General features: G+C 74.5%; 6 protein-coding genes (1 of these 6 only partly in view). All 6 read left to right on the top strand.

Translation table 11 applies throughout. From position 1 onward, the window contains the following. Positions 1–1050: the 3' portion of a macrolide family glycosyltransferase gene (locus ACZ4TR_RS16255; RefSeq protein WP_465287767.1), read on the top strand. Its footprint begins 171 nt before the window's first position; only the last 1050 of its 1221 coding nucleotides appear in the window; its start codon lies off the left edge, out of view; its stop codon occupies positions 1048–1050. Next, a complete protein-coding gene (locus ACZ4TR_RS16250; RefSeq protein WP_465287766.1) occupies positions 1047–2246 on the top strand; it encodes a cytochrome P450 in 1200 nt (399 codons plus the stop codon). Before ACZ4TR_RS16255 ends, ACZ4TR_RS16250 begins: the two co-directional genes overlap by 4 nt. A gap of 120 nt (positions 2247–2366) precedes the next feature. Further along, positions 2367–14237 (top strand): type I polyketide synthase, encoded by an 11871-nt coding sequence (locus ACZ4TR_RS16245; RefSeq protein WP_465287765.1) that lies wholly within the window; start codon positions 2367–2369, stop codon positions 14235–14237. 34 nt (positions 14238–14271) lie between these two features. Continuing rightward, entirely contained in the window at positions 14272–28608 is a 14337-nt protein-coding gene (locus ACZ4TR_RS16240) for a type I polyketide synthase (protein ID WP_465288121.1), read from the top strand. A 369-nt stretch (positions 28609–28977) separates the two neighbouring features. Further along, positions 28978–42411 (top strand): type I polyketide synthase, encoded by a 13434-nt coding sequence (locus ACZ4TR_RS16235; protein WP_465287764.1) that lies wholly within the window; start codon positions 28978–28980, stop codon positions 42409–42411. Between the two features lie 106 nt (positions 42412–42517). Then, positions 42518–57671: type I polyketide synthase (locus ACZ4TR_RS16230; protein WP_465288120.1), on the top strand; the 15154-nt coding region annotated here is incomplete at its 3' end.

Below are 57671 nucleotides of genomic sequence, written 5' to 3'. Positions count from 1 at the left end.
GCCTGCGACCTGTCCACCGCGCAGCCCGACATCACCGACGCCGACGAGGCCGCCAAAGCACCACTGCACCTGCTCGAGCAGAGCATGGCCGTGCTGCCCGCCGTGGAACGCGTCTTCGGCCGGTGCGCGCCGGACCTCCTCGTCTACGACACGACGTTGTGGGCGCCGGGGCGGCTGCTGGCTCGCAAGCACGGGCTGCCGGCGGTGCAGCTCTCGGCCACGGTGGCGTCCAACGAGCACTTCTCGCTCACCCAGGAGAACCAGGCCTTCGGCGAGGCGGTCGACCCGGCGCACCCGGCGATCGCCCGGTTCGTCACGCGGCTGGGCGAGCACCTGGCCGCGCACGGCCTCGGCGCGTTGACGCTGGAGGAGTTCTTCACCGGCGGCGACGAGTTCACGCTGGTGTTCCTGCCGCGGGCGTTCCAGCCGGCCGGGGAAACCTTCGACGAGCGGTTCGCCTTCGTGGGCCCGTCGGCCGGCCCGGCCGCGTCGTCGTGGCAGCCGCCCTCCGACGGGCGCCCGGTCGTGCTGATCACCCTGGGCACCACCGTCAACGACCGGCCGGAGTTCTTCCGCACCTGCGCCGAAGCGTTCGCGGACGTGCCGTGGCACGTGGTGCTCACCCTCGGCAAGCGCGGGGACCCGGCGAGTCTGGGGCCGCTGCCGTCCCATGTGGAGGCGCACCGCTGGGTCGCGCACGGCGACGTCCTGCCGCACTGCTCGGTGTTCCTGTGCCAGGGCGGGATGGGCAGCCTGATGGAAGCGCTGTCCTTCGGCGTCCCGGTGATCGCCGTGCCGCACCACCCGGAACAGCACATCAACGCCCGGCAGATCCGGCGCCTCGGCCTGGGTTCCTCGCTGGACAAGGAGACCGTGACGGCCGAGCGGATCCGGGACGCCGTGCTCGCCGTCGACCGGGACGACGCCGTGCGCCGGCGCGTCCAGCTCATGCGGCGCGAGGTGCACGCCGCCGGCGGGGCGGCCCGCGCCGCCGACGAGATCGAGGCCAGGGTCGCCGCCGTGCACCCGGCCGGAGGGAGCCGGAAGTGACCGAGCCGTCGCCGTTGCCCGTCAAGCGGAGCTGCCCGTTCGACCCGCCCGACGAGTACCGGGGCAGGCCGGGGATCAGCCCGCTCGCGTTCGACGTCAGCCCCGGCCCGGCCACCGGCTGGCTGGTGACCAAGCTGTCCGACGTCCGCGCCGTGCTGGCCGACGCCCGCTTCAGCCACCGCAACGACCTCGTCGCGCTCGCCGTGCCGCCGCCGTTCCCGATGGACACCTACGCGCCCGAACCGGCCGCGCCCGGCGCGTTCCCGAAGATGGACGGCGCGGACCACGCGCGGTACCGGAAGCTGATCGCGAAGTACTTCACCGTGCGGCGCACCCGGGAGCTCGTCCCCGCCGCGGAGCGGATCGCCGGCGAACTGCTCGACGCGATGGCTTCGCGGGGAACGGAAGCCGAACTGGTCACCGCGTACGCCGAGCCGCTGGCCACCCGGCTGATGTGCGAACTGGTCGGCGTGCCCGAGGCCGACCGCGAAGAACTGCTGCACCACCTCAACGTCGTGGCCCGGATGCGGTACTCCCTGGAAGAGCTGATCGCCGCGATCACGGTCGTCGGCGGCACCCTCGAACGGCTCGCCGACGCGGCGTTCGACGACCCCGGTGACGACATGCTCGGCGAGCTGGCCCGCACCGGCGAACTGGCCCGGCCGGAGCTGGTGAACCTGGCCTGGGCCCTCGTCGGCGGCGGGTTCGACACGACGACGAACATGCTGGCGCTGGGCACTTTCGCGCTGTTCGAACACCGGGACCAGCTCGAGCGGCTGCAAGCCGGCCCGGCGTTGTGGCCCAACGCCGTGGAAGAGCTGTTGCGGTACCTGACGGTCTCGCACCTCGGGGCGAGCCGGGCGGCGCTGGAAGACGTCGAGCTGGGGGAGCAGGTGATCCGCGCGGGCGAGACGGTGGTCGTCGCGCTGCCGGCGGCGAACCGCGACCCCGAGCGCTTCCCGGACCCCGACCGGCTCGACATCGGCCGGGTGACCCAGGGCCACGTCGCGTTCGGCCACGGCGTGCACCAGTGCATCGGCCAGCACCTGGCCCGCTTCACGATGCAGGTGGGGTTCGAGGCGCTCTTCACGCGCTTCCCGGCGCTTCGGCTCGCGGTCCCGCAGGAGCAGGTCCCGTTGCGCGACGACATGTTGCACTACGGGGTCCACGCCCTGCCCGTCACCTGGACCTCCTGAGTCCTCTAGGCACCGCACTAGACCTGACCTGTCCGCCGTGGACAGCCTCGCCGCGCCTGTGTTGCCGTGAAGGTCGAGCAGTCGCCACAGGAAGGAATCCGCCCGCCGATGGAGCGTGAGATGACGGGTTTTGCGAGTACTCCGGGCGAACCGGTCGCCGTGGTCGGGCTTTCCTGCCGCCTCCCGGGCGCGGACGGGCCCGCCGCCTTCTGGCGGCTGCTGACCGAGGGCCGCAGCGCGATCACCGACGTCCCCGCCGGACGGTGGGACCCCGCGTCCACCGGCGTCCGCCGAGGCGGGTTCCTCGACGACGTCGACCGCTTCGACGCCGCGTTCTTCGGCATCTCGCCGCGCGAGGCCACCGCGATGGACCCGCAGCAGCGGCTGGTGCTCGAACTCGCGTGGGAAGCCTTGGAGCACGCCGGGATCGTCCCCGCGAACCTCGGCGGGAGCGCCGCGGGCGTGTTCGTCGGCGCCATGTGGGACGACTACGCCGCGCTCGTGCACGCGAGCGACCCCGAAGTGATCACCCACCACACCATCACCGGCGTCCACCGCAGCCTGCTGGGCAACCGCGTCTCCCACCTGCTCGGCGCGCACGGCCCGAGCTTCACCGTCGATTCCGGCCAGTCGTCCTCGCTCGTCGCCGTCCACCTGGCGGTGCAGAGCCTGCGCCGCGGCGAGTGCCCGGTCGCGCTGGCGGGCGGGGTCAACCTGATCTTCTCGCCGGGCAACGCCGTCACCACGGCGAAGTTCGGCGGGCTGTCCCCGGACGGGCAGTGCTTCACCTTCGACGCCCGCGCCAACGGGTTCGTGCGCGGCGAGGGCGGCGGGCTCGTCGTCCTCAAGACGCTCTCGCGAGCCCGGGCCGACGGCGACGAGATCCTCTGCGTGATCCGCGGCACCGCGGTCACCAACGACGGCGCCGGCGACGGCCTGACCGTCCCGGACGCCCGGGCGCAGGCCGCGGTGGTGCGCGGCGCCCACGCCGACGCCGGGATCGATCCGTCCGCGGTCGGTTACGTCGAGCTGCACGGGACCGGGACCAAGGTCGGCGACCCGATCGAAGCGGCCGCGCTGGGCGAGGTCTTCGCCGCCGGGCGCGAGGGGCCGCTGCCGGTCGGTTCGGTCAAGACCAACATCGGGCACCTGGAAGGCGCCGCGGGCATCGCGGGGCTGCTCAAGGCCGTCCTGTCCGTGCGTCACGCGACGCTGCCCGCGAGCCTCAACTTCGCGACGCCGAACCCGGCGATCCCCTTGGCCGAGCTGAAGCTCCGCGTCGTCGCGGAGAACGCCGGCTGGGACGCCGGACGCCGGATCGCCGGGGTCAGCTCGTTCGGCATGGGCGGGACCAACGCCCACGTCGTGCTCGAAGCGGCCGAGCCCGCCACACCCGGGTTCCGGGCGGTGGGTCGTGATGACAGGAATGAGTCATTCATGGCGTCGGATGCAGTGAATGGGTCATTCACTGCATCGGTGCGGCCGGGAGTCGTGCCGGGCGGGTCGAATGCGGTGAACGAGCCGGTGCCGGCCGAGGCCGTCGCCCCTCGCGAGGCCACCGGCGCGGCGGTGCCCTGGCTGCTCTCGGCTCGCACCGCCGAGGCGCTGCGGGCACAGGCGGCCCGGCTGCTGTCGCATGTGGACGAACACCCCGACCTGTCCGCCGCGGACATCGGGTGGTCGCTGGCGACCCGCCGGACCGCCTTCGCGCACCGCGCGGTCTCCGACAGCCGGGACGCACTGCGCGCCGTCGCGGACGGCATGGGCCGCACCCAGGGCGTCACCGCCACGAAGGACGACCGCGTCGTCTTCGTCTTCCCCGGCCAAGGCGGCCAATGGGCCGGCATGGCCGCCGAGCTCCTGGACGCTTCGCCGGTGTTCGCCGCGCGGCTGGCCGAATGCGCCGCCGCGCTCGCGCCGCACCTCGACTGGGACGTCGTCGACGTCCTGCGGGAGACCCCCGGGACACCTTCGCTCGACCGCACCGACGTGCTGCAGCCCGTGTTCTGGTCCGTCGCCGTGTCCCTGGCCGCCGAGTGGCGGGCGCGCGGGGTCGAACCCGCCGCCGTGCTCGGGCACAGCCAAGGCGAGCTCGCGGCCGCCGTCGTCGCGGGTGCGCTGTCGCTGGCCGACGCGGCGCGGATCGTCGCACTCCGGGCCAAGCTGCTGGCCGATCGGATGGCGGGCCACGGCGGCATGCTGTCGGTCGACCTGCCCGTCGCGGCCGTGACGGAGCTCCTGGACGCCTACCCCGGCCGCCTGTCGGTCGGCGCGGTCAACGGCCCGGCGACCACCGCGGTCTCCGGTGACCTCGACGCCCTCGACGAGCTGCAGGCCGAGCTGACCGCGCGCGAGGTGCGCGCACGCCGGATCGCCATCGCGTACGCGTCGCACTCCGCACAGGCCGAGCCCCTCAAGGACGAGCTGCTGCGGCAGATCGCCGGGATCCGGCCTCGGCCGTCGGAGGTCCCGTTCTACTCCTCGACCGCGGGCGGCCTGCTCGACACCGAGCGGCTCGACGCGGACCACTGGTTCGCCAACCTGCGGCAGCCGGTGCTGTTCGACCCCGCCATTCGGGCCGCGCTCGACGCGGGCATCGGCCTGTTCGTCGAGGTCAGCCCGCACCCGGTGCTCGTCGGCGGTCTCCTGGAGACCGCGGCCGCCGCCGACCGGCCGGCGGCCGCGGTCGGCACCCTCCGCCGAGGCGACGGCGGCCCCGCCCGCTTCGCCACCTCGGTGGCCGAGCTGTGGACCCGCGGCGGTCGCGTCGACTGGACGGCCGCGTTCCCCGGCGCGCGCCCGGTCGACCTGCCGACGTACGCCTTCCAGCGCGAACGCTTCTGGCTCGACGGGAACACCGCCGAGGCCTTGGCGGGCGCCAAAACTGTCGGTGCGCATCGATACGCTGGAAGCCGGGGGGCGGAGGCCCGCCCGCAACCGGCCCACGACCTCCTCGAAACCGTCCGCGCGCACACCGCGCTGGTGCTCGGCCACCCCGGCCCGGACGCCATCGACCCCGCGGCCTCGTTCAAGGACCTCGGCTTCGACTCGATCATCGGTGTCGAGCTGTGCGAGCGGCTGTCCGCCGCGACCGGCCGGAAGGTGCCCGCGACCTCGGTCTTCGACCACCCGACCCCGGCCCGCCTCGCCGCGATGCTGCGTGACGAGCCGGCCAAGACCTCTCCGGCCGTCGCGACCCGCGCCGACGAGCCCATCGCGATCGTCGCGATGAGCTGCCGGTACCCCGGCGGCGTGCGCTCGGCGGACGAGCTGTGGCAGCTCGTCGCCGACGGCCGCGACGTCATCGGCGGCCTGCCCACCGACCGCGGCTGGGACCTCGACGACCTGTACGACGCCAACCCGGGCAAAGCCGGGAAGTCCTACGCGCGCCACGGCGGCTTCCTCACCGACGTCGCCGAGTTCGACGCGGACTTCTTCGGCATCTCACCGCGCGAAGCACTGGCGATGGACCCGCAGCAGCGACTGCTGCTGGAGACCACGTGGGAGGCCTTCGAAAACGCCGGCATCGACCCGGCGTCGCTGACGGGCAGCCGCACCGGCGTCTACATCGGTGCCACCTCGTCCGAGTACGGCCCGCGCCTGTACGAAGGCGGCGAAGGCTTCGACGGGCACCTGCTCACCGGCACCACCGGCAGTGTCGCGTCGGGCCGGCTGGCCTACGTGCTCGGCCTGGAGGGGCCGGCCCTGACGGTCGACACCGCGTGCTCGTCCTCGCTGGTCGCGCTGCACCTCGCCGTGCGCGCGCTGCTCGCGGGCGAGTGCACCCTCGCGGTGGCCGGCGGCGCGGCCGTCCTGGCGAGCCCCGGCATGCTCGTCGAGTTCAGCCGGCAACGCGGCCTCTCCCGCGACGGCCGCTGCCGCGCCTTCTCGGCCGACGCCGACGGCACGGGCTGGGCCGAGGGCGCCGGTGTCGTGCTGGTCGAGCGGCTGTCCGACGCTCAGCGGCTCGGCCACCCCGTACTCGCCGTCGTGCGCGGCACGGCGGTCAACTCCGACGGCGCGTCGAACGGCCTGACCGCGCCCAACGGCCCGTCGCAGCAACGCGTGATCCGCTCCGCGCTGGCCGACGCCGGACTCGCACCGTCCGAAGTGGACGTCGTCGAGGCGCACGGCACCGGGACCCCGCTCGGAGATCCGATCGAGGCTCAGGCGCTCATCGCCACCTACGGCCAGGACCGCGAACGGCCGTTGCTGCTCGGCTCGCTGAAGTCGAACCTCGGGCACACCCAGGCCGCGGCGGGCATCGGCGGCGTGATCAAGATGGTCCAGGCCCTGCGCCACGGCGTGGTGCCGCGGACCCTGCACGCCGGCGAACCCAGCCCGCGGGTCGACTGGTCCGCCGGCGCGGTCACCCTCGCCTCGGCTGAACAGCCGTGGCCGGAGACCGGCGCGCCCCGCCGGGCCGGCGTGTCCTCGTTCGGCATCAGCGGCACCAACGCGCACGTCATCGTCGAGCAGGCCCCGGAACCGGCTCCCGTGGTGTCCGAAGAGGACAGCTTGGGCGTGTGGGTGCTGTCCGGCCGCACCGAAGACGCGGTGGCCGACCGCGCGACGGCGCTGGCGGACACGCCGCACGGCGTCGCCGAAGTCGGCTGGTCCCTGGCGGCGACGCGGACCGCCTTCGAGCACCGGGCCGCGGTGGTCGGCGAACGCGCCGAGCTCCTGGCCGGCCTGACCGAGATCGCCACGCGGACCCCGGGCGCGTCCGTGGTCACCGGCGTCACCGGGCCGGTGGGCCGCACGGTGTTCGTGTTCCCCGGCCAGGGTGCGCAGTGGGTGGGCATGGCGGCCGGGTTGCTCGACGAGTCACCGGTTTTCGCCGAGCGGTTCGCCGAGTGCGCGGCCGCACTCGAGTCCTTTGCCGACTGGTCGCCTTCCGCCGTCCTCCGCGACGGCGAGCTGGACCGGGTCGACGTGGTGCAGCCCCTGTCGTGGGCGGTCATGGTGTCGCTGGCGGCACTCTGGCAGTCGTACGGGGTCACGCCGGACGCCGTGGTGGGGCACTCCCAGGGCGAGATCGCCGCGGCCGTCGTCGCGGGTGGACTGTCCCTCGAGGACGGTGCTCGCGTGGTCGCGTTGCGCAGCAAGGCCATCGCCGCGAGACTCGCCGGCCAGGGCGGGATGGCGTCGGTCGCGCTGGACGCCGAGCGGGTCCAGGCCCTGCTCGACGACCGGATCTCGATCGCGGCGTACAACAGCCCGTCGTCGACCGTCGTGGCCGGTGACCCCGCGGCCTTGCGGGAACTGGTCGAGCGCTGCGAGCGCGACGGCGTCCGGGCCCGGGTGATCCCGGTGGACTACGCGTCGCACTCGGCGCACGTCGAGGCGATCGAAGCCGAGCTGCACGAGGTCCTGGCCCCGATCCGGCCGCGCACCGGCGACGTCCCCTTCTACTCGACCGTGGCCGCCGAACCGATCGACACCGCGACCCTCGACGCCGGCTATTGGTACCGCAACCTGCGGCAGGCGGTGCGGTTCCGTGCCACCGCCGACGTCCTCGCCGACCGCGGGCACCGTTTCTTCGTCGAGGTCAGCCCGCACCCCGTGCTCGGCGGCGGGCTCCAGGAGACCCTCGAAGACGCTGCCGTGGTCGGGACGCTGCGCCGCGGCGAAGGCGGCCTCCGGCGGTTCCTGCTGTCCGCGGCCCAGCTGTGGACCCACGGCCACGACATCGACTGGTCGGTCCTCTACCCGCACGCGAACGCGGTTCCGCTGCCCACCTACCCGTTCCAGCGCCAGCGTTTCTGGCTCGAACCGCCGCCCAAGCCCACCGACGACAGCGGGTTCTGGACCGCGCTCGACACACTCGGTCTCGCCGACGACACACCCTGGCGCGACGCCCGGCTGGCGTTGACCGACTGGCGTCGGCAGGCTGACGTGGAGAGCTGGCGCCACCGCATCACGTGGCGCGCCGTGCCCGAGGCGGCTGTGGCCCCGCTCGCCGGCACCTGGCTCGTGGTCACGCCCACCGCGGGCGCGCTCACCGGGTTCGGCGTCGAGGTGCTCGTCACCGCGGACGACGACCGCGCCACCCTCGCCGGGCGACTCGCCGGGCTGACTCCCGACGGCGTCCTCGCCCTGACGACCTCCGACGACCCGATCGACGCGGTCACCACCGCGGCCGTGCTCGTCCAGGCCCTCGGTGACGCCGGGATCGACGCCCCGCTGTGGTTCCTGACCCGCGGCGCGGTCGCACTCGACACCGACCCCGCGCCGGAGCCGGCGCAGGCCGCGGTCTGGGGCCTCGGCCGGGTGGCCGCGCTGGAGCACCCCGGCCGCTGGGGCGGGCTGATCGACCTGCCCGCGACCTGGGACTCCGGCACCGCCGAAAAGCTGGCCGCCGTGGTGTCCGGCGTCGAAGACCAAGTGGCGATCCGGCCGTCCGGGGTGTTCGCCCGCCGGCTGGTCCCCGCGCCCCTGCGCGGGAAGACGCGGACCTGGGGGACCGGCGGCACGGCCCTGGTCACCGGCGGCACGGGTGCGCTGGGCAGGCACCTCGCCCGCTGGCTCATCGCGCGTGGAGCCGAGCACGTCGTCCTGACCGGCCGCCGCGACGCCGACGTGTCCGAGCTGGGTCCCCGGGTGAGCGCCGTGATCTGCGACGTCACCGACGCGCACGCCCTCCGGGAGCTGGTCGACGGCCTCGACGATCTCCGCACCGTCGTCCACGCCGCGGGCGTCGGGACGCTCGCTGCGCTCGACGACACCGACCCCGCCGCGATCGCCGAAGTCCTGAAGGCCAAGGTGCTCGGCGCGCGGCACCTCGACGACCTGCTCGGCGACCGTGAGCTGGACGCCTTCGTGCTCTTTTCCTCGATCTCCGGCGTGTGGGGTGTCGCCGACCACGCCGCCTACGCCGCGTCGAACGCCTACCTCGACGCCCTCGCGCTGCGCCGCCGGGCGCTCGGCCGGACCGCGCTGTCGGTGGCCTGGGGTCCCTGGGCCGGCGGCGGCATGATCGCCGAGACCCTGCACGACGTCCTCGCCCGCCGCGGTGTCCCGGTCATCGAGCCGGAAGCCGCCCTGGCCGGCCTGGGGCAGGCACTGGACCACGACGAGACGTTCGTCGCGCTGGCCGAGATCGACTGGCCGGTGTTCGCCGACGTCTTCTCCGCCGTCCGGCCGAGCCCGCTGCTCGCCGAGCGGCCCGAGCTGAAGCAGCTCCGGGAGGAGACCCCGGACGCGTCCGGCTGGGCCGAGGAGCTCGCCGCCCTCGCCGGACCCGAGCGCGAAAAGCGGGTGTCCGCTTTGGTCCGGCAGCAGGTCGCCGCGGCGCTCGGGCACGCGAGCCCGGAGACCGTCGACGTCCGGCGCGCGTTCAAGGACCTCGGCTTCGACTCGCTCACCGCCGTCGAGCTGCGCAACCGGCTGAGCGCGGCGACCGGGCTGAAGCTGCCCAGCACACTCGTGTTCGACCACCCGACCGCCGCGCTGCTGACCGAGCACCTGCTGGCCGAGGTGGCGCCGGAGTCCACAATGGACGTAGTCACGGCCCCGGTCGCGGCGGCCGACGACGACCCGATCGCCATCGTCGCGATGGGCTGCCGCTTCCCCGGCAGCGTCACGACGCCCGAGCAGCTCTGGACGCTGCTGACCGACGGCGTCGACGCGATCTCCGGCCTGCCCGCCGACCGCGGCTGGGACCTCGGCTCGCTCTACGACGCCGACGCGAGCCGGCCCGGTACCACCTACGCCCGCCATGGCGGGTTCCTCGCCGACGCCACCCGGTTCGACGCGGCGTTCTTCGGGATCTCCCCGCGCGAAGCCGTCGCGATGGACCCGCAGCAGCGGCTGCTCCTGGAGGTCTGCTGGGAGGTGTTCGAGCGCGCCGGGATCGACCCCGCCGCGCTGCACGGCACGCCGGCCGGCGTGTTCGTCGGCATGACCGACCAGGCCTACGGCTCAGGGGGCTCCGAGGGCGAGGACTACCTGGTCACCGGCGCGGTCTCCAGCGTCGCCTCCGGCCGGATCGCCTACGTCCTCGGCTTGGAGGGGCCGGCCGTCACGGTCGACACGGCGTGCTCGTCGTCGCTGGTGGCGCTGCACCTCGCGGCGCAGTCGCTGCGCTCGGGCGAGTGCTCGATGGCGCTCGCCGGCGCGTCGATGGTCATGTCGACGCCGAGCCAGTTCCTCGGCTTCAGCCGCCAGCGCGGGCTCGCGCCCGACGGCCGCTGCAAGCCGTTCGCGGCCGGTGCCGACGGGTTCGCTCTCGCCGAGGGCGTCGGCGTCCTGCTGGTGGAGCGGTTGTCCGACGCGCGCCGCCACGGGCACCCGGTGCTCGCGGTGCTGCGCGGGTCGGCGATCAACTCCGACGGTGCGTCCAACGGCCTGACCGCCCCGAACGGTGGTTCGCAGCAGCGGGTCATCCGCGCCGCGCTGGCGGGTGCGGGCCTGCGTCCGTCCGAAGTGGACGTCGTCGAGGCGCACGGCACCGGAACCCCGCTGGGCGACCCGATCGAAGCGCAGGCGCTGATCGCCGCGTACGGGCCGGAGCGCGAACGGCCGCTGCTGGTCGGTTCGCTGAAGTCGAACCTCGGGCACACGCAGACCGCGTCCGGGGTCGCCGGGGTGATCAAGATGGTCGAGGCGATGCGGCACGGGCAGCTGCCCAAGACGTTGCACCTCGACGAGCCGACCGCGGAGGTCGACTGGTCTTCCGGTGTGGTCGAGCTGACCGCCGAAGACCGGGCGTGGCCGGAGACCGGGGCCCCGCGGCGCGCGGGCGTGTCGGCGTTCGGCATCAGCGGCACCAACGCGCACGTGATCCTGGAGCAGGCACCCGAAGAGCCTCCGGTGGACGCGCTGCCGGACACCGTGGGGACGTGGGTGCTGTCGGGCCGGTCCGAAGCGGCCGTGCGCGAGCAGGCGGCGGCGCTGGCGGAGACGGAGCACGGCGTCGCCGAGGTGGGCTGGTCGCTGGTGAGCACCCGGTCGGCGTTCGAGTACCGGGCCGCGGTCGTCGGCGACCGGGACGAGCTCCTCGCCGGGCTGCGCGAACTGGCCGCGGGGAGCCCGGTCAGCACCGGGACCACGGGGGAGACCGTCTTCGTCTTCCCCGGTCAGGGTGCGCAGTGGGCGGGGATGGCCGTGGGGCTGCTCGACGAGTCGCCGGTGTTCGCCGAGCGGATGGCGGACTGCGCCGCCGCGCTCGCCCCGCACGTGGACTGGTCGTTGACCGACGTCCTGGCCGACGCGGACGCCCTCGAACGGGTCGACGTCGTGCAGCCGGTGTCGTGGGCGGTGATGGTGTCCCTCGCCGCACTTTGGCGGGCGCACGGGGTCGAGCCCGACGCGGTCGTCGGGCATTCCCAGGGCGAGATCGCCGCGGCTGTGGTCGCGGGCGGACTGTCCCTCGAGGACGGTGCCCGGGTGGCCGCCCTGCGCAGCAAGGCGATCGCGGCCGGGCTCGCGGGCCTCGGCGGGATGGCGTGGATCGCCGCTCCGGAGTCCGTGGTCACCCCGATGCTGGAGCCGTACGGCGGCCGGCTCTCCCTCGCCGCGGTGAACGGGCCCGCCTCGGTCGTCGTTTCCGGCGAAGTCGAAGCCCTCGAAGCCCTGATCGCCGGCGCCGGTGACCTGCGCGTCCGCCGGATCCCGGTGGACTACGCGTCGCACTCCGCCGCGGTCGAGGCGATCGAGGCCGAGCTGCGAGAGGTCCTCGCGCCGGTCCGGCCCCGGACCTCGGCGATCACCTACGTCTCCGGCGTCACCGGCACCCCGGTCGACACCGCCACCCTCGACGCCGGGTACTGGTACCGCAACCTGCGTCAGCCGGTCCGGTTCCACGACGCCACGAAGACGCTCGTCGAAGCCGGCCACCGGTTCTTCGTCGAAGTCAGCCCGCACCCGGTGCTCGGCGGCGGCATCGAAGAGACCCTGGACGAGGCGGTGGAGAGCGCGGCCGTCGTCGGTACCCTGCGCCGCAACGCGGGCGACCTCCGGCGGTTCCTGACCTCGCTGAGCCAGCTGTGGGCGCACGGTCACGACGTCGACTGGCCGTTCCTCTACCCGGTCAAGCGGACGGTTCCGCTGCCGACCTACCCGTTCCAGCGTCAGCGGTTCTGGCTCGAACCGCGCTCTGCGGCACCGGTCACCCGGTCCACAGTGGACCAGTTGCGCTACGAGGTCCGGTGGAGCCCCGTCACCACTCCCCGTGCCACCACGCTCGACGCGGGCTGGCTGGCCGTCGTGCCCGCCGGGCCGGATTTCCGGGACCTGCTCGGCGCGGACGTCCGCGTGCTCGAAGTGTCCACGGAGGATCGCGAGGAGCTGGCGGAGCTGCTGGCCGTCGAAGACACCCCGGCCGGGGTGGTTTCCCTGCTCGCGCTGAACGACGAGCCGCACGCCGAGCACCCCGTGCTCACCGCCGGGCTCGCCGGCAACGTCGTGCTCACGCAGGCGCTGGCCGACGCCGGGATCGCCGCCCCGCTGTGGTTCGCGACCCGCGGAGCCGTCTCCACCGGCCCGGGCGAACCCCTGCACCGCCCGGCCCAGGCGATGGCCTGGGGCCTCGGCGGGATCCTCGGCCTCGACCAGCCCGACCGCTGGGGCGGCCTCGTCGACCTGCCGCCCGTCGCGGACGCCACGACCGCGGGCCGGCTCGCGGCCGTCCTCACCGGCCACGACGGCGAAGACCAGGTGGCCCTGCGGCCGTCGGGGGTGTTCGCCCGCCGGCTGGTCCGCGCGGCGGCGTCCCCGCCCGTCCGCTGGCAGCCGCACGGCACGGCGCTGGTCACCGGCGGTACCGGCGCGCTCGGCGGACAGGTTGCCCGCTGGCTCGCCGCGAACGGTGCCGAGCACCTGGTGCTCCTGAGCCGCCAGGGCGAACACGCGCCCGGGGCCGCGGAACTCACGGGCGAGCTGTCCGCACTCGGGACGAAGGTCACCGTCGCCGCCTGCGACGTCTCGGACCGCGACGCCCTGCGCGAGCTGCTCGCGGAGCTGCCGCCGGTGAACGCCGTGGTCCACACCGCGGGCGCGGTGGACGTCGAACGGCCGATCACGGCCCTGACCCTGGCCGACTTCGCCGAGCTCGCCGAGGCCAAGGTCCGGGGCGCGCGGAACCTCGACGAACTGTGCGGCGACGTGGACGCGTTCGTCCTGTTCTCCTCCGGCGCCGGCGTCTGGGGCAACGCGGGCCAGGCCGGTTACGCGGCGGCGAACGCCTTCCTGGACGCACTGGCCCAGCAGCGGCGCGATCGCGGGCTCCCGGCGACGTCGATCGCCTGGGGTGCCTGGGCGGGCGGCGGCATGGTGGACGAGAACGTCGGCGCGCAGCTCGAACGGCGCGGGGTGCCGATGATGCGGCCCGAGCTGGCCGTCACCGCGATCCGGCCGTCGGTCGACACCGGCGGCCCGACGAGCGTCGTCGCCGACATCGACTGGGCGAAGTTCACCCCGCTCTACACCGCGGCGCGGCAACGCCCCTTGCTGCGCGAGCTGCCCGAAGCGCAGCAGACCGAGGAATCCCCCGTGGACAGTGGCGGAGAGCTGGTCCGGCGGCTGCGGACGGCGTCGGCGAGCGAACGCGACCGGGTCGTGCTCGACCTGGTGCGCGGCGAAGTCGCCGCGGTGCTCGGCTTCCCCGGCCGCGACGCCGTCCGGCCGGCGCAGACGTTGAAGGAACTGGGGTTCGACTCGCTCACCGCGCTCGATCTGCGCAACCGGCTCGGCGCGGCGACCGGCTTGAAACTGCCTGCCACGCTCGTCTTCGACCACCCGACTCCCGATGCCGTCGCGAAGCACGTGCTCGACGGGCTGTTCGCCACGGACACCGCGACCGACGAGCTGGATCGGATCGAGGCCGAGCTTGCCGCCCTTCCCGCCGAGCTCGTTGCCGCCCGGCTGCGGAAGCTGCTGTGGAAGTGGGACGACACGGGCGACGACCCCGGCGACGACGGCTTGGAACTCGACACGGCGACCGACGACGAGATGTTCGCGGCGATCGACCGAGAACTCGGAATCTCTTGACGTGACCGGAAAACCTTCCCAGGAGCGGACGCAGATGCGCAACGAGGACAAGCTCCGTGACTACCTCAAGCGGGTCACGGCCGATCTGAAGCTGGCCAACCGCCGCCTGCACGACGTCACCGAGCGCCGCGCCGAACCGATCGCCGTGGTGTCCATGAGCTGCCGGTTCCCCGGCGGGGTGACCGACCCCGAGCAGCTCTGGGACCTGCTCGCCGAGGGCCGCGACGCCGTGTCGCCGTGGCCCGCCGACCGCGGCTGGGACCCGGACCTCTACGACCCCGACCCCGAGCGGATCGGCCGCAGCTACGTCCGCGAGGGCTGCTTCCTGACCGACGCGGCGCAGTTCGACCCGGCGTTCTTCGGCATCTCCCCGCGCGAGGCCGTGGCGATGGACCCGCAGCAGCGGCTCCTGCTGGAGACCACCTGGGAGGCCTTCGAGCGGGCGAAGCTCGACGCGGCGGCCCTGCGCGGCAGCAAGACCGGCGTGTTCGTCGGCGCCAGCAACCAGGGCTACGCCGGCGGCATGGTCACCGCGCCCGAAGGCCTGGAAGGACTGCTGCTCACCGGCGGTTCGGCCGCCGTGCTGTCCGGCCGGCTCGCCTACACCTTCGGGCTCGAGGGCCCGGCCGTCACCGTCGACACCATGTGCTCGTCCTCGCTGGTCGCCCTGCACCTCGCGGTCTCCGCGCTGCGCAACGACGAGTGCTCGATGGCCCTGGCCTGCGGCGCGACCGTGATGGCCAACCCCCGCAACTTCGTCGAGTTCAGCCGCCAGCGCGGTCTCTCTTCGGACGGCCGCTGCCGCGCCTTCTCCGCCGACGCCGACGGCACGGGCTGGGGCGAGGGCGTCGGCGTCGTGCTGCTGGAACGGCTGTCCGACGCGCGCCGCCACGGCCACCCCGTGCTCGCCGTCATCCGCGGCACGGCGATCAACCAGGACGGCGCGTCCAACGGCTTGACCGCCCCCAACGGGCTTTCGCAGCAGCGCGTCATCGAGGCGGCGCTGGCCAACGCGCGGCTGGCCCCCGAGCAGGTCGACGTCGTCGAGGCGCACGGCACCGGCACCAAGCTGGGCGACCCGATCGAGGCGCAGGCCCTGCAGGCGACCTACGGCCGCGACCGCGAACGCCCGCTGCTGCTCGGCACGGTGAAGTCGAACATCGGCCACACGCAGGCCGCGTCCGGGGTCGCCGGGGTGATCAAGATGGTCCTCGCCCTGCGCGCGGGCGTCCTGCCGAAGACGCTGTTCGTCGGCGAGCCGACCCCGCACGTGGACTGGACCGCGGGCGCCGTCTCGCTGCTGACCGAGCAGCAGGAGTGGCCCGAGACGGGGGCGCCGCGCCGGGCCGGGGTGTCCTCCTTCGGCGGCAGCGGCACCAACGCGCACGTCGTGCTGGAGGGCGTCACCGACGAACCCGGGGTCGCCTCGGAGTCCACTGTGGACACGGCGGTCTGGGTGCTGTCGGGCCGGTCCGACGCCGCGCTCAAGGCTCGCGCGGCGGAGCTGGCGGAGCTGCGGGACGTCAACGTGGCCGACGTCGGCTGGTCGCTGGCTTCCACCCGTTCGGCGTTCGAACACCGTGCCGCGGTGATCGGCCGGGATCCGGCGGCGGGCCTCCGCGAGATCGCCGACTCCGGCACGGCCGCCGGTGGCGCGGTGGTCGGCGGCGAGGCCCAGGTCGTCGGCGGCACCGTGCTGGTGTTCCCCGGCCAAGGCGCGCAGTGGGCCGGGATGGCCGTGGACCTGCTCGCCTCCGCCCCGGTGTTCGCGGCCCGGATGGCCGAGTGCGAGGCGGCGTTGTCGGCTTTCGTCGACTGGAAGCTGACCGACGTCCTCGGCGACGCGACGGCCCTGGACCGGGTCGACGTCGTGCAGCCGGCCTCGTGGGCGGTCATGGTCTCGCTCGCCGCGCTGTGGGAGTCCCACGGCGTCACCCCGGACGCCGTGGTCGGGCACTCGCAGGGTGAGATCGCGGCCGCCGTCGTCGCCGGTGCGTTGTCGTTGTCCGACGGCGCGAAGGTCGTCGCGCTGCGCAGCAAGCTGATCGCCGGCCGGCTCGCGGGCCTGGGCGCGATGGCGTCCGTCGCGGCACCGGAGGCGCAGGTCGAAGCGCTGCTCGCGGACGGGCGCGTGGCCATCGCGGCGGTCAACGGACCCGCGTCCGTGGTGATCTCCGGCGAGGTCGCCGCGGTCGAAGAGGTCCTCGCGCGCGCCGAGGCCGGGGGACTGCGCGTGCGCCGGATCCCGGTGGACTACGCGTCGCACTCCGCCGTGGTCGAAGTCCTCGAAGCCGAACTGCTGGAAGCCCTGGCGGACCTCGAACCCCGCGCCCCGCGGATCGCGTTCGTCTCCAGCGTCACCGGCGAGGCCGCCGGGACACTGGACGCCGCCTACTGGTACCGCAACCTGCGGCACCGCGTGCGGTTCCAGGACGCCACCAGGGCCCTCATCGCCGACGGGCACCGGTTCTTCGTCGAATCGAGCCCGCACCCCGTCCTCGGCGGCGGCCTCCAGGAGACCCTGGACGCCGCGCTCGACCCCGGTTCGGCCGCCGTCGTCGGCACGCTCCGCCGGGGCGAAGGCGGCTTGACGCGGTTCCTGACGTCGGTGGCGCAGCTGTGGACGCAGGGCCACGACGTCGACTGGTCGGCCGTCTACCCCGAGGCTCGGCCGGTCGCTTTGCCGACATATCCCTTCCAGCGGCAGCGCTACTGGCTCGAAAACCCGGGCGAGACCGCCGCGGCGGACGACGGGTTCTGGAGTGCCGTCGAGGACGGCGCGCTGACCGAAGAGCTGGGCGTCACCGCGGAAACGCCCTGGCAGGAGGTGCTGCCCGCGCTCGCGGACTGGCGCCACCGCCGCACCGAACTGTCCACAGTGGACCAGTGGCGGTACCGGATCACCTGGCACCCGGTCGCCGCACCGGCACCCGCGCTGTCCGGCACCTGGCTGGTCCTGCACGCGCCCGACGTCTGCCTCGACGCCCTGGAGAAGGCCGGTGCGGCCGTCCGCACCCTGCGCCTCGACGGGACCGAGGACCGCGCGTCGCTGGCCGAGCGGCTGCGGGCCGAGACCGGCGTCGCCGGCGTGCTGTCCCTGCTCGCGCTGGACGAGAACGAGCACGCGACGCACCCGGTGCTGTCCCGGGGTCTCGCGGCGAACCTCCTGCTCTCCCAAGCCCTCGGCGACGCCGGGATCACCGCGCCGCTGTGGCTCGCGACGCAAGGCACCGCCGTCGTCGTGCCCGGGGACGAGGCGCCGCACCCCGGTCAGGCCACCACGTGGGGTCTCGGCCGGGTCCTCGCCCTCGAACACCCCGGCCGCTGGGGCGGCCTGGTCGACCTGCCGGACGACCTCGACGAGCAGGCCGCGACCCGGCTCTGCGCCGCCCTCGCCGGGATCGGCGACGAGGACCAGCTCGCCGTCCGCGGCTCCGGGCTGTACCAGCGCCGCCTGCGCCGCGCTCCCGTGCAGGGCACCGCGCCCGAGTGGCGGACCGGCGGCACCGCGCTGATCACCGGCGGCACCGGGGGGCTGGGCGCGCACGTCGCCCGCTGGCTCGTCGGCCGCGGCGCCGAGCACCTCGTGCTCACCAGCCGCCGCGGTCCCGGCGCACCCGGGGCCGCCGAACTGCGGGAAGAACTCGAAGCGATGGGTGTCGAGGTGACCATCGCCGCGTGCGACGTCGCCGACCGCGAGGCGCTGACGTCGCTGGTCAGCGGCCTGCGAGACATCCGCACGGTCGTCCACACCGCCGGCGTCGGCCTCCTGGCTCCCCTATCCGACACGGACCTGCCCGAGTTCGAAGAGGGCGCCCGCGCGAAGCTCGCCGGGGCCCGCCACCTGGACGCGTTGTTCGGCGAAGCCGGCCTCGACGCCTTCGTGCTGTACTCCTCCGTCGCCGGCGTCTGGGGCAGTGGCGACCACGGCGCGTACGCCGCCGCGAACGCCTTCGTCGACGCGCTCGCCGAGAGCCGCCGCGCCCGCGGGCTGGCCGGGACGTCGGTCGCCTGGGGCATCTGGGCCGGCGACGGCATGGTCTCCGACGTCGTCGCCGACCAGCTCAAGTGGCGCGGGATCCCGTTCATGGCCCCGGAACCGGCCCTGCTCGGGCTCGGCCAGGTGCTCGACCACGACGAGCCGTTCCTCGCCGTCGCCGACATCGACTGGGAGCGGTTCGTCCCGGTCTTCACCGCCGCCCGCCCGCGGCCGCTGCTGTCCGAGGTGCCCGAGGTCGCGGCCGTGCTGGCCGCCGAGTCGGAGGTCACCGAGGAGGAGACCGGCGCCGCGGGTGCCTTGCGCGCCAAGCTGACCGCACTGTCCGAACCGGACCAGGACCGCGAACTGCTCGGGCTGGTCCGCAAGCACGCGGCCGCCGTGCTCGGCTACGCCGGACCGGAGGACGTCGACGCGTCACGCGCGTTCCGCGAGCTGGGCTTCGACTCGCTGACCGCGATCGAGCTGCGCAACCGGCTCACCGCCGCCACCGGCCTCAAACTGTCCGCCACCCTCGTGTTCGACTACCCGAACGCGACGACCCTGGCACGGCACGTCCGCACCGAGGTCCTCGGCGCTCCCGCACCCGCGGTGGCCGCGCCGGTCACCGCGACCGACGAGCCCCTCGCCATCGTCGGCATGAGCTGCCGGTTCGCCGGCGGCATCGGCAGCCCGCAGCAGCTGTGGGACCTGATGATGGCCGAGGCCGACGCCATCGGCGAGTTCCCCGGCGACCGCGGCTGGCAGCCCGGCGCGCTCTACGACCCCGATCCCGACAGTGCCGGCCACAGCTACACCCGCGCGGGCGGGTTCCTCTACGACGCCGCCGAGTTCGACCCGGGCTTCTTCGGCATCAGCCCGCGCGAAGCCCTCGCGATGGACCCGCAGCAGCGCGTCGTCATGGAAGCCGCGTGGGAGGCCTTCGAAGACGCCGGGTTCGCCCAGTCCGCCGTCCGCGGCAGCCGCACCGGCGTGTTCGTCGGTGCCAGCGGCCACGACTACGGCCAGCGGCTGCGGGAAGTGCCCGAAGGCGTCGAAGGGCACCTGGTCACCGGCGGCACCGGCAGCGTCACCTCCGGGCGCGTCGCCTACACCTTCGGGCTCGAAGGCCCGGCGGTCACGATCGACACCGGCTGCTCGTCGTCGCTGGTCGCCCTGCACCTGGCCGGCCAGGCACTGCGGTCGGGGGAGTGCGACCTCGCGCTGGCCGGCGGGGTCGCGGTGATGTCGACCCCGGCGCCGTTCGTCGCGTTCAGCCGCCAGCGCGCGCTGGCCGCCGACGGCCGGAGCAAGCCGTTCTCCGCCGAGGCCGACGGCATGGGCCTCGCCGAGGGCGTCGGCATGCTGCTCGTCGAGCGGCTTTCCGACGCGAAGCGCAAGGGACACCGCGTGCTGGCCGTGGTCCGCGGCACCGCGACCAACCAGGACGGCGCGTCCAACGGCCTGACCGCCCCGAACGGCCCGTCGCAGCAGCGCGTCATCCTGTCCGCGCTGGCCGCGGCCGGGCTCGAACCGTCCGAAGTGGACGCCGTCGAGGCGCACGGCACGGGCACCACGCTGGGCGACCCGATCGAGGCCCAGGCGCTGATGGCCACCTACGGCCGCGACCGGTCGGCCCCGCTGTGGCTCGGTTCGGTCAAGTCGAACATCGGGCACAGCCAGGCCGCCGCGGGCGCCGCCGGCGTCATCAAGATGGTGCTGGCCATGCGCCACGGCGTCCTGCCGCGCTCGCTGCACTCGGAGCACCCGTCGCCGCACGTCGACTGGTCCTCCGGTGCCCTCGAACTGCTCACCGAGGCCACGCCGTGGCCGGCCAAGCCGGGACCGCGCCGCGTCGGCGTGTCCTCCTTCGGCGTCGGCGGCACCAACGCCCACGTCGTGCTCGAACACGATCCTTCGCCCGAACCGGAGACCGTGCGCGAGCCGGTCACGGGCCCGGTGCCGTGGGTGCTTTCGGCCCGTTCGGCGGCCGGGGTGCCCGCGCAGGCCTCGAAGCTGGCGGCCGCCGCGACCGCGGACATCGCCGATGTCGGCTGGTCCCTGGCCTCGACCCGGAGCGCGTTCGAGCACCGGGCCGTCGTGCTCGGTGACGACCGCGAAGAACTCCTGCACGGTCTGCACGGCCTGGCCGCCGGGACGCCGAGCGCGTCCGTGGTCACCGGGGTGGCCGGCGCGGTGGGGCGGACGGTGTTCGTCTTCCCGGGGCAGGGCGCGCAGTGGGCCGGCATGGCTGTCAGCCTGCTGGACTCGTCGCCGGTCTTCGCGGAGCGGTTCGCGGAGTGCGCGGCGGCGCTGGAGTCCTTCGTCGACTGGTCGCCGTTCTCCGAACTGCGCGAAGGTGCGTTGGACCGGGTCGACGTGGTGCAGCCACTGTCGTGGGCCGTCATGGTTTCGCTGGCCGCGCTGTGGCAGTCGCACGGCGTGACGCCGGACGCGGTGGTGGGCCACTCGCAGGGCGAGATCGCCGCGGCCGTCGTCGCCGGGGGACTGTCCCTGATGGACGGTGCTCGAGTGGTCGCGTTGCGGAGCAAGGCGATCGCCGCCGGGCTCGCGGGCCGGGGCGGGATGGCGTCGGTCGCGCTCGGCGCCGAGCAGGCCGGGAACCTCCTGTCCGAATGGGACGGCCGCATCACCATCGCCGCGTTCAACAGCCCGTCGTCGACGGTCGTCTGCGGTGAGCCCGACGCCCTGGAGGAACTGCTCGCCCAGTGCCAGGCGGACGGCGTCCGGTCCCGGCTGATCCCGGTGGACTACGCCTCGCACTCGGCGCACGTGGAGGCGATCGAGCGCGAACTGCTCGACGTGCTCGCCGCGGTCGAGCCGCGCACCGGCGAGGTGCCGTTCTACTCGACGGTCTCGGCCGAGCCGATCGACACCGCGACCCTCGACGCCGGCTACTGGTACCGCAACCTGCGTCAGCCGGTGCTGTTCCACCAGACCGTCGGGGTCCTCGCGGCGCGCGAGCACTCGGTGTTCGTGGAGGTCAGCCCGCACCCGGTCGTCACGTCCGCGATCGCCGAGGCCGTCCCGGACGCCGTCGCGACCGGCACGCTGCGGCGCGGCGAAGGCGGTCTGGCGCGGTTCCGCACGTCACTGGCCGAACTGCACGTGCGCGGTGTCGACGTCGACTGGGCCCCGGTGTTCCCGGGTGCCGCGACGATCCCGCTGCCCACCTACGCCTTCCAGCACCAGCGCTACTGGCTCGACGCCCCGGCCGGCGCCGACCCGCTGGACGACGAGTTCTGGGCCGCCGTCGAGCAGTCCGACCTCCCGGCGCTCGCCGCCTGGCGTGCCAAGCGCCAGGCCGGATCCACTGTGGACAACTGGCGTTATCGGGTCGAGTGGACCCCGCTCGGCGTCGCGACCGGCACCATCGTGCCGAACTGGCTGGTCCTCGCGCCGGCCGGGCACGACGGGCAGGCCGTCGCCGACGGACTCGGCGCGCGGCTGCTGGAGCTGCCGTCCGAAGGGGACCGCGAGCGGTACGCCGAACTGCTGCGTGCGGCAGGCCCGTGCGAGGGCGTGCTTTCGCTCATGGCCCTCGATGGTTTCGAAGCGAACTTGACGCTGCTGCACGCCCTCGGCGACGCCGGGATCGACGCGCCGCTCTGGTGGGCGACCAGCGGCGCGGTCAGCACCGGTGACCGGGACCCGATCCGCGCGGCCGGCCAGGCGCTGACCTGGGGCTTCGGCCGGATCGCGGCCGCGGAGTACCCGCAGCGCTTCGGCGGGCTCGTCGACCTCCCGGCCGACCTCGACGCCCGCGTCTTCGCCCGGCTCGCCGCCGTGCTCGGGTCGCCCGACGAGGACCAGGTGGCCGTGCGCGCTTCCGGCGTCTTCGGCCGCCGGCTCGTCCGCGCGGCCCCGGCCCGCGAGACCACGACGTCGTGGACGGCGTCCGGCACGGTGCTGCTCACCGGCGGAACCGGCGGGGTCGGCCCGCACCTCGCCCGCTGGCTCGCCCGGGCCGGCGCCGAGCGGCTGGTCCTGACCAGCCGGCGCGACCACGACCTCCCCGAGCTGACCGCCGAACTGGCCGACCTCGGCACCGAACTGACCGTCGCGACCTGCGACGTCGCCGACCGCGACCAGCTCGCGGAACTCCTGGCCGGGCTGCCCGACCTGACCGCGGTGGTGCACGCCGCCGCCGTGCTCGACGACGGCGTCCTCGACGGCCTCACCGCAGAGCGCATCGCGAACGTGCTGCGGCCCAAGGCCGACGCCGCACGGCACCTGCACGAGCTGACCGCGAACCGCGACCTTTCCGCGTTCGTCCTGTTCTCCTCGCTGGCGGGCACGCTCGGCGGACCGGGTCAGGCGAGCTATGCCGCGGCCAACACCTACCTCGACACGCTCGCCCGCGAGCGCCGTGCCGCGGGCCTGCCCGCGACTTCCGTCGCCTGGGGTGCGTGGGCCGGCGGCCGCGGTGAAGGCCTCGCCGATCAGGGCCTGCCCGCCATGGCACCCGACCTGGCGATCCTCGCGCTGCAGCAGGCCCTCGACGAGGACGAGACCGTGCTGGCGGTCGCCGACATCCGCTGGGACCGCTACCGCAAGACCCTCGCCCAGGGCCGGCCCAGTGCCGCGCTGCTGGGAATCCCCGAAGCGGCGAAGCCGGAAGCCGTCGAAACCGGCTGGGCCGAGCGGCTGGCCGGTCTGGGCGAGGACGAGCAGCACCGGCTGCTCCTGGACCTGATCCAGGGTCAGGCCGCGGTGGCGCTCGGCTACCCCGGACCCGAGTCGATCGAGCCCGAACGCGCCTTCCGCGACCTCGGCTTCGACTCGCTCACCGCCGTCGACCTGCGCAACCGCCTCGGCGAAGCCACCGGCCTGCGGCTGCCGGTCACGCTCGTCTTCGACCACCCGACCGCCGTCGCGCTCGCCGGGCACGTCCGGCGCGAGCTGGTGGGAGACGAAGACGACACCGTGACCGAGACCGCCGCCCCGGTGGTGGCGCGCACCGACGAGCCGATCGCGATCGTCGCGATGTCCTGCCGCTACCCCGGCGGCGTGACCGATCCGGACGAGCTGTGGCGGCTCGTCGCCGACGGCGTCGACGCGGTCGGGGAGTTCCCGGCCGACCGCGGCTGGGACGTCGAAGGCCTCTTCGACGCCGACCCGGACAAGCCCGGCACCTTCTACACCCGCGGCGGCGGTTTCCTGCACGACGCGGCGGAGTTCGACCCGGCGTTCTTCGGGATCGCACCCCGTGAGGCACCCGCGATCGACCCGCAGCAGCGGCTGCTGCTGGAGACGTCGTGGGAGGCCGTCGAGCGCGCGGGCATCGACCCGGCGCTGCTGCGCGGCAGCCGGACCGGCGTGTTCGTCGGCTCCAACTACCACGACTACGGCTCCCGCGTGCGGCACGCGCCGGGCGAGTTCGAGGGGCACCTGGCGACCGGCAGCGCGGGCAGCGTCGCGTCCGGCCGGATCGCCTACACCTTCGGGCTCGAGGGCCCGGCGGTCACGGTCGACACGGCGTGCTCGTCGTCGCTGGTCGCCCTGCACTGGGCGGTCAAGGCCCTGCGGTCCGGCGAGTGCGACCTCGCGCTGGCCGGCGGCGTCACGGTGATCTCCTCGGTCGACACGTTCGTCGAGTTCAGCCGGCAGCGCGCGCTGTCCCCGGACGGCCGGTGCCGCGCGTTCTCCGCGGACGCCGACGGCGCGGGCTGGGCCGAGGGCGTCGGCATGGTGCTGGTGGAACGGCTTTCCGACGCGCGCCGCCTCGGGCACCCGGTGCTCGCCGTCGTGCGGGGCAGCGCGGTCAACCAGGACGGCGCGTCCAACGGCATGACCGCCCCGAGCGGGCCCGCGCAGCAGCGCGTCATCCGCGCGGCGCTGGCCGACGCCGCGCTGACACCGTCCGATGTGGACGCTGTCGAGGCGCACGGGACGGGCACCACGCTGGGCGACCCGATCGAGGCGCAGGCGCTCATCGCCACCTACGGCCAGGACCGTGAACGGCCGTTGTGGCTGGGTTCGGTGAAGTCCAACATCGGGCACACCCAGGCCGCGTCCGGCATCGCGGGCGTGATCAAGATGGTGCAGGCGCTGCGCAACGGCGTCCTGCCGCGCACGCTGCACGCCGAAACCCCGTCGCCGCACATCGACTGGTCCGCCGGGCAGGTGCGGCTGCTGTCCGAGCCGGTCGAGTGGGCCGCGAACGGCCACCCGCGCCGCGCGGCGGTGTCCTCGTTCGGGGTCAGCGGCACCAACGTGCACACGATCCTCGAAGAGGCGCCCTCGCTGCCCGAAGCAGCGGAAGTCGTCACGACGCAACGGTTCACGGCCTGGCCGGTGTCGGCCCGGTCCGAAGCCGCGCTGCGCGGCCAGGCCCGGCGGCTCCTGGCGGCTACGGAGTCCGAAAAGGACGCGGCCGACGTCGCCCGATCGCTGTCCGCTCGCGCGAAGTTCGGGCACCGCGCGGTGGTCGTCGGCGAAAGCCTCGGTGAACTGCGCGACGGGCTGGCCGCGCTGGCCGCGGACCGGCCCGCCGCCGGGCTGCGGCAGCACGTCGCCCGATCCGGCCGGACGGCGTTCCTGTTCACCGGCCAGGGCGCGCAGCGGCTCGGCATGGGCCAAGAGCTGTACGCGCGGTTCCCGGTCTTCGCCGACGCCTTCGACGCGGTCTGCGCGCACTTCGACCTGCCCCTGCGCGACGTCGTCTTCGGCACCGACGCCGCCCGGCTCGACCGCACCGGCTTCACCCAGCCCGCCCTGTTCGCGGTCGAGGTGGCGTTGTTCCGGTTGCTCGAGTCCTGGGACGTCCGCGCGGACTTCCTCGCGGGCCACTCCATCGGCGAGCTGGCCGCGGCGCACGTCGCCGGCGTCTTTTCCCTGGCCGACGCGGCCGAGCTCGTCGCCGCGCGCGGCCGGCTCATGGAAGCGCTGCCCGAAGGCGGGGCCATGGTCGCGATCGCCGCTCCCGAGGACGAGGTCGTCCCGCTGCTGGACGAGCGGGTGTCGCTGGCCGCGGTGAACGGCCCGGCGGCCGTCGTGGTCTCCGGCGACGCCGAAGCCGTGCTGGCGCTCCAGGAGCACTTCACCGCGCTGGGCCGCAAGACCAAGCGCCTGGAGGTCTCGCACGCGTTCCACTCGCCGCTGATGGACCCGATGCTCGAAGAGTTCGCCGCGGTCGCGGCCGGGCTCGAGTACCACCCCCCGCGGATCGCGCTCGTGTCGAACGTGACCGGCACGCTCGCCGATCCGGACGAGCTGACCACGCCGGAGTACTGGGTGCGGCACGTGCGGGCGGCCGTCCGGTTCGCCGACGGCATCCGCGGGCTGGCGGCGGAAGGCGTGAACCGGTTCGTCGAGCTGGGTCCCGACGCGGTGCTCGCCGCGCTCGTCCCGGACTGCGCCGGACCGGCCGAGCTGAGCGTGGGATCGGTGCTGCGCAAGGGACACGACGAAGAGCGGTCCCTGCTCACCGCGCTCGCCGGGCTGCACACCGCCGGCGCCGACGTCGGCTGGGCCGCGGTGCTCGCCGGCGGCGGGCACGTCGAACTGCCGACGTACGCGTTCCAACGGGAGCGGTACTGGCTGGACGTCCCGGCCGTGCCCGGCGACGTCACCGGCGCCGGGCTCACCGAACCCGGGCACCCGCTGCTGGGTGCGTCGGTCTCGCTGGCCGGTTCGGACGGCGCGCTGTTCACGAGCCTGCTGTCGGCGACCAGCCACCCGCTGCTCGCGCAGCACGTCGTGCTCGGCAGCGTGCTGCTGCCGGGGACGGCGTTCATGGAGCTGGCCGTGCACGCCGCGGACAAGGTCGGCTGCGAACGCGTCGAGGAGCTGACCCTCGCCGCGCCGCTGGTGCTGCCGGAGACCGGCGGGGTGCGGCTGCAGGTCGCCGTCGGCGGGCCCGACCGGTTCGGCACCCGCTCGATCGACATCTACTCCCGCGTGGACGGCGCCATGGAGGACGAGCCGTGGACCACGCACGCCAGCGGCACGCTCGCCGCGGCGGCGGCCCCCGCGGCCGGTGACCTCACCGGCGCGTGGCCGCCGGCCGGCGCCGAGCCGATCGACCTCGACGGGCTCTACGACCGCATCGCGGCCAATGGCTTCGACTACGGCCCCGCCTTCCGGGGGCTGCACCGCGCCTGGCGCGCCGGCGACGAGATCTTCGCCGAGGTCGGCCTGCCGGAGGGGGAGCGGGCGGAAGCCGCACGCTTCGGCCTGCACCCGGCCCTGCTGGACGCGGCCCTGCACACCGTCGCCCTGCGCGACGAAAGCCGGGCGGTGCTGCCGTTCGCCTGGTCGGGCGTGACCCTGCACGCGGGCGGCGCGGCGGCGCTGCGGGTGCGCGTCACCGGGCAGGGCGACGACACGGTGGCCCTGGCGGTCGCCGACCAGGACGGGCTGCCGGTCGCCACCATCGGTGCGCTGACGCTGCGGCCGGTTTCGGCCGAGCAGCTCGACGTCGCGCGCTCGGCGTTCCACGAGTCACTGTTCCGGGTGGGCTGGGTGATGGCCCCGATCACCCCGGTCAGCCACTCGGCGGCCGAACGCTGGGCGGTCGTCGGGCACGACGTCGGCGTCCGCGTCACCAAGGCCCTCGGCACGGCGGGTGTCCCGGTGGAGTCCTACCCGGACTTCGACGCGCTCGGCGCGGCCGTGGCGGCGGGTGCCCCGGCGCCCGAGGTGGTCGTGATGACCAGCGGCCCGCAGGACGACGAGGACGTGGCGCGGGCCGTCCGGACCGCCACCCACGGCGCGCTGGAGCAGGTGCAGGAGTGGCTGGCGAGCGAGCAGTTCGCCGGTTCGCGGCTGGTGTTCGTCACCCGGGGCGCGATCGCGACGCGGGTCGGCGAAGGCATCACCGACCTGGCGACGGCGGCGGTCGTCGGCCTGGTCCGCTCGGCGCAGTCGGAGAACCCCGGCCGGTTCGTGCTGGTCGACCTCGACGACCGCGAAGTGTCCTACGCGGCGCTCCCGTCCGCCGTGGCCTGCGGCGAGCCGCACGTCGCGGTCCGGATCGGCGCGATCCAGGTGCCGCGGCTGGCGCGCGTCCCGGCGACCAGCCCGGCGCCGGTTCCCGAGTGGGACCCCGAAGGCACGGTGCTGATCACCGGCGCCACCGGGACGCTCGGCACGCTCGTCGCCCGGCACCTGGTGACCGCGCGCGGCGCCCGGCGGCTGGTCCTGACCAGCCGGCGCGGACCGGCCGCGGAAGGCGCCCGGGAGCTGGTCGAGGAGCTGAGGGCGTGGGGCGCGGACGTCACCATGGCCTCCTGCGACGTCGCCGACCGCGACTCGCTGGCCGCGCTGCTCGCGGCCATCCCCGCCGAGCACCCGCTGACCGCGGTGGTGCACACGGCCGGCGTCCTCGACGACGGCGTCGTGTCCGCGCTGACCACCCGCCAGCTGGACACGGCCCTGCGGCCCAAGGTCGACGCGGCCTGGCACCTGCACGAGCTGACCGCCGGGATGAACCTGGCCGGGTTCGTCGTGTTCTCCTCGCTCGCCGGCACGTTCGGCGGCACGGGACAGGCGAACTACGCGGCGGCCAACGCCTTCCTCGACGCGCTGGCGCACGTGCGCCGGGCGCAGGGCCTGCCCGGGCTGTCGCTGGCGTGGGGCCTGTGGGCCGAGCGCAGCGGCATGACCGGCAAGCTCGGGGAGGCGGACCTGTCGCGGCTGGCCCGCGGCGGCGTCGAGCCGATGCCGTCGGAGGAGGGGCTGGACCTGTTCGACGTCGCGTGCACGCTCGACGAGGCGGTGCTGCTCCCGGTGCGGCTGGTGGTGGAGGCGATGCGCGACCGCGTCGGCGAGGACGCGATCCCGGTGATCCTCCGGAGCCTGATCCGCACCCCGGTGCGGCGCGCGGTCCGGGCGTCGGCGGCCCCGGCCGACCCGGTGGACAGCCTGACCCACCGGCTGGCGGGGATGTCGGAGGCGGAACGCGACGGAGCGTTGCTCGACCTCGTCCGCACCCACGCGGCGACGGTCCTGGGGTACGCGGGCCCGGACGCGATCGAGCCGGACCGGGGCTTCTTGGAGCTGGGCTTCGACTCGCTGAGCGCGGTGGAGCTGCGCAACCTCTTGGGAGCGGCGACGGGCTTGCGCCTGCCGGCGACGCTGCTGTTCGACTACCCGTCGACGACGGTCCTGGTGGAGTACCTGAGGTCCGAGCTGGTCCCGGACGTCCCGGCGGCGATCCTCCCGGCGCTGGCGGAGCTGGACCGGGTGGAGTTCGCGTTGCCGGAGCTGCTGGCGGATTCCTCGGCGCGGGCGACGCTGGGCACGCGGCTGCAGGAGCTGCTGGCCCGGGTGAACGGCGCTTCGGCGACGGCGACGGCGGTGGAGGAGAAGCTGGAGTCGGCAACGGACGACGAGATGTTCGCGCTGATCGACGAACTCGACCTCGACTGACCCGCCGGGCGGTCCCCACCCATCCCTGGGGGCTGACCCCGGTCCAGTCTATCGGCCGCCACCGACGAAACCGCCGGAGAAGGCGTTGCCGGGCACACCTGTCCACAACCGGCTGGGGCTGTGGACAAAGCTCCCCGGCCCGGGCGGACGTGTCCGGGCAGCGCAGTGAATGACTCATTCCTCTCGCCCAACGCCAGGAATGAGTCATTCACTGCATCGAGCCGAGCCGAGCCGAGCCGAGCCGAGCCGGAGCCGGAGGCGGAGGCGGGGCAGGGCGAGGCGGCCGCCCAGCACCGCGAAATCTAGGGATTTGCGGGTGCCCCGTGCGGTTCACTCGAGGCGACCACGCCGTGAACCTGGAGGTACCTGGTGGCACTGTCTTCGGACAAGGACAAGGTCGTCGAAGCGCTCCGGGCGTCCTTGCGGGACAACAAGCGGCTGCGCGAGCAGAACGACCGGCTCGCGGCCGCCTCCAGGGAACCGATCGCCGTCGTCGCGATGAGCTGCCGCTTCCCCGGCGGCGTCAGCTCGCCCGAACAGCTGTGGGACCTCCTGCGCGACGGCACCGACGCCATCGGGAGCTTCCCCACCGACCGGAACTGGACCGCCGACGAGCTCGCCGGCAGCGACACCGCCGAGGGCGGGTTCCTCGACAAGGCCGGTGACTTCGACCCCGGCTTCTTCGGCATCTCGCCGCGCGAAGCCCTCGCCATGGACCCGCAGCAGCGGCTGCTCCTCGAAGTCTCCTGGGAGACCTTCGAACGCGCGGGGCTGGACCGGACCGCGCTGCAAGCCAGTGACACCGGCGTCTTCATCGGCTGCAGCAACCAGGCCTACGGCTCCACCGCCCTCGACGACCTGCCCGACGAGGTCCGCGGCCACCTGCTCACCGGCAGCGCCGTGTCCGTCGCGTCGGGCCGGATCGCCTACACCTTCGGCCTCGAAGGCCCCACCGTCACCGTCGACACCGCCTGCTCGTCGTCGCTCGTCGCGCTGCACCTCGCCGTGCAGGCGCTGCGCGCGGGGGAGTGCTCGATGGCGCTCGCCGGCGGTGTCACCGTGATGGCCACGCCCGCCGTCTTCGTCGAGTTCACCAGCCAGGGCGGGGTTTCCGCGTCCGGGCGGTGCCAGTCGTTCGCCGACGCCGCCGACGGGACCGGCTGGGGCGAGGGCGCCGGGATCCTGCTCGTCGAACGGCTGTCCGACGCCCGCAAGAACGGCCACCCGGTGCTCGCCGTCCTGCGCGGGTCCGCGGTCAACTCCGACGGCGCGTCCAACGGCCTCACCGCCCCCAACGGCCTTTCGCAGCAACGCGTCATCCGCGCCGCGCTCGCCAACGCCGGCCTCAAACCGTCCGAAGTGGACGCAGTCGAGGCGCACGGCACCGGCACGACGCTGGGCGACCCGATCGAGGCGCAGGCCCTGCTCGCCACCTACGGCCGAGACCGCGAGCACCCACTCCGGCTCGGCTCGATCAAGTCCAACATCGGGCACACCCAGGCCGCCGCCGGTGTGGCCGGCGTGATGAAGATGATCCTGGCCCTGCGCCACGGCGAACTGCCCCGCACGCTGCACGTCACCGAGCCGTCCACCCAGGTCGACTGGACGCGCGGCGCGGTCGAGCTGCTGACCGAGCACACCGCCTGGCCCGAGACGGGCGCGCCCCGCCGGGCCGGGGTTTCGTCGTTCGGCGTCGGCGGCACCAACGCCCACGTCGTCCTCGAATCCGCTGAGCCCGTGCCCGCGCCGGAAGAAACCGAGGCGCCGCAAGGCCCGACGACCTGGGTGCTGTCCGCCCGCACCGCCGAGGCCCTGCGGGAGCAGGCCGGCCTGCTGCGCAAGCACGTCACGGAAGAGCACCGGCCGGGCGACGTCGGCCTGTCGCTGGCCACCGCCCGCACCGCCTGGGAACACCGTGCCGCCGTGGTCGGCCGCACGGTCGAGGACCTGGTCCGCGGCCTCGACGCGGTCGCGGACGCGACGCCGTCGGCCGAGGTCGTCCGGGGTCTCGCCGTGCCGCCGGGCAAGACGGCCTTCGTCTTCCCCGGCCAGGGCGCGCAGTGGGCCGGGATGGCGGTCGGCCTTCTCGACGAGCCCGTCTTCGCGGCGCGGATCGCGGAGTGCGCCGCCGCGCTGGCTCCCCACGTGGACTGGACCCTCACCGATGTCCTGGGGGACGCCGACGCCCTGGCCCGGGTCGACGTCGTGCAGCCGGCGTCCTGGGCCGTGATGGTCTCGCTCGCCGCGCTCTGGCAGTCGGCGGGCGTGCGGCCCGGCGCCGTCGTCGGGCACTCCCAGGGCGAGATCGCCGCCGCGGTCGTCGCCGGTGGACTGTCCCTTGAGGACGGTGCCCGCGTGGTCGCGTTGCGCAGCAAGCTCATCGCCGAGGTCCTCGCCGGAAAGGGCGGGATGGCTTCGGTCGCCTTGTCCCTGGCGGATGTCACCGCCCGGCTGGACGGCCGGATCAGTGTCGCGGCGGTCAACGGCCCGGGCTCGGTCGTGCTCTCCGGCGAGCCGGAAGCGCTCGACGAGCTGGTCGAAACCTGTGTGGCCGAAGGCATCCGCGCCCGCCGCATCCCGGTGGACTACGCCTCGCACTCCGCGCACGTGGAGGCGATCGAGGACGCCCTGCTCGCCGCGCTCGCCCCGATCACGCCGCGCACTTCCGGCATCCCGCTGCACTCCTCGGTGCTCGGCGAGCGAGTCGACACCGCAACGCTGGACGCCGCCTACTGGTACCGGAACCTGCGCCGGACGGTCCGGTTCGACACGGCCGTGCGCGGCCTCGCCGAGGCGGGGTTCACCACGTTCGTCGAGGTGAGCGCCCATCCCGTGCTCGCCGCCGCCGTCGAGGAGACCCTGGACGGGCCGGTCGTCGTCGGGTCGCTGCGCCGTGGGGAAGGCGGCTTGCCGCGCTTCCTGACGTCGCTCGCCGAACTGTGGAGCCGGGGTGCCCCGGTCGACTGGGCCGGGCTCTTCCCCGGCGCGCGGCGCGTGGACCTGCCCACCTACCCCTTCCAGCGCGAACGCTACTGGCTGACCGCCGCCGAGAAGGCCGCGGGCGCGGCCGACGACCAGTTCTGGTCCGCCGTGGACAGTGGTGACGCCGAAGGGCTCGCCGCCTCGCTCGACGTCGACGCGACCGCGCTCACCGACGTCCTGCCGGCGCTCGCCCAGTGGCACAAGCGCCGCACCGAGCAGTCCGTTGTGGACACTTGGCGGTACCGGATCGCCTGGCGACCCTCGACTCCGTCCGAAGCGGACTTCAAGGGACGGTGGCTGGTCGTCGCCCCCGCCGGATACCCGGCCGGCAACCTCGTCGAGGGCTTGGCCGCGCACGGCGCCGAGCCGGTCCTGCTGACCGTCGAGCCCGGTGCGGACCTTCCCGAGCTGCCCACCGAAGGGGTCACCGGCGTCTTGTCGTTGCTCGCCTTCGCCGAAGACGGCCTCTACGCCACCATCGAGCTGGTCCGGGCCGTGACCGCGCCACTGTGGCTGCTGACCCGTGGTGCCGTCTCCACCGGCCGCTCCGACCGGCTGACCAGTCCGGAGCAGGCGCAGATCTGGGGCATGGGCCGCGTCGTGGGCCTGGAACACCCGGACCGCTGGGGCGGCCTGATCGACCTGCCCGAAACCCTCGACGAGCGCGCGGTCGGCCGCTTGACCCAGGTGCTCGCCGACGCGGGCGAGGACCAGGTCGCGATCCGCGCGTCCGGAGCGCTGGTCCGCCGCCTGGTCCCGGCGCCGCTCGGCAGCACGCGGCCCGCACGCGAGTGGCGGACGAGCGGAACCGCGCTGGTCACCGGCGGCACCGGCGCGCTCGGCGCGCACGTGGCCCGCTGGCTGGCGGCCGCGGGGGCCGAGCACCTCGTCCTCACGAGCCGCCGTGGTCTCGACGCGGACGGCGCCGCCGAGCTGCGCGACGAGCTGACGGCGCTCGGCGTCGAGGTCACCATCGCCGCCTGCGACGTCGCCGACCGGGATGCCCTGGCCGCCCTGCTCGCCGGCATCGAGCCCCGCACCGTCGTGCACGCGGCCGGGGTGGGCCGCTCGGCCGCCCTTGTCGACACCGACCGCGCCGAAGTCGCCGACACGCTGCGCGCGAAGGTGCAGGGCGCCGCCAACCTCGACGAACTGCTCCCCGGGGATCTCGACGCGTTCGTCCTGTTCTCCTCCAACGCCGGGGTCTGGGGCGGCGGTGGCCAGGCCGCGTACGCCGCGGCCAACGCGGCCCTCGACGCGCTGGCGCAGCACCGCCGGGACCGCGGCCTCGCCGCGACTTCCGTCGCGTGGGGCGCGTGGGCCGGCGCGGGCATGACCGGCGACGGCTCCGGGGAGCAGCTGCGCCGCCGCGGCATCCGCGCGATGGATCCCGCGCTCGCGCTCACCGTGCTGGGCCAGGCACTCGACGCGGACGAGCCGTTCCTGTCCGTGGCGGACATGGACTGGGCCCGGTTCGCCCCGGCCTTCACCGCGGCCCGCCCGCGGCCCCTGCTCGACGAGCTGCCCGAGGTCCGCGACGCGCTCACGGCGGTACCTGCCGAGGCCGATTCTTCGTGGGCCCAACGGCTTTCCGGCCTGCCCGAGGCCGCCCGCGCGGAGGTGCTGCTCGACCTCGTGCGGGCCGAGACCGCCGCCGTCCTGGGCTACCCCGGGCCGGGTTCGGTCGAGCCGGACCGGGCCTTCCGCGACCTGGGCGTCGACTCCCTGATCGCCCTCGAAGTGCGCAACCGGCTCGTCGCGGCGACCGGGCTCAAGCTGCCCGCCGTCGTGCTCTTCGACCACCCGGACCCGCGGCGGCTCGCCGCGCTGCTGGGGCACCGGCTGCTCGACGCCGGCCCCGTGGCGGCCGAGCGGCCGGTGTCCCGGGTGGACTCCGACGAGCCGATCGCCATCGTGTCGATGGCGTGCCGCCTGCCCGGCGGCGTGCGGTCGCCGGAAGACCTGTGGGACCTGGTTTCCGCGGGCGCGGAGGGCCTGTCGGCCTTCCCGGTGAACCGAGGCTGGGACCCCAGCGTGGTCGGCGGGGTGGGCGGGTTCGTCCACGACGCCGACGAGTTCGACGCCGCTTTCTTCGGGATTTCACCGCGGGAAGCCCTCGCCATGGATCCGCAGCAGCGGCTGCTGCTGGAGAGCGCGTGGGAGGTCTTCGAGCGCGCCGGGATCGACCCGCGTTCGCTGCGCGGCAGCGCGGCCGGGGTGTTCGTCGGCTGCGGCACCCAGGGCTACGCGACCGGCCACACCGAGGCGGCGGAAGAGGTCGAAGGCCACCTGCTCACCGGCAACGCCGGCGCGGTCGTGTCCGGCCGGGTGTCCTATGTGCTCGGTCTCGAAGGCCCCGCGGTGACCGTCGACACGGCGTGCTCGTCCTCGCTGGTGGCGCTGCACCTGGCCGCCCAGTCGGTCCGCTCCGGCGAGTCGTCGATGGCGGTCGCCGGCGGCGTCACGGTGATGGCGACGCCCGGTGCGTTCCAGGAGTTCGCCAAGCAGGGCGGCCTGGCCGGCGACGGCCGGTGCAAGTCCTTCGCCGAGGCGGCGGACGGCACCGGCTGGGGCGAGGGCGTCGCGCTCGTGCTGGTCGAGCGCCTGTCGGACGCGCGCCGGCTCGGCCACCCGGTGCTCGCGCTGCTGCGCGGCTCGGCGATGAACCAGGACGGCGCGTCGAACGGCCTGAGCGCGCCGAACGGCCCGTCGCAGCAACGCGTGATCCGCGCCGCACTGGCGAACGCGGGGCTGGCACCGTCCGATGTGGACGCCGTCGAGGCGCACGGCACCGGCACGACGCTGGGCGACCCGATCGAGGCGCAGGCCCTGCTGGAAACCTACGGTCAGCACCGGGACCGGCCGTTGTGGCTCGGCTCGGTGAAGTCCAACCTCGGCCACACGCAGGCCGCGGCGGGCGCGGTCGGCGTGCTCAAGATGGTCCTCGCCCTGCGCGGGGAAACGCTGCCGAAGACACTGCACGCCGACCGGCCGTCGGAGCGGGTCGACTGGTCGGCGGGCGAGGTGCGGCTGCTGACGGAGGCTCAGGACTGGCCGGCGGGCGATCGGCCGCGCCGCGCGGGGGTGTCGTCGTTCGGCGTCAGCGGGACCAACGCGCACGTGATCTTGGAGGAGCCGCCCGCGGTTCCGGCTGTCCACAGTTCGCCGGAGACCGGCGTCGTGCCGTGGGTGCTCTCCGGCCGGACCGAACAGGCGGTGCGGGACGCAGTCCGCGGGCTGCCCGACGGCGACCCGGTCGACATCGCGCTCGCGCTGGCCGCGCGGTCGGCCTTCGAGTACCGGACCGTGGTGGTGGGAGACGGTCGCGATGACCTGCTCGCCGGGCTCGGCGCGACGACCCCGGTGCTCGCGGAGCCGGGCAAGACGGCGTTCCTCTTCTCCGGCCAGGGTTCGCAGCGCGTCGGGATGGGTGCGGAGCTGTACGAGCGGTTCCCGTTGTTCGCGGACGCGTTCGACGCGATCTGTGCGCTGGTCGACACGGAGCTGGACCGGCCGCTGCGAGAGGTCGTCTTCGGCGACGCTTCGCTGTTGGACGAGACGGAATATACGCAGCCCGCGTTGTTCGCGGTCGAGGTGGCGTTGTTCCGGCTGCTGGAGTCGTGGGGCGTGGTCCCGGACCACGTCGCCGGGCACTCGATCGGTGAGATCGCCGCGGCGCACGTCGCCGGCGTGCTGTCCCTCGAGGACGCTTGCACGCTGGTGAGTGCCCGGGCGGGCTTGATGCAGGCGCTGCCCACGGGCGGCGCGATGCTGGCGGTGCAGGCGACCGAGGCCGAGGTCTCGGCGGTCCTGAGCGACGGTGTGGGGTTGGCCGCGGTGAACGGCCCCGACGCCGTGGTGGTGTCCGGCGAAGCCAGTGCGGTGGATCAGATCCAGGCACACTTCACCGGGCTGGGCCGGAAGGTCCGGCGGCTCACGGTGTCGCACGCATTCCACTCCGCGCTGATGGACCCGATGCTGGACGACTTCGCGCGCGTCGCCGGTTCGTTGACCTTCAGCGCACCGAAGATCCCGCTGGTGTCCACTGTGTCCGGACAGCTCGCCGGTGCCGAGATGCTGACGCCGGAGTACTGGGTGCGCCAGGTCCGCGAGCCGGTCCGGTTCGCGGACGCGTCCGCCGCGCTCGCCGAACTGGGCGTCACGCGGGGTCTCGAACTCGGACCCGACGGCGTGCTCTCCGCATTGGCCGCGTTCCCATCACTTCCGTTGCTGCGCAAGGACCGCGGCGAGTACCCGAGCCTGCTCGCCGCGCTGGGAGCCGCGCACACGCGGGGCCACACCGTCGACTGGCGGGCCGTCCTGCACGCGTCGCACCCCGGGCGTTCCGCCGGCGCCGTCACCCTGCCGACGTACCCGTTCCAGCGCACGCGCTTCTGGCTGGAGACCGCTCGTCCAGCGCCGGACGAGCGGTTCTGGGCGGCAGTCGAGAGCGGTGACCTCGAAGCCTTGTCGGCCTGGCGCGAACGCGGCCAGTCGCCGGCCGGCCAGTACGAAGTCACCTGGACCCCCGTCGGTACCGGCGAGACCGAGCTGGACGGCCGATGGCTCGCGGTGGTTCCCGCCGGGACGGGCCCGCACCTTCTCGACGACGTCCTCGAAGTCACCCCCGCGGACGATCGTGCCTCCCTCGCCGAGCGCCTGCGCGGCCGGGACCTCGACGGCGTTCTGTCCACGTTGGACGTGGAAGGCCAGCTCGCGTTGGTCCAGGCCCTCGGTGACGCCGAGATCGACGCGCCCCTGTGGTACGTCACCCGGGGTGCGGTCGCCGCGGCCGAAGGTGACGTGCCCGATCCGGCGCAGGCGATGGTCTGGGGGCTCGGGCGCACCGTCGCGCTGGAGCACCCGCACCGCTGGGGCGGTCTCGTCGACCTGCCCGCCGACCCGGACGCGGAGACGCTTGGCCGGCTCCGGACGATCCTCTCCGGCGTGACCGGCGAAGACCAGGTCGCCCTGCGCGGGTCGCAGGTCCTGGCCCGCCGGCTCGTCCGGCGCACCCCGCGCCCGGCGACGCCGTGGCAGCCCAGCGGCACGGTGCTGGTCACCGGCGGCACCGGCGCCCTCGGCCGGCACGTCGCGCGCTGGCTGGCCGGGGCCGGGGCCGAACGCCTCGTCCTGACCAGCCGCCGCGGTCCCGACGCCCCCGGCGCCCACGACCTCGAAGCCGAGCTGGCCGGACTCGGCGTCCGCGTCGACGTCCTGGCCTGCGACGTCACCGACCGCGCCGCGCTCGAAGCGACCCTCGAGTCCGTCGGCGCACTCACCGCCGTCGTGCACACCGCCGGCGTCCTGGCCGACGGCGTCCTCGAAGCCCTCACCCCGGACCGCCTGGCCGAGGTCGTCGACGCGAAGGCCGTCTCCGCCCGGCACCTGCACGAACTCACCGCCGGGCTCGACGCGTTCGTCCTCTTCTCCTCCTGCGCCGGCACCTTCGGCGCGGCCGGGCAGGGCAACTACGCCGCCGCCAACGCGTACCTCGACGCCCTCGCCGAGCAGCGACGTGCGCAAGGCCTGGCGGCGACCTCGATCGCCTGGGGACCCTGGGCCGACGGCGGGATGGCCGCCGCGGCCGCCGCCGAGGAGCATCTGGGCCGCACCGGGCTCGCCCCGCTGCGGCCCGGCCGGGCGATCGCCGCGCTGGCGGCAGCGGTCGACGGCGGTGCGGCGGCCGTCACCGTCGCCGACGTCGACTGGGAGCGGTTCGCCGCCGCGCTCACCGCGCACCGCCCGAGCCCGCTCATCGCCGGCCTGCCCGAGGTGCGGCAGCTCGCGCCGGCGACCGCGGGCCGGCTCGACCTCGCCGGACTGTCCACGACGGACGCCGACCGGCTGCTGCTCAAGCTGGTGCGCGAGCAGGTCGCCTTCGCCCTCGGCCACCGCTCGGCCGACGACGTCGCGGCCGGCCGCACCTTCAAGGAACTCGGCTTCGACTCGCTGACCGCCGTCGAGCTGCGCAACCGCCTCGACACCGCCACCGGGCTGCGGCTCCCCGCCACCCTCGCGTTCGACTACCCGACGGCGACGGCGCTTGCGGCGTACCTGCGCACCGAGCTGCTGGGGAAGGCCGAGGCCGAACAGGCGGCGGTCGTGCCGACCACCGACGAGCCCATCGCCATCGTCGGCATGAGCTGCCGGTTCCCCGGCGGGGTGCGGAACCCGGACGAGCTCTGGGCCCTGCTCGCCGAGGGCCGCGACGCGGTCACGGAGTTCCCCGCCGACCGCGGCTGGGACACCGACGCGCTCTACGACCCCGACCCCGACCACGCCGGGACGACCTACGTGCGCGAAGGCGGCTTCCTGGCCGGCGCCGACCAGTTCGACGCCGAGTTCTTCGGGATTTCGCCGCGCGAGGCCCTGGCCATGGATCCGCAGCAGCGGCTGCTGCTGGAGGCCTCCTGGGAAGCCCTGGAACAGGCGGGCATCGACCCGCTGACCGTGCGCGGCGCCCCGGTCGGGGTGTTCGCCGGGACCAACGGGCAGGACTACACCGCGGCGCTGCACTTCGGCGAGGAGAGCGTCGACGGCTATCTCGCCACCGGCAGCGCGGGCAGTGTCCTTTCCGGACGGATCGCCTACGAGCTCGGGCTGGAGGGGCCGGCGATGACCGTCGACACGGCGTGCTCGTCGTCGCTGGTCGCGCTGCACCTGGCCGCCCAGTCGCTGCGGGCGGGCGAATGCTCGCTGGCGCTGGCCGGCGGCGTCACGATCATGTCGACCCCCGGCCTGTTCGTCGAGTTCAGCCGCCAGCGCGGCCTCGCCGCCGACGGCCGGTGCAAGGCCTTCGCCGACGAGGCGGACGGCACCGGCTGGGGCGAAGGCGTCGGCGTCGTCCTCGTCGAACGGCTGTCCGACGCGCGCCGCAACGGTCACCCGGTGCTCGCGGTCGTCCGCGGCAGCGCGGTCAACCAGGACGGCGCGTCGAACGGCCTGACCGCCCCGAACGGCCCGTCCCAGCAGCGGGTGATCCGTGCGGCACTGGCGAACGCGGGCCTGACGCCGTCCGATGTGGACGCCGTCGAGGCCCACGGCACGGGCACGACGCTGGGTGACCCGATCGAAGCGCAGGCCCTGCTGGCGACCTACGGCCGGGACCGCGCCGCGCAAGAGCCGCTGTGGCTGGGCTCGATCAAGTCGAACGTCGGGCACACGCAGGCCGCGGCCGGCGTCGCCGGGGTCATCAAGATGGTCCTGGCCCTGCGCCACGGCGTGCTGCCCGCGACCCTGCACGTCGGCGAGCCCTCGCGGCACGTCGACTGGGCCGGCGGCGCCGTGTCCCTGCTGACCGAGCCGCGGCCGTGGCCCGAGCGCGAAGGACCGCGCCGCGCCGGGATCTCGTCGTTCGGCGTCAGCGGCACGAACGCGCACATCATCGTGGAGCAGGTCCCGGAGCGCCCCAATGTGGCCTTGGTTGCGTCAGACGCACCGAAGGCGGCCTTGGGTGCGTCAGACGCACCGAAGGCCACATTGGGGCGCTTGGTGCCCTGGGTCGTGTCGGGCCGGTCGGAAGCCGCGGTCCGGGACCGGGCCGCCGCGCTGGCCGAGGTGGACGGGAGCGTCGAGGAGATCGGCTGGTCGCTGGTCAGCACCCGGTCCCAGTTCGAGCACCGCGCGGTCGTCCTCGATGATCACCGCGCCGGCGTCCGCGAACTGACTGCCGCCGTCACCGGAACCGCCGGGGCCTCGGGGGAGACGGTGTTCGTCTTCCCCGGCCAAGGCGCGCAGTGGGCCGGGATGGCGCTCGGGCTGCTCGACGAGCCGGTCTTCGCGCAGCGGCTCGCCGAATGCGCGGAAGCGCTGGCCCCGCACGTCGGCTGGTCGCTGACCGACGTTCTCGGCGACGCGGAAGCCCTGAAGAGGGTCGACGTCGTGCAACCCGCGTCCTGGGCCGTGATGGTGTCCCTGGCCGCGCTCTGGCGCGCCCACGGGATCGAGCCCGACGCCGTCGCCGGGCACTCCCAAGGGGAGATCGCCGCCGCGGTGGTCGCGGGCGGACTGTCCCTCGAGGACGGTGCGAAGGTCGTCGCGCTGCGCAGCAAGGCGATCGCTGCCGGGCTCGCCGGGCAGGGCGGCATGGCCTCGATCGCGCTCGACGCCGGCCGCGTCGCGGACCTGCTGCCGGACGGGGTTGCGATCGCGGCCTACAACAGCCCGGCCTCCACGGTCGTCTGCGGCGACCCCGCCGCCTTGGACGAGCTGATCGCCCAGTGCGCGGAAAATGACATCCGCGCCCGGCGCATCCCCGTCGACTACGCCTCCCACTCGGTCTACGTCGAAGGCATCCGCGACGAACTGCACGAAGTCCTGGCGGGCCTGAACCCCCGCACGGGCGACGTCCCGTTCTACTCCGCGGTGACGGCCGAGCCGGTCGACACCGCGACCCTGGACGCCGGGTACTGGTACCGGAACCTCCGAGAGCCGGTCCGCTTCCTCGACACGACCCGGGTCCTCCTCGAGCGGGGACACCGGTTCTTCGTCGAGGTCAGCCCGCACCCGGTGCTGCTGTCCGCGATCCAGGAGACCCTCGACGACACCCCGGGCGTCGTCGTCGGGACGTTGCGCCGCGGCGAAGGCGGCCCGCGCCGCTTCCTGACCTCGGTCGCCGAGCTGTGGACGCAGGGGCACGACGTCGACTGGCGGACGTTCGTCCCCGAGACACGCACGGTCGGCCTGCCCACCTACCCGTTCCAGCACCGGCGCTTCTGGCCGAAGCGCGCTCAGGTCGTGACGACCGGCGACCCGGCCGACGACCGGTTCTGGGCCGCGGTGGAACGCGAGGACCTGGCGTCGATCGCGGACACCCTGGCCGTCGCGCCGGAACCCCTCGGCGACGTCTTGCCCGCGCTCGCGTCCTGGCGGCGCACCCGCCTGGAGAAATCCACTGTGGACGGCTGGCGCTACCGCATCACCTGGAAGCCCCTCGCCACGGAAGAGAAGCCCCTGACCGGCGCTTGGCTGGTCGTGACGCCGGAAGGCGGCGACCACGCGTGGATCGACGCGGCGCGGCAGGCCGTCGAGGACGCGGGAGCGACCGCGGTCCCGCTCACCGTCGGGGCCACCGAGCGGGCCGCGCTCGGCAAGCGCCTGGTCGATCTCGCGCCGGTGGACGGCGTGCTCTCCCTGCTGGCCCTCGACGCGGCCGGGGACGCGGTGCTCCCGCGCGGCGTCGCGAACACGCTGCTGCTGACCCAGGCGCTCGGCGACGCCGGGATCACCGCCCCGCTGTGGCTCGCCACGGCGGGCGCGGTCGCCACCGGCCGGGCCGACACCGTGACCGACGCCGCGCAGTCCCAGATCTGGGGCCTCGGCCGGGTCACCGGCCTGGAGCACGCCGACCGCTGGGGCGGCCTGGTCGACCTGCCGGACACGGCGACCGAGCGTGACCGGCAGCGGCTGGCCGGGATCCTGGCCGCGGCGGGCGACGAGGACCAGGTCGCCGTCCGCGCGTCCGGGGTGCTCACCCGCCGCCTGGTCCCGGCCCCGCTCGGCGACGCCGCCCCGGCCCGCGACTGGCGGCCGGACGGCACCGTGCTGATCACCGGCGGCACCGGCGCGCTGGGCGCCCACGTCGCCCGGTGGCTCGCCGGCCGCGGCGCGCGGCGTCTGGTGCTCACGAGCAGGCGAGGCGAGGCGGCGCCCGGCGCGGCCGAACTCCGCGAGGAGCTGACCGCGCTCGGCGCGACCACGACGATCGCCGCCTGCGACGTCGCCGACCGCGCGTCCCTGAAAACGCTGCTCGACGAACTGGGCGAGCCCGTCCGGGCCGTCTTCCACGCGGCCGGGGTCGTGCAGGGCACCGCGCTCGACGACACCGACCTGGCCGAGTTCGCCGAAGTCGTGTCGGCCAAGGTCGCCGGCGCCACGCACCTCGACGAGCTCCTGGACGACCTCGACGCGTTCGTGCTGTTCTCCTCCAACGCCGGCGTCTGGGGCAGCGGCGGGCAAGGCGCGTACGCGGCGGGTAACGCCTTCCTCGACGCGCTCGCCCAGCGCCGCCGGGACCGCGGGCTCACGGCGACCTCGGTCGCGTGGGGTGCCTGGCAGGGCGCGGGCATGGCGGGCGACAACGACGCCGAGGAACACCTGCGCCGCCGGGGCGTCGGGGCGATGCCGCCGGAGCGGGCGCTGCTCGCCCTGGGCCAGGCGATCGATCGCGACGAAACCGTCCTCACCGTCGCCGACGTCGACTGGGAGCGGTTCGTGCGGGGCTTCACCGCCGCGCGGCCGCGGCCGCTGCTCGACGACCTCCCCGCCGTCCGCCGGGCCCTCGAGGCGCGGCCGGCCGAGGCCGAGCCGGCGGACTTCGCGGGCCGGCTGACCGGCCTGCCGCCGGTCGAGCAGGAGCGGGTCGTCCTCGACCACGTCCGCGACGCCATCGCCCGGGTGCTCGGGCACGCGAGCGCCGGGGAGATCGATGCGCATCGGCCGTTCAAGGAGATCGGCTTCGACTCCCTGACCGCGGTGGAGCTGCGCAACCGCCTGCGCACGGCGACCGGGCTCAAGCTGCCCGCCACCCTCGTCTTCGACCACCCGACGCCGTCGGCGCTGGCCGGGTTCCTGCTCTCGGCGCTGGTCGGCGAGGAACTATCGGTCCTGGGGGAGCTGGACCGGATCGAGGCGCTGGTTTCAGGGGTTTCCCCAGACGATGACGCCTTTGGTCAAATCACCAGCCGACTTCAGACCATGCTGAACAAGCTGGGAGAAGCCCGGGCGTCCGACGGCCGTCCCCGGGCCGCCCAGCAGCTCGAAGGCGCGACGGACGACGAAATTTTCGACTTCATCCACCGGGAGCTCGGCAGGTCGTGACGGCCCGCGCCGGTGGACCGTGACATGCGGGGCTTCGCCCCGGGCCGGGGGCTTCGCCACCCGGAGCCCCCGGAAAGAGGCCTCATAGGAACCACAGGCGAGGGCGCTGGTGAACGAGGACAAGCTCCGGGACTACCTGAAGTGGGTCACGACCGACCTTGCCGAGACCCGGCAACGCCTCCAGGAACTGGAGGAGGGGGAGCGGGAGCCCATCGCGATCGTGGCGATGGGCTGCCGGTTCCCGGGCGGCGTGACCTCCCCGGAGGAGCTTTGGGACCTGGTCGACGGCGGGACCGACGCCATGTCGGCGTTCCCGGTCGACCGCGGCTGGGACACCACCGACGGCGACTACGCGCGCACTGGCGGGTTCATCGACACCGCCACGACGTTCGACCCGGCGTTCTTCGGGATCAGCCCGCGGGAAGCCCTGGCCACCGACCCCCAGCAGCGGCTGCTGCTCGAAGTGTCGTGGGAGGTCTTCGAACGCGCCGGGATCGACCCCGGCTCCCTGACCGGCACGTCCGCCGGGGTCTTCGTCGGCTCCACGCCGTCCGGGTACGGCCTGGGCAGCGAGACCGGCGAGGTCGCCGGGCACCTGCTCACCGGCAACGCCGGCAGCGTCCTGTCCGGACGGCTCGCCTACAGCTACGGCCTGGAAGGGCCCGCGGTCACCGTCGACACGGCGTGCTCGTCGGCGCTGGTCGCGCTGCACCTCGCCTGCCAGGCACTGCGCAAGCGGGAGTGCTCCCTGGCCTTGGCCGGCGGCGCGACGATCATGTCGACCCCGGCCGTCTTCCTGGAGTTCGCCCGCCAGGGCGGACTCTCCGGTGATGGCCGCTGCAAGCCCTTCGCCGAAGCCGCCGACGGCACCGGCTGGGGCGAGGGCGTCGGCCTGCTGCTGCTCGAGCGCCTGTCCGAAGCGCGGCGCCGCAACCACCCCGTACTCGCCGTGGTCGAGGGCTCGGCCGTCAACTCCGACGGCGCGTCCAACGGCCTGACCGCCCCGAACGGCCCGTCCCAGCAGCGGGTGATCCGCGCGGCCCTGGCCGCCGCCGGGCTCTCGCCCGCCGACGTCGACGTCGTCGAGGCCCACGGCACCGGCACCACGCTCGGCGACCCGATCGAGGCCCAGGCGCTGCTGGCCACCTACGGGCAGAACCGCCCGGCGGACCGGCCGCTGCGGGTCGGCGCGGTGAAGTCCAACATCGGGCACACCCAGGCCGCCTCCGGCGTCGCCGGCGTGATCAAGATGGTCCTGGCCCTGCGGCACGGGCACCTGCCGCACACCCTGCACCTGGACGAGCCGTCGTCCCACGTGGACTGGGCGGCCGGGTCGGTCGAGCTGCTGGGCGAGCCGGTGCCCTGGCCGGAGCGCGACGCGCCCCGCCGCGCCGGCGTGTCCGCGTTCGGCGTCAGCGGCACCAACGCCCACGTACTCCTCGCCGAACCGCCCGCGGCCGAAGCGACCGAAGAAGTCCCGGCTTCGGCCGGACCGTGGCCGTTCCTGGTGTCCGCGCGCGGCACGGCCGCCCTGCGCGAGCAGGTCGCGAGCCTCCGGTCCGTTGCGGAGCAGGAAAACCTGACCGACCTTGCCTGGTCGCTGGGCACCGGCCGGGCGGCCCTGGACGACCGCGCGGTCGTCCTGGCCGACAGCCGTGACGAGCTGTTGCGAGGTCTCGACGCCCTCGCCGCGGACGGCGTCGCGCCGGGACTGGTGCGCGGCACGATCCGGCCGGGGAAGCTGGCCTTCCTGTTCACCGGCCAGGGTTCGCAGCGGGCCGGCATGGGCGGCGAGCTGTCCGCGCGGTTCCCGGTGTTCGCCGCCGCCTTCGACGAGGTGTGCGCGGAGTTCGACCGCCACCTCGATCGTCCACTGCGGACGGTGATCGCCTCGGGCGAGCGTCTCGACGAGACCGCGTACACCCAGCCCGCCCTGTTCGCGGTCGAAGTCGCGTTGTACCGATTGGCCGAGTCGTGGGGCTACACCCCGGACTACCTGCTGGGCCACTCGATCGGCGAGCTGGTCGCCGCGCACCTGGCCGGGGTCCTTTCGCTGGCCGACGCGTGCACGCTCGTCGCCGCTCGCGGCCGGCTGATGCAGGCGCTGCCGGCTGTCGGGACAGCGTCGCGGAGCGACTCCGTTGAGGGTGGCGGCGGGGGCATGGATGGAGGCGCGATGGTCGCCGTGCAGGCGACCGAGGCCGAAGTCGAGCTGGTCGACGGGCTGTCCATCGCGGCGGTCAACGGGCCGTCGTCGCTCGTGCTCTCCGGGGACGAGGACGTCGTGCTGGCCGCGGCGGAGCGCTTCGCCGGGCTCGGCCGCAAGACCAAGCGCCTCGACGTCTCGCACGCGTTCCACTCCGCCCGCATGGACGGGATGCTCGACGAGTTCCGCCAGGTCCTCGACGGGCTCACCTTCCACCCGCCGAAGATCGCGGTCGTCTCCAACGTCACCGGCACCCTCGCCGACCGGCTGACCTCGCCCGAGTACTGGGTTTCGCACGTCCGCGAGGCCGTGCGGTTCGCCGACGGCCTCGGCTGGCTGAGCGAGGCCGGGGTGACCGGCTTCCTGGAACTCGGTCCTGACGGCGCGCTGGCCGCCCTCGCCCAGGACTGCCTGCCCGGCGACGCGGCCGTGGCCGCGCTCCTGCGCCGGGACCGGCCGGAAGCACCGGCCGCGCTGACCGGGCTCGCCCGGATGCACGTGGCCGGCCACGGACCCGACTGGTCGGCCGTGCTGGCCGGCGGCCGGCGCGTCGACCTGCCGACGTACCGCTTCCAGCGGCAGCGCTACTGGCTGGAGCCCGCGGCCCCCACCGGAACCGGGGACGACGAGTTCTGGTCCGCCGTCGAGGCCGGCACCCTCGCCGAGGTGCTGAACCTGCCCGAGGGCGCGGCCGGGGACCTCCTCCCCGCGCTGTCGGCCTATCGCGCGAAGCGCCAGGAAAAATCCATTGTGGACGCTTGGCGGTACGGGATCGGCTGGACGCCGGTGTCGCCGGCGTCGAAATCGCTTTCGGGCACCTGGCTGGCGGTCGTCCCGGCCGAGGAGTTCACGTCGCCGGTGCTCGACGCTCTGGTGGGCCGCGGATTCGTTCCCGTCACCCTCGATCGGCTGCCCGAGCACTCCGATGTGGACGGACTGCTTTCGCTGCTGGCCTTGGACACCGAAGCGTCCGTCACCACGACCTCGCTGCGCACCATCGAGCTGGTCCGCGGTGCGGCCGCACCGCTCTGGATCGCCACCCAGGGCGCCGTCTCCACCGGGCAGGCCGACCCGCTGAGCGCGGCCGGCCAGGCACCGCTGTGGGGTCTCGGCCGGGTCGCCGCGCTGGAGTACCCGCAGCGCTGGGGCGGTCTGGTCGACCTGCCCGCCGAGCTGGACGACCGCGCCCTCGACCGGCTTACCGCCGTCCTGACCTCGGCCGAGGACCAGGTCGCGCTGCGTGCGTCCGGCGTCTTCGCCCGCCGGCTGAAGCGGGCCACCGGCCCGGCCGCCGAACCGTGGTCGCCCGGCGGGACCGTGCTGATCACCGGCGGCACCGGCGCGCTGGGCGCGGTCGTCGCCCGCACGCTCGCCGAAGCTGGAGCCGGGCACCTCGTCCTGGCCGGCCGCCGCGGTCTCGACGCCCCGGGCGCGACAGCGTTGCGAGACGAGCTGACCGCGCTCGGCACCCGGGTCACCGTCGTCGCCTGCGACGTCGCCGATCGTGACGCCGTGGCCGGGCTCCTCCACGAACTGCCTGAACTCGACGCCGTCGTCCACACCGCCGGCGTCCTCGACGACGCCGTGCTCGACGGCGTCACCGCCGAGCAGCTCGGTACCGTTTTCCGGCCCAAGCTCGACGCCGCCCGGCACCTCGACGAACTGACCCGGGACCGATCCCTGTCCGCGTTCGTGCTGTTCTCGTCGTTCGCGGGTAGTCTCGGCGCGGTCGGGCAGGCTGCCTACGCCGCGGCGAACGCCGGGCTCGACGCCCTGGCCGAGCAGCGCCGCGCCGCCGGGCTGCCCGCCACCTCCGTGGCCTGGGGCCCGTGGGGCGGCAGCGGCATGGCGGCCGACGACCTGGTCGCCGACCGGATGCGCCGGGGCGGGGTGCCGCCGATGGCCCCGCGCCTGGCCGTCGCCGCGCTGCGCCGTGCCATCGCCGGCGGGGAGGCGAACCCCATCGTCGCCGACGTCGACTGGGCGAAGTTCGTGCCCGGGTTCACCACCACGCGTCCCAGCCCACTGCTCGGCGACCTGCCCGAGGCGCGGGACGCGATGCGCGTCCCCGGAGAAGAGCCGCTGGTCACGCGGCTGGCCGGACTGTCCACCGAGGACCAGCAGGCGCTGCTGCTCGACGTCGTCCGCACCCAGGCCGCGGCCGTGCTCGCCTACCCCGGGCCGGAGTCGGTCGAGCCCGAGCGGGCGTTCAAGGACCTCGGCGTCGACTCGCTGACCGCCGTCGAGCTGCGCAACGGCCTCGGCGCCGCGACCGGGCGCGCGCTGCCCGCGACGCTGGTGTTCGACTACCCGACCCCGGTCGCCGTCGCGACCCACCTGCGCGAGGAGCTGGCCGGTTCGGTTGCGGCCCCGGTCGTGCCGCGGTCTGCCGCGGCCGTCGAGGGCGAGCCGCTCGCCATCGTGTCGATGGCCTGCCGCCTGCCCGGCGGCGTGCGGTCGCCCGAAGACCTGTGGGACCTCCTGGCGGGCGGCCGCGACGCCGTCGGCACTTTCCCCGAGGACCGCGGCTGGCCCCTGGCCGACCTGTACCACCCCGACCGCGACCACGAAGGCACCAGCTACACGCGCCACGGCGGCTTCCTCGACGGCGTGGCCGACTTCGACGCCGGCTTCTTCGGGATCTCGCCGCGCGAGGCCCTCGCCATGGACCCGCAGCAGCGGCTGCTGCTCGAGACTTCGTGGGAGACGTTCGAGCGCGCGGGCATCGACCCGTCGTCGCTGCGCGGCGCCCCGGTCGGCGTCTACATCGGCACCAACGGCCAGGATTACGCGGCGTTGCTGCGCGAGTCCGGTGAAGGCAGCTCGGACGGCCACGCCGGCACCGGGAACGCCGGATCGGTCGTTTCCGGGCGGATCTCCTACGTGCTGGGCCTGGAAGGTCCCGCGGTCACGGTGGACACCGCGTGCTCGTCGTCGCTGGTGGCGCTGCACTGGGCCGCGCAGTCGCTGCGCTCGGGCGAGTCCTCGATGGCGCTGGTCGGCGGCGTGACCGTGATGACGACGCCGGGCGCGTTCCTGGAGTTCAGCAAGCAGGGCGGCCTGGCCGAAGACGGCCGGTGCAAGGCGTTCGCCGACGGCGCGGACGGCACGGGCTGGGGCGAGGGCGTCGGCCTCATCCTCGTCGAGCGGCTTTCGGACGCCCGCCGCAACGGGCACCCGGTGCTGGCGCTGGTGCGCGGTTCCGCGGTGAACCAGGACGGCGCGTCGAACGGCCTCACCGCCCCGAACGGTCCTTCGCAGCAGCGGGTGATCCGGGCGGCACTGGCGAACGCCGGTTTGAAACCGTCCGACGTGGACGCTGTCGAGGCGCACGGGACCGGCACGACGCTGGGTGACCCGATCGAGGCCCAGGCGCTGCTGGCGACGTACGGCCGCGACCGCGACCAGCCGCTGTGGCTGGGTTCGCTGAAGTCCAACATCGGGCACACGCAGGCGGCGGCGGGCGTCGCCGGGATCATCAAGATGGTCCTCTCGCTCGGCCATGGCCTGCTGCCGAAGACGCTGCACGTCGACCAGCCGTCGCGGCACATCGACTGGGACAGTGGTGCGGTCGCGCTGCTGACCGAGGCGCACCCCTGGCCGGACCACGGCGGACCGCGCCGCGCGGGCGTGTCCTCGTTCGGCGTCAGCGGCACGAACGCCCACGTCATCCTCGAGCAGTCACCAGAGCGCCCCAATGTGGCCTTGGTTGCTCCTCCCATGTCCCCACCGCCACCCTCAACGGAGGCGCTCCGCACCGCAGTATCATTCAATGCACCGAAGGCCACATTGGGTGCGTCAGACGCACCGAAGGCCACATTGGGGCGCTGGGTTCCGTGGGTCGTGTCCGGGCGATCCGAAGGCGCCCTGCGGGACGCCGCGCGGGACCTGCTGCGGCTGCGGGACACCGACGTCGCCGACGTGGCCGCCGGCCTGGCCGGACGCGCCGCCTTCGAGCACCGGGCCGTCGTGCTCGGCGCGGACTTCGCCGAGCTGGCGGCCGGGCTGGAGGCCCTCGCGGCCGGCGGCCCGGCGGCGAACCTCGTCCAGGGCACGCAGAACGCCGGGAAGATGGCGTTCCTGTTCTCCGGCCAGGGTTCCCAGCGCGCCGGCATGGGCGCGGAGCTGTACGAGCGGTTCCCCGTGTTCGCGGACGCGTTCGACGCGGTCTGCGCGCTGATGGACGCGGAGCTGGACCGGCCGTTGCGCGACGTCGTCTTCGGCGACGCGCCGGCGCTCGACGAAACCGGGTACACCCAGCCCGCGTTGTTCGCGGTCGAGGTGGCGCTGTTCCGCTTGCTGGAGTCGTGGGGCGTCCGGCCGGACTACGTCGCCGGCCACTCGATCGGCGAGCTGGCCGCGGCGCACGTCGCCGGGGTGCTGTCCCTCGAGGACGCCTGCAAGCTGGTGGCGGCCCGGGCGAGCCTGATGCAGGCGCTTCCCGCGGGAGGCGCGATGCTGGCCGTGCAGGCCACCGAGGACGAGGTCGCCGCCGTGCTGGGTGACGGCGCGGGTTTCGCGGCGATCAACGGTCCCCAAGCGATCGTCGTGTCCGGTGACGCGGACGCGGTCGCCGCGGTCGAGGAGCACTTCGCCGGGCTGGGCCGGAAGGTCCGGCGGCTCACGGTGTCGCACGCGTTCCACTCCGCGCTGATGGACCCGATGCTGGACGCGTTCGCGGCCGTCGCCGACGGCTTGACCTTCCACGCCCCGAAGATCCCCTTGGTGTCCACTGTGTCCGGTCGCCTGGCCGGGGACGAGATCCTGACGCCGGTGTACTGGGTGCGCCAGGTCCGCGAGCCGGTGCGGTTCGCCGACGCCGTCGCCGCGCTGAGCGGACTGGGCGTCACCGGGTCCGTCGAGCTGGGCCCGGACGGGGTCCTCGCCGCGCTGGCGCAGGAGGTCCTGCCCGCGACGGCGACGCTGCGGAAGGACCGGCCCGAGGAGCGGACGCTGCTCGCCGCGCTGGCCGCCCTCCACGTCTCCGGGCACACCCCGGACTGGGCCGCGATCCTGCGGCCGGCGTCGTTCGTCGTGCTGCCGACCTACCCCTTCCAGCGCGAACGCTTCTGGCCGCGCACGCCCGAAGCCGGCGCCGCTCCGGTGAACGTCGTCGACGGCGAGTTCTGGGCCGCGGTCGAGAGCGCGGACCTGTCCGCGCTGGCCTCGACGCTGGACGTCGCCGAGGCCGAGCTGTCCGGCCTCGAGACCACCCTGCCGCTGCTCGCGCGGTGGCACGGGAACCGCGCGGATCTGTCTACTGTGGACAAATGGCGCTACGCGGTGAACTGGCGTCCGCTGACGCCGGCCGAAGGAAAGCCCGGCACCTGGCTGCTGGTGCTCCCGGAGCGTGGCGTCGAGCCGGATGCCCTCGTGGCGCTGACCTCCGGTCTCGACTGCGTCCCGGTGCGCGTCACCGACCTGCCCGGCATCGCCGGTGACTTCGCCGGTGTGCTGTCGTTGCTGGCTCTCGACGAGCGGCCCGCACCGGACGCCCCCGCGATCTCCGCCGGGCTCGCCGAGACCGTCCGCCTCGTGCGGGTGCTCGGCGACGCGGGGATCACCGCGCCGCTGTGGTGCGCGACCTCGGGCGCGGTCTCCGTCGGCCGCACCGACGCGGTCCGCAGCGCGACGCAGGCGGCGTTCTGGGGCTTCGGCCGCACCGCCGCCGTCGAACACGCCGACCGCTGGGGCGGGCTCGTGGATGTGCCCGCCACCCTCGACGACCGCGCGGTCGCCCGGCTGGCGAGTGTGCTCGGCGGCACCGAAGACCAGGTCGCCGTCCGCGACTCCGCCGTCTTCGCCGCGCGCCTCGAACGTGCCCCTGCCACCACGTCCGGGCCGTCGTGGCGGCCGCGCGGCACCGTGCTGATCACCGGCGGGACCGGGGCGCTCGGCGCCGAGGTCGCCCGCTGGCTGGCCCGCACCGGGGCCGACCACCTCGTGCTGACCAGCCGCCGGGGCCTCGACGCCGCCGGCGCGCCCGAACTGCGCGACGAACTGACCGCGCTCGGGGTCACCGTGACGATCGCGGCCTGCGACGTCACTGATCGCGAAGCCGTCGCCGTGCTGGTCGAGGGCATCGACGGGCTGCGGGCCGTCGTGCACGCCGCCGGGGTCGCCCAGTCCGCGCCGCTGTCCGGGCTCGGCGTGGCCGAGTTCGCCGGGTTCACCGCCGCGAAGCTGGCCGGCGCCGAGAACCTGGACGCCGTCCTCGGCGACCGCGAGCTCGACGCGTTCGTGCTGTTCTCCTCCATCGCGGGCGTCTGGGGCAGCGGCGGCCAGAGCGCCTACGCGGCCGCGAACGCCTACCTCGACGGCCTCGCCCGCCGTCGCCGCACGGCCGGGCTGGCCGCGACGTCGGTGGCCTGGGGTCCGTGGGCGGGTGGCGGCATGCTGGCCGACGAGGGCGCGGAGGACCACCTGCGCCGCCGCGGCCTCCGGCCCCTGGACCCGCAGCTGGCGATCACCGCGCTGCGGCAGGCCCTCGACGCGGGCGACACCGCCGTCACCGTCGCCGACGTCGACTGGGCGCGGTTCGCGCCCGGCTTCACCTCGGTCCGCCCGAGCGCGCTGCTCGGCGACCTGCCCGAGGTGCGCGCCGCCCTGGACGTCCCGGTCGAGGAAACCCGGCGCCAGGACCTGTCCGCCGACGAACTGCTGGACCTCGTCCAGCGCGAAGCCGCCGCCGCCCTCGGGCACGCCGATCCGGCGTCCGTCGTGGTGGACCGGCCCTTCCGCGACCTGGGCTTCGACTCCCTGACCGCCGTCGAGCTGCGCAACCGCCTGAGCGCGGTCACCGGGCTCAAGCTGCCTTCGACGCTCGTCTTCGACCACCCGTCCGCGGTCGTGCTCGCGGACTTCCTGGCCGGTGAGCTGTTCGGCACCGAGGCCGCCGCTGTCCCGGTGCGGCGCGCGGCAGACGCCGACGAGCCCATCGCGATCGTCGGCATGAGCTGCCGCCTGCCCGGCGGGATCACGTCGCCGGAGGAGCTGTGGCGGCTGCTGGCCGACGGCGGCGACGCCATTTCGGCGTGGCCCGAGGACCGCGGCTGGGACGTCGAGGGCCTTTACGACCCCGACCCCGACGCCGAAGGCAAGAGCTACTCCCGCGACGGCGGCTTCCTGACCGGCGCCGGCGAGTTCGACGCCGCGTTCTTCGAGATGAGCCCGCGCGAGGCGCTGGCGACCGACCCGCAGCAGCGGCTGCTGCTCGAAAGTTCCTGGGAGGCCCTGGAACGCGCCGGGATCGACCCGCGGTCCCTGGCCGGGAGCCAGTCCGGCGTGTTCGTCGGCGCGGGCGTCTCGGGCTACGCCGCCGGCCTGCGCGAGGCCCCCGAAGGCCTCGGCGGGCACCTGCTCACCGGCAACGCCGGCAGTGTCCTTTCCGGCCGGATCGCCTACCACCTCGGCGTCGAAGGCCCGGCCGTCACGCTGGACACCGCGTGCTCGTCCTCGCTGGTCGCGCTGCACCTCGCCGCCCGGTCGCTGCGCTCGGGCGAGTGCTCGCTGGCGCTGGCCGGCGGCGTCGCCGTGATGGCCAACCCGGCCGCGTTCGTCGAGTTCAGCCGGCAGCGCGGCCTCGCGCCGGACGGCCGCTGCAAGGCGTTCGCCGACGGCGCCGACGGCACCGGCTGGTCCGAAGGCGTCGGCATGCTCGTGCTGGAACGGCTTTCCGACGCCCAGCGGCTCGGCCACACCGTGCTCGCCGTCGTGCGGGGTTCCGCGGTGAACTCCGACGGCGCGTCCAACGGCCTGACCGCCCCGAACGGCCCGTCCCAGCAGCGGGTGATCCGGGCGGCGCTCGCCGACGCCGGTCTCGCCCCGTCCGACGTGGACGCCGTCGAGGGGCACGGCACCGGTACCCGGCTCGGCGACCCGATCGAGGCGCACGCCCTGCTGGCCACCTACGGCCGCGACCGTGAGCACCCGCTGTGGCTCGGCTCGCTGAAGTCCAACCTCGGGCACACCCAGGCCGCGGCCGGGGTCGCCGGGGTGATCAAGATGGTGCTCGCCCTCCGAAGCGGGTTGCTGCCGAAGACCCTGCACGCGGAGCGGCCTTCGTCCGAAGTGGACTGGACGGCGGGCAGCGTGTCGTTGCTGACCGAAGCGATGCCGTGGCCGGCCGACGACCGTCCGCGCCGCGCCGGGGTGTCCGCGTTCGGGGTCAGCGGCACCAACGCGCACGTCATCGTCGAAGAGGCGCCCGCGGCCGAACCCGAGCTGCCGCGGCCGCGGCGCACCGGGCTCGTCCCGCTGGCGCTGTCCGGCCGGTCGGAGGCGGCGCTGCGGGCGCAGGCCGCGCGGCTGCTCGAGCTCCCGGAGACCGACCCGGCCGACCTGGCCTGGTCCCTGGCGACCACCCGCTCGGCGTTCGAGCACCGCGCCGTCGTGCTGGCCGGCGACGCCGCCGGACTGCGGGCCGGGCTCGCCGCACTCGCGGAGGGCACCAAGTCCGCCGCGGTGGTGCGCGGGACGGCGGCCCCCGGCCGCACGGCGTTCCTGTTCACCGGGCAGGGCGCGCAGCGGATGGGCATGGGTCGCGAGCTGTACCGCGAGTTCCCGGTGTTCGCCGCGGCGTTCGACGCGGTGTGCGCGCACTTCGACATCGAGCTGGACCGGCCGCTGCGCGGCGTCATCGAGCACGGCGAGCTGCTGGACCGGACCGAGTACACCCAGCCCGCGCTGTTCGCGGTCGAGGTGGCGCTGTACCGGCTGCTCGAAGACTGGGGGGTGCGACCGGACTTCGTCGGCGGCCACTCCATCGGCGAACTGGCCGCCGCGCACGTCGCCGGGGTGCTGTCCCTCGAGGACGCGTGCACGCTCGTGGCCGCCCGCGCGCGTCTGATGCAGGCTCTTCCCGAGGGCGGCGCGATGGTGGCCGTCGCGGCCACCGAAGACGAGGTCACGCCGCTGCTCACCGACCGTGTGTCGCTGGCCGCGGTCAACGGGCCGTCGTCGGTCGTGCTCTCCGGCGATGAGGACGCCGTGCTCGCGGTGGCCGGCGTGTTCGCCGAGCGTGGGGTGAAGACCCGGCGCCTGAAGGTGAGCCACGCGTTCCACTCGGCCCGGATGGACGGCATGCTCGCCGCGTTCCGCGCCGTCGCGACCGGGCTGACCTACCACGAGCCGGCCGTGCCGGTGCTGTCGAACGTCACCGGCGCGCTCGCGTCGGCGGCCGAGCTGGGCGACCCGGAGTACTGGGTCCGGCAGGTCCGCGCCACCGTCCGGTTCGCCGACGGCGTCCGCGCGCTGGCCGGGCGCGGAGTCACCCGGTTCCTCGAACTGGGCCCGGCGGGTGTGCTCTCCGCGATGGTCGCCGAGTGCTCGGACACCGACGTGGTCGCCGAGCCGGTGCTGCGCGCCGACCGCCCCGAAGTCCGCACGCTGCTGTCCGCGCTCGCCGCGTTGCAGGTCGGCGGCGGCGGGATGGAGTGGGCCCGGGTGCTGCGCGACGGCGTGCGGGTGGAGCTGCCCACCTACGCGTTCCAGCGCGAGCGGTACTGGCTGGAGGTCCCGGACGTCGACGGCGACCCCGCGTCGCTCGGGCAGTCCGGCGCCGGGCACGGCCTGCTTTCCGCGGCCGTGGAGCTGGCCGGTACCGACGGCGTCGTGCTGACCGGGCTGCTGTCGGCCGAGGCTTCGCCGTGGCTGGCCGAGCACCGCGTCGACGGCGAGATCCTGTTCCCCGGCGCGGGGTTCGTGGAGCTGGCGCTGCGCGCGGCCGACGAGGCCGGCTGCGACCAGGTCGAAGAGCTGGTCCTGGAGGCCCCGCTGGGCCTGCCCGAGCGCGGCGGCGTGCCGGTGCAGGTCCGCGTCGAGGCCCCGGACGGCGCCGGACGGCGCGCGTTCGGCATCTACACCCGCGCCGAGAGCTGGGTGCGCCACGCGACCGGCTTCCTGGCCACCGGTCTGTCCACTTCGGACAATTTGACGGACTGGCCGCCCGCGGGTGCGCTGCCGATCGAGGACTTCTACACCCAGCGTGCGGCGGCCGGGTTCGCTTACGGGCCGACGTTCCAGGGCCTGCGGGCGGCGTATCGCTCGGGCGACTCGGTGTATGCCGAGGTCGCCCTGCCGGCGGGGACTTCCGCCGACGGCTGGGGAGTGCACCCGGCGTTGCTGGACGCGGCCTTGCACGCGCTGGCCTTCGCCGACCTGCCGGGCGACGGCCTCCTGCCGTTCTCCTGGTCGGGTGTGAGCCTGCACGCGACCGGCGCGACCGGGCTGCAGGTCCGCCTGCGCCCGGTCGGCAGCGCGGTCGAGCTGACCTTGGCCGACCCGGCCGGCCAGGTCGTGGTCGTGGCCGAGTCGGTGGTCCTGCGCCCGATGACCCGGCCGGCGCCCGCCGCCACGCATCACCGCGTCGAGTGGGTCGTGAGGGGGAAACAGGGTTCCAACCCTGTTTCCCACGCACGACCGGCCGCGGCGATCGGGGACCTCTCCGGGCTCGGGCTCGGTGACCTGCCCACCTACCAGGAGTTCGCCGAACTGGCGGCCGCGGGCGAGGTGCCCGAGGTCGTGTTCGCGTCCTGCCGTCCCGAGGACACCGAGGACCTCACCTGGGCCGTCTGGGCTTCGGCGCAACGGGCGTTGGCGCTGGTCACGGCCTGGCTGGCCGACCCGCGGTTCGCCGGGTCGCGGCTGATCTTCGTCACCCGGGGCGCGGTCGCCGTGTCCGCCGACGAGGTGCCGGACGTGGTGGAAGCCGCCGTCTGGGGCGCCGTGGAGCCGGTGCTGGCGCAGCACCCCGGCCGGTTCGCCCTCGTCGACGGTGCCGCCGTCGAGCCTGCCGCGGATCGGCTCGCGATCCGCGACGGCGCCGGCTACGAGCCCCGGCCCACCGCGGTCACGCCGGACGCCTGGAAACCCGAGGGAACCGTCCTGCTCACCGGCGCGTCCGGCGAACTGGGCGCCGCCGTCGCGCGGCACCTCGTCGAGGACCGGGGCGTCCAGCGGCTCGTCGTGCTCGGCGCGGAACCCGTGGGGGAAGCCGACTTCATCGCCTGCGACCCCGCCGACCGGTACGAACTGGCGCGAGCGCTCCGGGACGTCCCGGACGTGACCACGGCCGTCCACATCGGACTCGCCGAGGGCGCCGCCGACCTGCGCGACCGCGCGGACATCGCCCTCAACCTCGCCGAGCTGGACGTCCACGTCGTGGTGCTGACCACTGCCGGCGGCGAGGGACTGGTCGCGGCGCAGACCGCGGTGCTCGAAGCCGTCGCGCACAGCGCGCTGGCCTGCCGCCCCGGTGAGACGTTCGACCTGCTGGGCACGAGAGGCGCGCTCCGCACCGTCGAGAAGGCCTCGGCGAAGGAGCCGGTCAAGACCCGCCGGGTGGTCGCCCAGGTGGCCGACGCGGGCAACGCGCTGCACCAGAAGCTGGCCCGGGTGCCCGAAACCGACCGGCACCGGGCGCTGCTCGAGATCGTCCGCACCGAAGCCGCGCTGGTCCTCGGCCACGCCGGGCCCGAGGCGGTGGGCGCCGACCGGGCGTTCAAGGAACTGGGGGTCGACTCGCTGACCGCCGTCCAGCTGCGCAACGCGCTGAACACCGCGACCGGCCTGCGGCTGCCCGCGACCTCCGTCTTCGACCACCCGACCCCGGTCGCGCTGGCGAAGGCGCTGCACGCCGAGCTGTTCGGCGAAGAAGAAGAGCACACCGAGGTCGTCACCCGGGTCGACGAGCCGATCGCGATCGTCGGCATGGCGTGCCGCTACCCCGGCGGCATCGCCGACCCCGACGGCCTCTGGCGGCTGGTCGCCGAGGGCGGCGACGCGATTTCGCCGTTCCCCACCGACCGCGGCTGGGACCTCGAGGCGCTCTACGACACCGACCCCGACGCGCCGGGCACCTGCTACGCCCGCGAGGGCGGGTTCCTGCACGACGCGAGCGCGTTCGACCCCGGCTTCTTCGGGATCAGCCCGCGCGAGGCCGTCTCGATGGACCCGCAGCACCGCCTGCTGCTGGAGGTGTCCTGGGAGTCGATGGAACGCGCCGGGATCGACCCGGCCACGCTGCGCGGCAGCCGCACCGGCGTCTTCGCCGGCATCACCTACCAGGACTACGGCGGCCTCCTCGGCGCCGCGACCGACAGCTTCGAAGGCTTCCTCGGCACCGGCAACTCGCCGAGCGTGCTTTCCGGCCGCGTCGCCTACACCTTCGGCCTGGAGGGGCCCGCGGTCTCGATCGACACCGCGTGCTCGTCGTCGCTGGTGGCGATCCACTGGGCCTGCCAGTCCCTGCGGGAAAGCGACTGCACGCTGGCGCTCGCGGGCGGCGTGACCGTGATGTCCACCCCGGTGTCGCTGGTGGAGTTCAGCCGCCAGCGGGCCCTCGCCGCGGACGGGCGCAGCAAGCCCTTCTCGGCCGACGCCGACGGCGCGAGCTGGGCCGAGGGCGCCGGGATGCTGCTCCTCGAGCGGCTTTCCGACGCCGAGCGCAACGGCCACCGCGTGCTCGCGGTGATCAAGGGCTCCGCGATCAACTCCGACGGCGCGTCCAACGGCCTCACCGCCCCGAACGGGCCGTCGCAGCAGCGCGTGATCCGGCGGGCGCTGGCCAACGCGCGGCTGACCCCGTCCGAAGTGGACGTCGTCGAGGCGCACGGCACCGGCACCAAGCTGGGCGACCCGATCGAGGCGCAGGCCATCATCGCCACCTACGGCCGCGAGCGGCTCGAAGGCCGGCCGGTGTACCTGGGCTCGTTCAAGTCGAACGTCGGGCACGCGCAGGCGGCCTCCGGCGTCGGCGGCGTGATCAAGATGGTCCAGGCCATCCGGCACGGCCTGCTGCCCAAGACGCTGCACGCCGAAGTTCCGTCGCCGCACGTCGACTGGGACGCGGGCGACGTCAGCCTGCTCACCGAAACCCGCCCGTGGCTCTCCGACGGCCCGCGCCGAGCCGGGGTGTCCTCGTTCGGCATGAGCGGCACCAACGCGCACCTGATCCTTGAGCAGGTCCCGGAGCGCCCCAATGTGGCCTTGGTTGCGTCAGACGCACCCAAGGCGGCCTTCGGTGCGTCTGACGCACCGAAGGCCACATTGGGGC

The sequence above is a fragment of the Amycolatopsis sp. NPDC028719 genome (genome assembly GCF_055565395.1).
Note: the sequence above shows the minus strand (reverse complement) of the source record. Positions and strands in the feature narration are given on the sequence as shown.

Coding starts and splice junctions, on each gene's coding strand:
- ACZ4TR_RS16245 (WP_465287765.1), top strand. CDS start 2,367: ATGACGGGTTTTGCGAGTACTCCGGGCGAACCGGTCGCCGTGGTCGGG.
- ACZ4TR_RS16240 (WP_465288121.1), top strand. CDS start 14,272: ATGCGCAACGAGGACAAGCTCCGTGACTACCTCAAGCGGGTCACGGCC.